This is a genomic window from Pseudoalteromonas sp. 2CM32C (assembly GCF_023161925.1).
Taxonomy (GTDB): Bacteria; Pseudomonadota; Gammaproteobacteria; order Enterobacterales; family Alteromonadaceae; genus Pseudoalteromonas; species Pseudoalteromonas marina.
Genome location: NZ_JALNTI010000002.1, coordinates 1 through 57,671, shown reverse-complemented (window position 1 = coordinate 57,671; position 57,671 = coordinate 1). Strand labels below are relative to the sequence as shown.

Genomic DNA, 57,671 nt, shown 5'->3' with positions numbered 1-57,671 from the left:
CTTATTGACAACCCAAACCAAAGCACACCCACCGCAATTGATGCATGCGGGCGCGCACCTAAAAATGTAGATGCCTACAGCAATGAGCAACACATACCAGAGCGTGGAGGTTTAAGTGCATTGACTCAAGCGGCTACACTTCGTGGCTGGCAAAAAGCCCTTGAATTAGATGAGCACGCAGCCCTTTCGCTAAGTACTATTTTAGCCCCAGCTATCAAACTTGCCCGCGAAGGGTTTACTGTTACCAAAAGTTTGCAAGCAGGCTGTGAAAAACTCGCGACGGTTACCAGTACAAACGATGCCTTTAAAGCGCTATACATACCCAACGGTAAACCGTTACAAGCAGGCCAAAATTTTAAAAACCCACAACTGGCCAATACTTTTGAGCATTTGGCAAAGCACGGCTTAAACGCTTTTTATGAAGGCGAACTTGCCGAATCGTTTGCAGCCGATTTAGCCAAAGCTGGCAGCATTATTACCCCAAATGATATTGCCAACACGCAAGCCGATGTAGTAAGCCCGCTAAATGCTAATTTGTCGGGTATTAATTGCTACAACTTACCTGCACCTACTCAAGGCGTACATTCGCTACAAATAATCGGAACCGTTAATAAGCTAAAACACAAAGCTAACACCGAGGCCGATTGGACCCACTTAATTGTAGAAGCCACCAAGCAAAGCTTTACGCACCGACCAACGCTTTGGGCCGACCCTAAAGCGCTTGGCGATGATTATAAAAACGCATTAACTGATGAGCGTTTAACCGAGCTTGCCAACAATATTGATATGAATACCGCCAAAAAATGGCCGTTTGATGCCCAGCCCGGCGATACCGTCTGGATGGCAGCACGTGATAAGAACGGCCAACTAGTGAGCTTTATTCAAAGTATTTACTGGGAATTTGGTAGCGGCATACTCATGAGCGAAGGCGGGTTTGTATGGAATAACCGCGGTTTAAGCTTTAGCTTAAACACTAAAGATACCAATGCACTAGCGCCACATAAACGCCCAGCACATACCCTTAACCCAGCTATGGCTAAGTTTGACGATGGCAGACGCCTTGCCTACGGCACTATGGGTGGTGAAGGCCAACCACAAACTCAAGCCGCTGTATTTGCCGGATACGCGTGGCGAAATAAATCAATTAACCAAGCGGTAAGCGATCCGCGCTGGTTACTTGGCCGCACATGGGGCGACACCAGCACAAATTTAAAAATAGAACACAGCCTCGCTGCCCAAATAGACAATGAATTGAATAAACGTGGCCACGACTGGGTAAGTGTCGAGGACAATAACGAAATGATGGGTCACGCAGGTGCTATTTTAGATACACCTACAACCCTTGAAGCTGCAACGGATCCTCGCTCTGATGGCCGTGCAACTGTTTCATCAACGTAGTAGGAACACACATGACAGAAATAATAAACCAATGGCCAATTATTGTGGCCTTAATAGCAACCGGGATTTTTGCCGGAATTTTAGCAGGACTTTTTGGCGTAGGCGGCGGTATTGTTATCGTGCCTGTGCTGTACTTTTTGCTGCAAGGCTTTGGCGTAAGCCCTGAGTCGGCCATGATGATAGCCACAGCGACATCGCTTGCCACCATAGTGCCTACGTCTATTTCGTCTATTCGCTCGCACCATGCAAAGGGAAACATTGACCTTGCTTTAATTAAATACTGGGCGCCGTTTATTTTAGTAATGGCCGTTGTAGGCAGCTACTTAGCGCACTCAATACGTGGTAATGCACTGGTACTTATGTTTGCGTGTATTGCTATTTTAGTTAGCCTTAACATGTTATTTAGAGCCGGCGCCCCTGCCCTTGTAAGTAAGTTACCAGGTAAATTTGGCCAAGGCATAATGGCAAGTATTGTTGGTGGCTTATCGGTCATGATAGGCATAGGCGGCGGCACAATTGGCGTGCCCATGCTTAGTGCATTTAACGTACGTGCCCATGTTGCCGTAGGCACTGCAGCCGTATTTGGCTTATTGATTGCGCTACCTGGCGTAATTACCTTATTAAGTATTGGCAAAACGCCAACCGATGCTCCCCTAGGTACGTGGGGGTTAGTTAACCTCCCTGCCTTTTTACTTATTATTCCACTCACTATTTTGTTTGCGCCTATTGGCGTAAAAATTGGTAGCAAGCTGGATCAAAAACAATTAAAACGCGCTTTTGCCGTTGTATTAATGATAACGGGCATTCGCATGCTTATTCAGACAATCGGAGCTTAAAATATGTTTAGCAACACGCAAATTCAAACTTTAAACCCGCCGCAGCGTTTACTCATGGGGCCTGGGCCAATTAACGCAGATCCACGTGTCCTGCGTGCTATGTCGGCGCAGCTAATTGGCCAATACGACCCAGTAATGACCGGTTTTATGAACGAAACCATGGCCCGCTATCGCGAAATATTTAAAACCAAAAACGAATGGACCATGTTAGTTGATGGCACATCGCGCGCAGGAATAGAAGCCGTTTTATGCTCTATTTTACGCCCGGGCGATAAAGTGCTGGTGCCAATTATGGGGCGCTTTGGCCACTTGCTTGTTGAAATAGCCGAGCGCGTAGGCGCAAAGGTACACACCATAGACGTACCCTGGGGCGAAGTATTTACCCCCGAACAAATAGAAAAAGCCATTGTTGATGTAAAACCCAATGTACTTGCCATGGTGCAAGGCGATACTTCAACAACCATGAACCAGCCGCTTGAACACATTGGTGATATTTGCCAAAAGCACGATGTATTATTTTACTGCGATGCCACCGCCTCAATTGTGGGTAACGATTTACCCGCCGATGAGTGGAAACTCGATGCGCTGTCGGTTGGTTTGCAAAAATGTTTAGGTGGCCCGTCTGGCTCTGCCCCTTTAACACTGAGCGATAAATGCGCCGATTGGATCCAAAAACGCAAAAAAGTAGAAGCGGGTATTCGTACCGCGGAGCATACCGACGGCACCGAGCCATTTGTACGCTCAAACTACTTTGATTTAGGCATGATCATGAATTACTGGGGGGAGGAGCGCCTCAACCACCACACCGAAGCCACCAGCATGCTGTATTGCGCATCAGAATGTGCACGCATTGTTATTGAAGAAGGCGTAGATAACTGCGTTGCCCGCCACAAATTACATGGCGATGCCATGCTAACGGGTATTCAAGCACTAGGCTTAAACTTATTTGGCGACATTAGTCATAAAATGAACAACGTAGTGGGTGTGTATATTCCCGAAGGAATTAACGCCGACCATGTACGCGGACAAATGCTAATCGACTTTGGTATTGAAATTGGCACCTCGTTTGGGCCACTGCATGGCAAAATTTGGCGTATTGGCACTATGGGCTACAACGCCCGTAAAGATGCCGTATTACAAACATTGGCAAGCCTAGATGCCTGCCTGCATGCCAACGGCTATAAAGGCCCTAAGGGCGAAGCCGCTATTGCCGCCCTTACCCATTATAAATAAAAAAAGGATTTAGCATGACGATTGCAGGCCCCCTCCATGAGCCATTATTAAACAGCGAGCTGGCTAATAAATTTGCTGCACGCGCCTTAGTGCGTTGTAAAACACTTAGCAGCCTATCGCAAATGCAAGGTGGCATTCACCGTGTGTATTTATCTAAAGAGCACAAAGAGTGTAATAGCGTTACTGCCGAGTGGATGGCTGAGGCAGGCATGCAATCGTGGCAAGACGAAGTCGGCAATTTATGGGGGCGCTTAGTGTCATCTAACCCAAATGCTAAACGTTTAATTATAGGCTCACACCTCGACACCGTACCAAACGCAGGTGCATTTGATGGCATTTTAGGTGTGTTGCTCGGTATTGAAATAGCCGCCCTTGCGCATACACTTAAGCTTGATTTACCGTTTCATTTAGATGTTGTGGGTTTTTGTGATGAAGAAGGCACCCGCTTTGCCACCACATTAATTGGCTCAAAAGCACTGGCGAACGAGTTTGACCCCCAGTGGTTAAATATAGAAGATACAAACGGCATTACTATGCGTCAAGCTATGCTGGACTTTGGCCTAAACCCAGATGATTACGCTAAAGCTGCGCTTAACAAAAACGAATTACTCGGTTATTGGGAAACCCACATAGAGCAAGGCCCCGTGCTTGAATCGGTAAATCAGGCGCTAGGCGTAGTAACCGCTATTGCAGGGGCCAAGCGCGCTATGATCACATTAACAGGTCAAAGCGGCCACGCGGGTACAACTCCAATGAACTTGAGGCAGGATTCACTAGCAGGCTGCGCTGAATTAGTAACCGAAATTGAAAAACTAGCAAACAATGCTAAAAATGGCGAAGTTGCCACCGTAGGTCAAATACAATCGCGCCCAGGCGCAACAAACGTTATTGCCGGTAAAACGACTATAAGCCTAGATGCGCGTGCTCAAAACGATGACGACCTAGCAGTATTACTTAATGCAATACATACTCGCGCGGAGCAAATTGCAACTAGCCGTGATTTAACGCTTGATTGGCAATGGACGCATGCAGCCGGTGCCGTTGCATGCGACACCACTATTCAACATTTGTTTTCAAGCGCATGTAAACTCAACAACCAAGCATCGCCTTCACTTGCCTCTGGTGCAGGGCACGATGCAATGGCAATCGCTCCAATTTGCCCCGTTGGCATGCTATTTATACGCAGCCCTGGCGGCATAAGCCATCACCCAGCAGAAGCTGTTATTGATGAGGATGTAACAAAAGCACTCAGCGTAATGTACAGCGCGCTTGTACTGTATACACAAACGTTAAAAGAATAGTGAAACTAATAAGTAATACAGGGGTTAAAATGTAAGTATTACTCTATTTAACGATTAACCTTGTGAGGTTTTACTCGCATATCTCCAAGATGAGTTACAGCTAAAGCTAAAGCAGTAATAGTAAATACCTGCTTTTTATATTCAATTGTAATATTACTGATGTTTAAACGGCGTATTTACGTCAATTATTTCTCTTTTGCAATTACCAATAGTAATTATGAGCCACTACCGTTTTTGGTGTTTTTAATCCAACGTTAAGTAACATAAAGTGTTATTACAAATAAAAGGTAGAAACTTGATTGCATTAAATAATAAATGGCCGTTTGCGGACAGCCCAAAATACAGATTGATATAGTAAAACCAAGGGCTATAGCTGTAGCAAATAATAAGAGAAAAAGTAAAATACCAAATTTAATATGTATCATGCCATTTGACACTTAAAGAGAATTTAAAGTCAAAATCACCTATTTTTGATACATCAATATAAAGCATAGTTAACATGACAAAGAACAGCTGCGCTTGCTCTCCTTTGCTATTTGTCAAGTTGCGTTCACATCCAACTTTATTTTATAACGTAATTTAATACTAAGTAGAGTCCCTAATAAAACAGCAAGAACATGCAGCAAAGCTGAAATGAAATACACTAAAGGCTCAATTGGTATTTCTAACAATATATATAGCAAAGCACCGACACATAAGTTAATAAACCAATAAACAGTCGCGACTAAACCAGCTTGTTTATAGGGGTTCACTGTTTGCGTATACCCTAGGTAACAATAAACGATAAAAGAGGTTACAGACTCGATGGCGTAATGGGAAAAAGTGTATGATGTACTTTGAATGATCTCATCAAAGCCAACAATCGACGTCACTATTGTTGATAAAGCAACTAGTAATAGATACAAGCCGACTGAAAAGAGTAAAACCCTAGAGTATTTCACGATAATCCTTTAGCAACATAATTAGGCTGTAGATTTGAATGCTAACACTTACGGTAAACGGCACAAAATAGAAGGCTAAAACTGGTGCAAAAGAAACGCAGCCTGCTGTTTTTTGTCCTTTGTTTTACACCCAAACCAGAATCATCTTAATTTACATTCGCTAATTGAAGCAGCTTATTTTCAACCCGCACTCGTCGATGCTCATAAGATCGATCAGTAAAACTAGTCTTGGGCACATAAAAATGCTCGACGAAATCACCATGAAGTAAAGTAATAGTATTTTGTATTACCCAAACTTTCTTCACGCTTTCTAGCAATAATCATAAAGCACTCTGCTTGTTTTCTTTAATAACTGAAACGTAATTTAAAAAAAGAAAAATTCAAGATGGGTGTCTAGTTAATTATTTATTGGCAGCGAGATTTAAATACGAACTTTAATAGATTACTACAGCTGTAAAGCTCAGTGTTGTTAATGTTTCATCTTTTCAAATTCCCCACATTCAATTAAAATTAAATAATAACAATATTAAAATCATAAACATAAAGGTTATATAGTGAACAAAAAAAGAATAACTACATTATTTATAGCTATCGCATTAACAGGCTGTGCATCCTCACCAGAAAATACTGCTCAAGAACTTAATCATATAGAGAATAAACTGGCATCTTACCATAATGGTCTACCAGTATTAAAAGCTTCTGGTATAAAAATTAACTTTAGACGATTTGCATACTCACCAAATATGCTCTTTGATAAAGCTTTTGGAGATATTCGAGTTTCTGGTAATAATATTCATGGATATAAAGATATGTTAAACCTAAAACTATGGGGAATGCTTTACACGAAATGTACAACTACAAAACCTATTGATATTACTACCTTAGAAGAGGCTACTAAGTGTAACATTACAACCAGCAAATTTTCATATGTATCATTATACGATATTGAAGAAGCATTTGATAATTATGAAGAAAATTTTAAAAGTATATATTTCGAATTATCTAAAATTGAGTCTATGCTTATTAAACTAAATAAAGAACAAGTTAAACTCTGGGCTAAAAGTTTTCAAGATACTTTGAAATCAAGGTATACCTTTTCAGAGTTCCCCGCAGTACTAAAAGAATTTTCTGATGCACCAATTCAAGACTATTTAGTACGAGTTAATATAGAAAACGAAAAAGTTATAAAACATAATGCTTTAATAATGAAACAAAAAGAATTAGAAATTGCTCGTAAAGAAGCTTTGAGATTGGAAAGAATCAAAAACGAAAATGCTAAAAATAAATTTTTGAATGCCCAAAAAGCACAACTTAAAGAAATCAATAATCTCAAAAAGCGTTTGTGGGGTCTTCAAGAGTCCCTCTTAAAAACGGCTTCAAATGGTGACCCAATTTGTAGTTACAAAAAAAATAGAATGGGCTTTATTGAAGCAAAATCAGGTGATAATTTAAAAGTCTTATGGAAAGGTGAAGTTCTCTATCATAGTTCTGGGTTCTTCTTTGGTGGCATGCCATTAAAAGCAATGAGTAAAACTAAATTAGGTGAGTATAACTTTGAATATAAAATAATAGATGAATTAACCTGGGTCAAGAAGAAAGAAGTCAGTTCCTGCTCGTTTGATTTATAGTAAATTCCGAATTAGCCATAGTAGAGTCAAGTATTTAAGCTTGGCTTTTTTATGCTCACAGTATCATTTTATTTGGAGAAGAGTAGTACAATTTATGAAAAGCTCTTCAGCCCTTTGAATCATGCGTTCATTAAACGCCATCTATTATTCATGCAATAGTTTGCTCTTTAGTTGCAGTAGCAACTACTGCTGTAAAAATATCAAACGTAGCATTATCTTTTAAATTAAAGATTTAGCGAGGACAAATTAAGGTATTATCATGTGTAAAAACAGATTTCAAAGTAAAGGAAAACAGCTAAGCATTATTCGCTTAGCTTAAACAAAAACATCCTACTTTTCATTCAAATAAAGTTCACGTGGTAAAAGTATGGGTTTTTCTCACGCGCTTTGGGTAGACTAATTGTAGTGAGCACAATAAGCTTTAGCTCGCCATTTACGTTAATGGCAATGCACTCTTGTTTGAGTGCATTGCGTTTTATATCAGCGGCTACACCACACACAACATCGCCATTTTTTAAAATAAGCTCAATACTTAAATGGTGCATACAAGCAATTTCGATGTAATCGTAATGGTTGCAACTGATCATAAGGTTCTCTTTACATTATTTAGCTGGCTTAAGTAGCATTAAAGTAGCAATAACAATTAAGTTGCCTACATACCATAAATCTTTAATTACAAATTGGCCTAGTCGATCTAATAACGCGCCTGAACTCAATGCGCCGGTGGCGGTAATTAAAAATGTTTGGGTCATTAAAAAAACACTTAAACATGCTAAACCACTCACTATAATGAGCTTTTTATTGTTAATTAAAATGCCCGCACCGAGTAACACTGCAAATAATAAATCAAACCCACCAATTACATTTGACGCGCCTTGTACGCTAAATACCGTGTATAACCAAGACATAAACGGTGAGGTTTCCACTAATCCCACAATGGCTTTAGCTTCAAACTCATAAAATTTCATGCCGCCAATCCACAGTAAAACCATAGCAACCGGTATAAAGTTTAAAAGTACGTGTTGTTTGTCGGTGAGCTTATTTTTATAAAACAAAAATAAATACAAAGGGATAACAGCAAAGTATTTAATTATGCCTTGCCCACTGCCAATAATTGGAAAGCCGCCTAACTGTGCCATCCAGCGGTTACTGGCAAATAAGGTAAGTAAAGGCACTATGCTAACAACTAACGCTAAAACCGCTACTGGCAAAGGCTTTAGTAATTTAAAATGTGCAGCGAAAGTGGCGAGTGCCAATGCAATCATAGCGGTGCCTGTGAGCAAACCTAACGTATTTACACTGAGTAAGGTATCAAGTTCATAAAAGCTAAAGGTCGCTGTAAGTGTATTTGGGTTTGCACCTAAAGCAAACGATACACCAAGTAATGCAAAGCTGAGTGTAATTATGAAGGTGAGTGCGTTATTTGTGTGTGTTAGGTTCATTGTGTGCTCATTAAATTTGTCATGCCTAATAAAGACCTTGTTATTTATAAAAAGCATTCAACCTAGCCAATCAAATATTCACACATCTTTAACTTAAAAAGTTATGTAAACGCACTTTTCAAAAGCAAAAAGCTCACAAAAATAAACATATCCTTTTGGTCAGGTTTATGCGTAAAAACTATTAAAACCCTACCTAAAAGCTAACAAATAAATTTAACCACCTTATATAACAAAGAACAAAAATAAAGTAAATTACTGATATAAAAGAAAATAAACAACCCACAACCTTGCTTTTAATGCTTATTAAACTCACTGAGACATAAGAAGCTAACCGATCGGTCAGATATGGCATGCTAACTGCAAAGTATTAATCATAATAAAACTGCTTTTTTCTTACTTGCGCAATAACAATACGAAAAAGCAAACAACAAACCTTATTAAAAACAGGGTGTTAAAAAGCTAAGGGGGTCTGTGTGATTCAGTTTCTATTAAATGACACGCCAATTGAAGAACAAGAATGCTCGCCAAGTCTCACCATTTTGGACTGGCTACGCACCAAAAAAGGGAAAGTGGGCACTAAAGAAGGGTGTGCTACAGGCGATTGTGGCGCGTGCACAATTTTAGTCGGCGAAGAAAAAACAAATGCAAACGGTAACCCAGTTTGGCACTACCAAACCATGAACAGCTGCCTGCTTTTATTGGGCAATGCACACGCAAAACACATAGTAACCGTAGAGGCTGTAACAACGGGGCTTTACCCAACCCTTGATGACTTACACCCAGTACAGCGCGCATTAGTAGAGTGCCATGGTTCGCAATGTGGTTTTTGTACCCCTGGCATAATAATGAGTATGCTGGCGCTTTATATTAATAACCCGAGTTACCCAGGTAAAAAAGCCGCTATTCATGCTTTAGGTGGTAACTTATGCCGTTGTACTGGCTACAGCCCTATTTTACTCGCAGTTGAAAAAACCTACAGCTATGAGCGTAAAAATGAGCCTTACTCAGCCATGGCGGCACAATTTAAGGCATCACTAAATATAGGTGATGATATTCCTTGCTTAAAAAATGGCCCTCGTACGTTTTATTTACCGCAAAGTGCAGCGCAACTTGTTGAGCTTAAAGCGCGTTACCCGCATGCACACTTGGTTGCTGGTGGCACCGACTTTGCCATTGAGCTTAGCCAAAACATGCTATTGCCCGATGTAATAATATCCCTTAGCCAAACCAGTGAGCTGTGCACATTAAGCGATAACAACGGTGAGCTACATATTGGTGCAGCACTACCTTACAGCCAATTTGTTGAAGCGTTTTACACTTACTACCCTGAGTCTAAAGAGCTGTTTGAACGCCTAGGCTCTAATCAAGTACGTAACAGTGGCACCTTAGGCGGCAGCATAGGAAACGCCTCTCCAATTGGCGATCCAGCCCCATTATTAATTGCACTTAATGCCACCTTAGATTTATTAAGCGCAGCAGGCACACGTACCATAAACGTGGCCGACTACTTTGTAGATTACAAAAAAACAGTCATTAAAAGCGATGAAGTCATTAGCAAAATTACCGTACCTAAACGCCCAGAGTCGTTAAAGCTTGCGTGTCATAAAGTTTCAAAACGCTTTGAAGATGACATATCTACTGTGTGTTTAGTACTGGCTATAGAGCAAACGCAAGGCGTAATTAGCAATGCCCGCTGCGCCATGGGCGGTATGGCAGCAATACCCAAACGCGCCGCGCACATAGAGCAAAAGCTTAATGCTCAGCCCTTACAGGTAAGCACGTTTATAGATGCCGCTAGTGCTATAAATGATGACTTTGCTCCCATGAGCGATGTACGCAGCAGCGCACATTACCGCACTACGGTAAGCAAAAACTTGCTACAGCGTATTGGTATTGAGTTTTGTGGTGCACAGCCAAGCAGTAAAAATAATAACAACATTGCCATTACGAGGATCTCACATGCGTCACTTTGAAATGGATAAACTAAAAGCCCAAGGCGGAAGCGTTGGCCAATCTAAGTACCACGAAAGTGCAATAAAACAAGTATGTGGCAATGCAAACTACGCCGACGATAACCCAGAGCCTCATGGCTGCTTACACGCCTACCCTGTACTTGCGCCTATTACCAGCGGCTTTATTAAATCAATCTATACAAGTAAAGCGCTTGAAGTGGCAGGCGTTAAACGTATTTTATCGGCTGATGATGTACCCGGTAAGCTTGATATTGGCCCAGTATTTCCTGGAGATGTGCTATTAACCAATCACGAAATTCAATACCACGGACAACCGGTGCTAGTAGTCGTTGCCGACAGCTACGCCACTGCGCGCCGCGCTGCTCGCTTAGTGGTTATAGAATGCGAGCAAACCACCCCCATACTTGATATTAAAGAAGCGATAAAAAAAGGGCATTGGGTAAGGCCGCCACATTCACTTAACCGCGGAAATAGCGAACAAGCCATAAATAATGCAGCCCACCAACTTAAAGGTGAAATACACATAGGCGGGCAAGAACACTTTTACCTTGAGGGGCAAATAGCACTCGCTCAGCCCGACAACGATGGCGGGATTCATGTTCAATGTTCTACGCAGCACCCAACCGAGGTGCAGCACTTAGTTGCCAAAATTTTAAAAAAGCCATTTAGCTTTGTAAACGTAGAAACCCGCCGTATGGGCGGAGCCTTTGGCGGTAAAGAAACCCAAGGTGCACCGTGGGCTTGCCTTGCAGCGCTTGCGGTTTATCACCTTGGCTGCGCCGTTAAAATGCGCCTAGCCCGCAGCGACGACTTTAAACTTACCGGTAAACGCCACCCATTTTATAATCAATATCATGTAGGGTTTGACCAAAATGGCCTAATTGAAGGCGCTGATGTAACCGTAAATGGGTTTTGTGGTTATTCGCCTGACTTATCCGATGCCATTGTAGACCGCGCCATGTTTCATGCCGATAACGCTTATTACTACCCAGCCGCCACAATTAAAGGGAATCGCTGTAAAGTTAATACTGTAAGCCACACCGCATTCAGAGGATTTGGTGGCCCGCAAGGCATGATCATGGGCGAACTAATAATGGACGATATAGCCGCTAAATTGGGTAAAGATCCGCTTGAGATCCGAAAACTTAATTTATACAAAAAAGGCCGCGACACCACGCCGTACCATCAAACCGTAGAGCAACATATTTTAAAAGATATGATAAGCCAGCTTGAGGAGTCGGGTGATTACTGGGCGCGAAAAAAGGCAATTAAAACCTTTAATGCATCATCGCCCATTATCAAAAAAGGCCTTGCGATGACGCCGGTTAAATACGGTATATCGTTTACCGTACAGCACTTAAACCAGGCGGGTGCACTCGTGCATGTTTATAGCGATGGCTCGATACATTTAAACCATGGCGGCACCGAAATGGGCCAAGGGCTTAATACAAAAATAGCGCAAATTGTAGCGCATGGCTTTGGCGTTGATTTTGACGCAGTAAGCATAAGCGCTACTCGTACCGACAAAGTACCAAACACCTCGCCAACCGCCGCATCAAGTGGGACTGACCTAAACGGCATGGCGGCGCTAAACGCGGTAAACACCATAAAAGAACGCTTAATAAACTTTATAAGCGAGCACTTTGAAGCAGACAGCCAAAGTATTGTATTTAAAGATAACCTCATTACCTTTAGCAAAGGCGAAATTAGCTTTAGCGAACTTGCAAACCTTGCTTATATGAACCGTATATCGCTTTCATCAACCGGTTATTACGCCACGCCTAAAATTCATTACGATAGAGCGAAAGGCGAAGGCCGACCGTTTTTTTACTACGCGCATGGCGTAGCACTGAGTGAAGTAGAAGTAGATACGCTAACAGGCGAAAACACCGTAACCCGCGTAGATATACTGCACGATGTGGGCAGCTCAATTAACCCTGCACTTGATATAGGCCAAATTGAAGGGGCTTTTGTGCAAGGTATGGGCTGGCTTACCACCGAAGACTTACAATGGAACGATAAAGGCCAGCTTGCCAGCTTTGGCCCTGCTAACTATAAAATCCCGGCTATTGGCGATACCCCAGCCGAATTTAACGTCAATTTATATAACTCTGCCAACCCAGAAACCACCGTTTTTAGATCAAAAGCAGTTGGCGAGCCGCCGTTTATGTTGGCCTTCAGTGTGTGGAGCGCTATTCGTAACGCCATAAGCAGTGTGGCCGATTACAAATACACCGCCCCACTTGATACACCTGCCACACCAGAGCGTGTACTTAACGCAATTGAGCAAACCGCTAGCTGGTTTAAGGAGCAGCAACATGGCTAATTTAAATGAGTCGTTTCAGGGTTTTCATACGCAAAATTGGGCGCAAGCTATAAACGAGCATGAGCAGAGCGGCACTAACTATGTTATTGCGACGGTGCTTGGCACCAATGGCTCAACCCCTCGTGGTACAGGCTCTAAAATGGTAATAAGCGGCGAGCATATTTACGACACCCTTGGCGGTGGTCACCTTGAATACGTAGTAATAGAAAAAGCCCGCGAGCTACTTGCTAAAGGCGAGGCAGCCCAAGTGATAGAGCAATTTAACCTAGGCGCAAATTTAGGCCAGTGCTGCGGCGGAGCTGCCACCGTTATGCTTGAGTGCATGCAATGCGAGCGCTTTACCCTCGACATATACGGCGCAGGCCATGTAGCACAGGCGCTTATTGGTATATTGGCACAGCTGCCTATGCGCATACGATGGATAGATAGCCGCGCCGATGTATTCCCGCAGGTTATTCCTAATAACGTAATAAAAGTGGTTGATGAAGAGCCAACGGAGCAAGTAAAACGCGCCCCTAAAACTAATAATTACTTAATATTAACCCATAACCACCAGCTCGATTTTGCACTCACACAAGCCATTATTAAACGCGCTGATGCCAATTGGCTGGGTGTAATTGGCTCAGATACCAAAGCAAAACGCTTTAAACAACGCTTAGCTCATCGCAATTTTACCACCGAGCAAATAAACCAAATGACCTGCCCTGTTGGGCTTGAAAATGTAACGGGCAAGCTCCCTATGGAAGTAGCCATTTCGATTAGCGGGCAGTTAATTGGCCTTTATCAGGCTATGCAAACCCATGTGCCCAAACGCCAAGGCCTGCAATGGCGCGTACTTAAAAATGCATTAATTAGCACCACGCACGAGGAAGAAAGCGCATGAGTAGCTTAAAAATTAACGACCTAAATGCAGCGCAAGCGCATCAAGCATTAGAGCACTGCTGCGCCGCTCCTAACTGGGTACTCGGTATGCTAAATATCATGCCATTTAAAAATAAAGATCACCTCTTTCACAGTGCGCAAAACGTATGGGATAGCCTAAGTGAGAGCGATTATTTGGCCGCTTTTGAAGGCCACCCGCAAATAGGCGATTTATCGACATTAAGTAAAAAGTACGCCGCTACCGCAAAAAAAGCGGGGCATGAACAATCGGGTATGAGCAAAGCAAACGAGCAAACCCTAAAAAAAATGATTGAGCTAAATAAACAGTACCTCAGTAAATTTGGCTTTATTTTTATTGTGTGTGCCAGCGGTAAAAGTGCTGAGCAAATGCTTGAGCTAATAGAGCAGCGCGTACACAACACCCGCGAAAAAGAGCTAACAATTGCCGCGGGCGAACAAGCCAAAATAACAAAAATAAGATTGGAGTCCCTGATATGAATAAAAGTATGAATAAAAGCCCTATCACTACCCATATTCTCGATACCAGTACAGGCAAGCCGGCTGAAAATGTCACAGTAAAATTGTTTGTTCACACTAATAACGAGTGGCAATTAATTGCTCAAGGTAAAACAAACAGCGACGGGCGAATTACCGACTGGCTAAATACAGACGTAGAATTTGCCACCTATAAGCTAGTATTTGATTTAGATAGTTACTATGAAAACCAAGAAACACCTGCGTTTTACCCAGAAGCGCAAATAACCTTTAGATTACAAGATCAAAAACACCATCATATTCCGTTATTGCTTAGCCCATTTGGCTACTCAACGTACAGAGGTAGCTAATAATGAGCACGCAAAACAATAATAAACTAACCGTAATTTGTGCCAACATACTCGATTTTGTTGACGACCCCGCCATAGTAGGCGACAACGCCCACCGCTATTTTGAAAAAGGCGCATTAGTTATTCAAAACGGTAAAGTGGTTAACCTTGGTTACGAGCAAGACATACTGCCAAGCTTAGATAAATCAGCCACTATTATTCGCCACGATGGCAAATTGGTTATGCCCGGCATGATAGACACGCACATACATTTACCACAAACCGAAATGGTCGGCGCGTATGGCGAGCAGCTTTTAAGCTGGCTTACCGAATACGCCTTCCCAACCGAAAAAAAGTTTGCCAGTGAAGTGTACTCAAGTGAGGTTTCAAACCGCTTTTTAGATGAGTTATTGCGTAACGGCACCACCACCGCGCTAGTGTTTGGTACGGTTCACCCACAATCGGTTGATGCGTTTTTTAACGAATCTCAAAAACGTAATTTACGCATGATTGCCGGTAAGGTAATGATGGACCGTAATTGCCCTGACGATTTATCAGATTGCGCACAAACCAGTTACGAACAATCAAAAGCACTCATAAAAAAATGGCACAATGTTGATAGGTTGAGCTATGCGGTAACCCCTCGTTTTGCACCTACATCTACCCCTGAGCAACTACAAAAATGTACTCAGCTATTAGAAGAATACCCCGACACGTACCTGCATACGCACTTATCTGAAAACAAAGACGAGTGTGAATGGGTAAAAGGGTTATTCCCAGAGGCCGATGACTACTTAAGTGTTTACGAGCAAGCTAAAATGGTGCGTAAACGTTCGGTATTTGCTCATAGTATCCACTTATCTGAGCGCGAGCTTTGCTGCCTTGCAGATAACAACGCGGCTATTTCGCACTGCCCTACCTCTAACTTATTTTTAGGCTCAGGCTTATTAAACTTAAAAGCCTGTGAAGAGCACGGTATTAACGTAGGCATGGGAACTGATGTAGGCGCAGGAACAAGTTTTTCTATGCTGCAAACAGGTAACGAAGCGTACAAAATTCAGCAGCTTCAAGGTCAAAAATTCTCAGCTTTTAAGGGCCTATACTTAGCAACTCTTGGCGGTGCGCGAGCCCTTGATTTAGAGGGCACCATAGGTAATTTTGCAATAGGTTGCGAGGCTGACTTTATTGTAATGGATTACGCCGCCACCTCGTTTTTAAAATTCAGAATTGGCCATGCAAAAACCCTGCACGAGCAACTCTTTGCCATGATGATGCTAGGCGATGACCGCTGCATTGAACAAACCTACATAATGGGTAAAAGCGTGTATAAGCGCGATGATAAAAAACAATTTACAGCCACCCAGACACCGCAATTAGAAGAGGCTTAGCCAATGGAAAATTATTTATTTGAGCTTGCTCACTTAGTATTGCGTTATTTTCATGTAATTGCGGGCATAGCCTGGATTGGGGCATCGTTTTATTTTGCATGGCTTGATAACAACTTACAAACACCACCCCAGTGGAAACAAGACAAAGGTATAAAAGGCGATTTATGGGCCGTGCACGGCGGTGGCTTTTACGAAGTGGCTAAGTATCAAAATGGCCCTGAACAAATGCCACACACCCTGCACTGGTTTAAGTGGGAAGCCTACACAACGTGGATCACCGGTATTTTATTATTTAGCCTACTTTATTATGTTGGCGCCGATGTTTACCTAATCGATAACAGTAAAAGTGAGCTAAGTAAATTTGCCGCTATTGGCGCATCGCTTGGCTTTATTGGCTTAGGGTATGGTGTTTATCGATTATTGTGCAAAACCCCGCTCGTTGAAAACGGTAAAGCGTTTATTGCTGTGGTTATTGGCATATTGGCCCTTTGGACTTACGGGGTCGATCAGCTATTTAGTGACCGCGCGGTTTATATTCATGTAGGTGCGCTTATTGGTACGTGTATGGTTGGCAATGTGTACCACATTATTATGCCAGGGCAACGCTACATGGTAAGCGAAGTAGAAGCTGGCCGCATTCCTGATTCAGCACCGGGTTTAAAAGCAAAGCTGTGCTCTATTCATAATAACTACGCCACGTTACCTGTGGTATTTATTATGCTGAGCAACCACTTTCCATATACCTACAGCCACAGCTTTGGCTGGCTTATATTAATTGCGCTATTTGGCATTGGCATGTGGATACGCCATTACTTTAACTTAAAGCACCAAGGCGTTAATAAACCCTCGGTACTTATAAGTGGTATTGCCGCCTTTTTTGCCTTAATGCTTACTATCGCTCCATGGCCTACCAGCCCAACAAATGCAGACGAAAACGCACCTTTACAAGCGAGCATTACCGACACTCAAGTGTGGGATATAATCAGCAAGCACTGTACACAGTGCCACAGTGAAACACCTACATCTGAGCTTTTTCAAACAGCGCCGCTTGGCTTTAAGCTCGACTCTATTAATGATGTAAAAAAAGCCAGCACGCTTATTCATACCCGCGCAGTTATAACCAAAGACATGCCATTGGCAAATATGACCAAAATGACTGATGCAGAGCGCGAAACGCTAGGCTCTTGGCTCACAGCGCTTAAAAAGGAGCAATAACATGAGCGAGCAATTTAAACACTACCCGCGCGATTTAATTGGTTATGGCTCACAGGTGCCCCATGCCAATTGGCCCAATAAAGCCCGCATAGCCGTACAAGTGGTATTAAATTACGAAGAAGGCGGCGAAAACTGTGTATTACACGGTGATGCAGCGGCCGAAACATTCTTGTCTGAAATAGTCAGTGCTCCGCATGTAGAAGACCGCCACATAAGCATGGAGTCTATTTACGAATATGGCTCGCGCGCAGGCGTGTGGCGCTTACTTAAACTCTTTAAAAAATACGATATACCGGTCACCATTTTTGCAGTGGCGATGGCCCTTGAGCGCCATCCCGATGTAGCTAAAGCGTTTGTTGAGGCAGGACACGAAATTGCAAGCCATGGTCTGCGCTGGATTAATTATCAAAACATTGATAAACAAACCGAGCGCGAGCACATGCAAAAAGCCATTGAGATCATTCAAGCACTTACCGGTAAAAAGCCTAAAGGCTGGTACACCGGACGCACAAGCCCAAATACTGCTGCCCTAGTGGTAGAAAATGGCTCGTTTTTATATGATGCCGATGACTACAGCGACGACTTACCCTTTTACAGCATTAAAGAAGGTAAACCACAGTTAATAGTGCCCTACACACTTGATGTAAACGACATGCGCTTTGCTGCTGTGCAAGGCTTTAATGCCGGAGATCAGTTTTATAATTATTTAAAAGATGCCTTTGATACGCTTTATGATGAAGGCGACCCACAAGGTGAAAATGCCCCAAAAATGATGTCGATAGGGCTGCATTGCCGCTTAATTGGCCGCCCTGGGCGCATTAAAGCCCTCGCACGGTTTTTAGAATATGCCCGCTCTCATGAACAAGTTTGGTTTGCCACGCGCGAGCAAATTGCGGAGCATTGGCTTAAAACCCATCCATACAAATAAAATCCATGGCCGGCTATAAAATTACCGGCCTCATATTATATTTTTGCCTTTAATTTATTGAGCGCATCAACAGAGAAACCACGGTCGTAAAAATATAATATTTTCCCTGTGCTATCTATAAGAATAACGCGCGAATTGTTAGGACTTTGGTTACCAGTAAACTTTTGCACCGCTTCACCGTCTTTATAAATAGTAATAACACCACCCCATAACTCTTTAGGAATCCCTTTGCGCATACCATTATCAATAAACGTGCTAAACATTCGCGGTGCCATGCCGGCAATGGTAGGTAACTCATAGGTAGGGAGTGTTACACCTGCCATATCTAAACCGATTAACCAGCGATCAATATCAAACTGGCTATCTTGTTTATAGCCTATAAGCAACAAGGTTTTTTCAGTGTTAAAATCACTCGGAATAACAAATTCTTTCTTCTCTAAGCTTTCGCCAGTAATCGTTGGAAATTGCTTTCCGACAACTTGCTGATTAGGGTATTGCGATGCGCAGCCAGTTATTAAGAGTAACAAAAGCATTGTAAATATTGATCTAATCATTCTAATTAGCCTGTTTTTATAATAAATTTAACTGCTTATACGCTTTAAAAAAGATCGTCGATCTTTTTTAAAGCGTTTGCTGTGCTATATACCGTTTAAATTTATCGACCTTCATTGGCCGGCCGTATTTCCAACCTTGCCCATAATGTACACCCGCGCTTTTTAACATAGCTTCTTGCTCAGTTGTTTCTATTCCTTCAGCTACACAGGTGTAATTAAACTTACGCACTAACTCCATTATGTTAGGGATCATAGACGCCTTTAAACCTTGCGTGGCTATATCTTGTACAAAAGTTCGGTCTATTTTTAACTGGTGGAAACTTAAATTTTGTAAATTTCTTAAATTAGAATAGCCAGTACCAAAATCATCCAGCGACAAATTAAATCCAGAATCAACCAGCGTTCTAAAGTGAGCATGTGCAATGCTAGTATCGAGGTACTCGTCTTCGGTTATTTCTAGGCAAATAATAAAGCGTGAATTAATAAGTGCAGGTTCTTGTGTCAACAGCGATACATTTCCAAGCTCTACATCGCAAGGAAATATATTAATAGACACCTTAAAACCCGTTGGTAAATCGTCCAACTCTGTAAGCTCTTTAAGCACTTTTGCTACCATTGCTTGAGTAAACGACCACGTTAAATTATTTTTTCGTATCACCGGAATAAACTCATCGGGGTATAGTGGCCCGTATTTGTCTTTAAAGCGAGCTAGCACCTCACAACCAATTACTTTACCTGTGTGCAAACAAATAATAGGTTGGTAAGTCCAATAAAATGAGCCCTTTGCTAAGCCTTTACGCACTCTATTATTAGTAGAACGACGAGCGGCAATTTGATAATCCACTATTAGCGCGCTCGACACACCCGTTAGGCAGGTTAAAATAAGAGAAATGATCAGCAAAAATTGATTGTCAGCGAAAAACTCACTCCATGGTGTTCTAACCGCAACGCAATATCCTTTATTTTTATTGCTGCACATAAGTGCGGTTTCAAATGGTATTTGTTTGTGGCTTACAAGCTCTTTACTCAAGCCGCTTTTACCTGCCAAATGAAATGACTCAGAACCCGTTTTATACGTTATTTCCCAGTACGGTGCTGCAATATTACTGCGACTAATGGCTGCAGTATCCATAATTAAATTATAGTTACCCTGCCTTACAATCACGACCTGCATTATTCGCTCTTCAAAAAGTAAAATTCTTAAGTTTGGCTCAAACCGAACTCTGATGTTATTGTCGTTTTTACTTTCAAGATTGTTACGAATATAGTCGGGGGTTCTATCGTTTATTGGGTTTTTTAGTACACCCGAACCTGTGGTACAAACAAGCTGATTATTTTTAAAAAAGCCGATATCTACAACATACTTGGCATCAAAAAGTGCACGTCGCATTTCAAGCAGGTTTTCGTTGCTACACTCAGAGAAGTTTAATGCATTTAAAGGAAAAAGAATTTGGCGTCGCTCGCTTACAGCTGCGTCTATGTGGTTAACAATTTGCTTTGCATCTTTATGTATTGCAGCCGCTAATTTTTGCCCCGCAAAATACAGTAAAACGAGGCTACCTAACACAAAAACCAAAACACCGGTTAAAACTGCAATTAATGACTTTTGTTGGTATTTTTTCATTATGTCCTTATTGCCTATAAAGCATTCACTATCAGTGTGTTCTCCATCATTGCATAATCAGCCTTAAATGCAAATAAGCTCACAATATTCATAGTAAATAGCGTACTTATAATTTAAGCGTTAGCGTTAATTAAGCATCAACTTCATTTATTAAATTACACACTAAACCCGCTATTTTAGCATGGCTATTGGCTTCTATATGTACCCCATCAATGGGTGAAACAGAAACGATTTTTTGTAAATCATAAAAGTTGGCATTTTTAATACACGCTACATTTTCAAACTCTTTACTCAAAGCTAGGTTTTTACTCGGTGCGCCCTCGTAAACATGTTTATATTGCCCTACACAACTAACATAGGGTGGGCTCAATATTATGAGCTTGGGTTGTTTATTCCCATCGTAAAACCCTTCAATACCGTCTATTAAATTTGCTAAGCCATTCCCTATTTGCTCAGGCGTTAATTTAAAGCGCTTTTTTAAATCGTTAGTACCAAGGGCTATCACTATAGCAGTCAAAGAGTGCGCTTCTAAAAATGGTTTTAAATAACTTACCCCCGATAAGTCCCCATTAAATGGTGGATTATTCACAAGCGTTCGATTAGGCTGCCCTGCTTCTATAATAGCAAATTGGTCACCTAGCCTTTCTGCTAATACCGACGGCCACCTTACTTTTTCCTCAAAACGCTTTCCCGTTGCGGGGTTTAACCCCCACGTATTTGAGTCACCAAAACATAAAATAGATTTTTTCATTAAAATGGATTCAAAGTGTAACCTTGCTGCTGAAGTTGAGCATGCGCGGTCATAGCAGATAAAGACATGGTAACGCCTTGTATAAGCTGTTTAGGCGTTACTTTAAAGTGAGTAGCCGACTGCCCGCACACAAATACCTGCGTGTTATTTGTCAATAATTGTTTTATTAAGCTCGCGTTTTTATTATCAACGTTAAAGCGTTTTTTATATTCATCGTTCGATAGCACATCTACACTTGCACCACCATGTACAACTAATGCTAACTTAATGTTCTCTGGTTTAATGCCATGTGCAACATGCATATTTATAAAGCGGGCAAGTGAGTTCATCGCATTATTTTGCTCGCCTTTTTTAGCGCCATCGGCCACATCAAACGCTATTTTAAATTGAGTCGAATCATTAATCGCTGCATGCTCTGGTACTTTATAGTAATAACCAAAACCGTTAATAGGTTGCTCATTAGCGAAAGATAATGGGCTTAACAACAAAAGTAATAGTAAATATTTCATAAACAATCCTTTGGCTTTTTTAGTGTATAAATAAAGTACCAGATGCTTTGTATAAAAGGCAGTTATTCACGATAAAGTGTGCGAACTTTTATGGTGATGCGTTAAAAAACGCATGCCTAAATAACTAAATGTGTTTTTAAACATCGCAACAAAAGCATCTGGCGCCTCACTCGACGACGCATTAGACAACAACGAAAAATCTTTACTACGCAGCAAACGCAACTTTGGTTTTAAATGTTCGTCATCCATGTAATCGGTAATTCTGTCTATGAATGTTTTCATTTGTGTTGTGGTGCTATACCAATACACTGGCGAAGCAAATACCCAATGGTCGTAATTTAAAAGTGATTCAAAAAGCGAGAAAAATTCATCATCAGTGTATTTTTTACTGTAACTGTAAGGCGGTATTTTAAATTCATCTAAACACACAACATGCAGCTCATTTTGCTCAGCAAAACTTTTAACATGTGCGGCTGTGTTACCATTTTTTCGTGCCGATGAATAAATAATAACGGTATTACGACTAAGTTTTTGTTGCATTTTTCCAGCTCCTTTTTTAATGTTGAGGGGAGCTTAAAACCTCAAGTTATATTGAGGTCAATACATGGAATAAAATTAATGTCTGCTGAGCAAAAAAAGCTGATCGACGCCACTTTAACAGTAGGTTACGTAGCAAAGAGAAGTGGTGTAAAAGTGTCTACATTACACTTTTACGAAACTAAACATTTAATAAAAAGCTGGCGAAACAGCGGCAATCAACGCCGCTACAAACCCGACGTACTTCGCCGAGTGGCCGTTATAAAAGCAGCACAAGCCATGGGCATTTCGCTAGACGACATAAAACAAACACTTGCCTCACTCCCCGATAACCGCACGCCCACTAAAAACGATTGGTCTGCGCTTTCAAAACGCTGGCAAGCTCAATTAGATGAACGTATAGCGTATATGCAACGCATACGCGACCGCGTAGATGGATGTATTGGCTGTGGGTGTTTATCACTTAAAAGCTGCCCTATTTATAATAAAGACGATCATTTAGGGAGTGAGCAAAGTGGGGCGGTGTTGTTAAAAAGTGGTTAAATCAAGCAATGTGATTAGTGAAAAAAACTAGTGACATGAATATTTAATAAATCATTGATTATTAAATATTCATTCATTAATATATTTCGCTTCAAAGGAAGTAAAAAAAGGATTTTGCAGTGAACCCCACAACTCCGTCATCTCAAAGTGAGCCCAAAAACCCTGCGGCCACTCAAAAACTAGCTCAAGCACTTAAAACAGTTGATAACAAAGAGCTCAAAAGCACAGGCTTTTGGTTAAATCAACTTTTTATGGTTATCTCTACCATATTTGGCGTGTATTTAGCCGCTCAAAGTGGTTTAGAACAAGCTTTAAAATTTGATTCTTTTAGTAAAATAGAAGATAACTATTATCTACGTACTTCTTTATTTGATGAAGTTAACGATAACGTAAATGCCGTTGCGGAATATGCAGAGCGCTTAGCAAAAAGCCCACCAAAATCTGAAATGGAATTTTTTAAACCTACTTTAGAGAAGTACATATGGAAAACAATGCAGTTTTCACGTACTACACTTGAAACACCCAGTGAGTTTTTAACTAAAATTCGTCGGTTTTATTCTAGAGCAGACTTTGTAATCAATGCAGCAATATCAAGGAAAATGTCAGCTAAACAAGCCGCAATTGAACTAAAAAAAATTACTCATTTAATAAAAGATGAAACTTTACCCGCATTAAAACAAAATGCGGAACAGTTAAAAATGGAATTAAAACAAAATGATATTTCTGTTGGATCGCTAAAGGAGCTAAAAAATGCCAACTAAACACTGCCCACATTGTAAAACACACGCTTTAGAAGCTACAAATTACCAAGGTGAAGAAATAGACATCTGCCGCGAATGTGGCGGCCTTTGGTTTGAAAAAAATGAAGTTAATCGCATGATTGACGAAATCAACGATGGTCCTGTCGGTGAGAAATTTGAAACCAGCTTTGGTGATTCATTAGGTATTTCAGAACTTGACTGTCCTGATTGCAATAAAAGCTTGGAACGTTTTCATCTTCTAGAAGATTTTCACACCGAAATTGATATTTGTAGGCATTGTGATGGTACCTGGATTGATAAAGATGAGCTTGATACCGTTGAAAAAAGTCCAGAATTAAAAGCTACCCTAAGCGAGCTAAATCAAGGAACAAGCTGGAAAACGTATTTTTTTCAATTTTTAACTCAAATGCCTGTTGAATATAATATAAAACCTCAGCGAAAAGCATGGGTCACTTTCAGTTTAGTAGCACTCAACACATTAATTTTTGCTTTATACTTTTTCAATAGTGAAGCATTTGGCTTCGCCATTGAGTTTTTTGCCATGACACCGTCAGATATAAGTGAAGGCAATAAAGTATGGACACTACTCACTTGTATGTTTTTGCATGGCTCAATAATGCATTTGCTAGGGAATATGTATTTTTTATATGTGGTAGGTGACAACTTAGAAGATGTTTTAGGGCACAAGCGCTTTTTAATCTGGTATTTAGTGTGTGGGCTAATAGCTTCTCTCTCTAGTTACCTTGTTAGCCCAACATCAGCAATCCCTAGCGTAGGTGCAAGTGGTGCAATTGCGGGCTTATTTGGAATGTACTTAATGTGGTTTAGGCATGCCAGCCTCACTTTTATGATTATTATTTACCAGAAAAAACTGTCAGCTGCTTGGTTTTTTGCAATTTGGTTGATTATAAATATATCTGGTGCGTTAAGCGGCCCTGATGGCATTGATTATGGCGCACATATTGGGGGCTTTGTTGCCGGGTTATTGATTGGCTACTTTTTAAAAAATAAAATATTAGAACAAAACCCTATTATTAGATTACTTAACCAAAGCGAAGCACAGTTAAAACGCTAATGTTGTTATTCAACCATCGCCCCACTGATTTAGTTGTTTTTCAGTGGGGTCGGTTTTTAAAGGCTTACCTTAGCTATTTCCAAATACCCAAAAAACTCTAAAGCAAAAAAATATAAAACTACATTTAATAAAATGCACACCCAAAGTACCGTTATAAAACGCTTTTTTTGTGATTTATGACGCAACAATTGCTGAGCAATTAACGCCCCTGGCCAGCCCCCACATAGTGCTAATAAATGAAGAGTTCGCTCGCTCGTACGAGTCACTTTTTTATTTACCGACTGCTTAGCTTTGTGTTTATCCCACGCATACATAATAAATGTTATGGCACTAATAGCAGTTATATAAGTAGGCGCCAAAATAGTTACGCCCCACTGAAAATGTACAAACCATACTATGGATATAAAAAGTAAGGATAGAATTATTAAGATTTTCTTTATCAAGTAATTATCGCCTATACTGGTCTGTATCAATTCAAATAATAAGAGAATAATTATGACATATTTTAAAGTGCTATTTTTTACTTTGTGCTTTTTAGCTTTTACAACTCACGCAAAAGAACAACCACTTAAACTTGATAAACACCTTAGTGTATTTCAGCCTTATTTAGGCTCGTGGCAAGCTAATTTTGATGTTGCACCAGGCACTAAACCAGTTCAAGACGTAGGCTTATGGGAGCGTGCGCTTAATGGTAAGGCAATAAGAACAAAACACTCTATTAATGAGGGTGAATATGGTGGCGAGTCGATGATTTTTTACGATAGCAAAAAAGACTCATTGGTTTTTTATTATTTTACAACAGCCGGTTTTTATACAAAAGGCACTATAAAAGTACTCAGCCCTACGCAGTTTGTTGCTTACGAAGAGGTTACAGGTAGTAAAGAAGGCATTACTAAAGTGAAGTCGACCAGCGATTTAAAAGATGGGAAATTGGTTGTGTCTACCTCCTATTTAAAAAAAGGTGAATGGACCAAACCAGAGTCACGCATTTATACGCGTAGCAATCAAGCCGTAAAATTCAAATAGCTCCCGGTGCTTACGGCACAAAAAAGGCAGCTTTCGCTGCCTTTTTTGTTAATTATAACGCGATTATTTTGCGAATTTTTTAAATGGTTCGTCCACTGGCGTATTTGCTAGGTGGTTAGTGTAGTTGCTCATTACCTTTTGCGATAAACCTACAATAATCTCTAGTAGTTGCTGTTGACCGTAACCCGCTGCAAAAAACTTTTCTATTTGCTCGTCACTAATTACGCCACGTTCACGCGTCATAGCCAATGTTGTTTCACGTAATGTTTCGAGTTTTGCATCTGCAAGCGGTGTTTTATTCACTAAAGCATCAACAATACCTTGGTCAACTTTCATTGACGCTGCAATGGCACTGTGTGCTGGTACACAGTAATGACAGTCATGTTCAACGTTAATTGATTGCCATACCACTGTTAACTCTTCTGCGTTAAATGAAGTATTTTGAAATAATTCGTGAAGTACTTGGTAACCTTTTAATAGCGTTGGTGCTTCAGCCATTACTGCGTGTAAATTAGGTAACATGCCAAATGCAGCAACTGAATCGGCTAATAAAGGTTTTGACTCTTCAGGTGCATTTTCTGCTGTATATAAAGTAAATTCTGCCATTGTTAGCTCCAAAAATAAGTTGTTTAAGTAACGTTGAAGCACATACTATTTGATTTTGAGCGACTGCTCAAGTTAAAATTGAGCAAATGTTCAAATTAATTGAGAAACAGCATGGTCAACAAAGTTAAATTTGAGCGCGAGACTGTTGTCCGCCTTGCCAGTCAGCTATTTTGGGAAAAGGGATTTAATGCCACTTCGACCCGCGATCTACAGGACGCAATTAATATGCGCCCAGGTAGTATCTATTCTGCGTTTGGCTCAAAGGAAGGGTTGTATATTGAGTCTTTAAAAAATTACACCATGCAAATAGAAGATCAAATAAAAACGTGTTTATTGGCTTCGCCTACTATTATTGGTGGTTTACAAACGTTTGTTGAAAACGTCATCATTAAAGATAAAAAAAATGCCCCGAGCGCTATTTGTATGCTAGTAAAAGCAAATTGTGAGTTTGCCGATGAAGACAGCTGTTTGTATTCATTAAGCCTTGATTTATCAGACAAGTTTGAAGATTATTTAAGCGATTTATTTGCACAAGCCATTGCGCGTGAAGAGCTAAAAGGTGAGGTTAGCCCAAAAGACTATGCTCGCTTTTTTAAAGTGCAATTTACAGGGCTACGCGGCTATTTTAACCGCCCGGGTGTTGAAGAGCTTGCACAACCTATGATCGATCAAATGTTTAAAATTATGAAAACGCTCTAAACTAAACAACTCAATTAATGAAAAACGGCGGTAATATAATTACCGCCGTTTTTTATTTTTAGGAATTATGTACCTGTTAGGTTTTTAACTTATTGAGTTCGCTATCTTGTTGAGCAACCAGCTTATTAAGAACTTCGCTACTATCGCCTGCCTGCGAAGATAAACCAGACAACTGAGATGCCGCATCAGAAATAAGCGTTAAATTACGATTTATTTCTTCTGTTACTAAGCTTTGCTCTTCAGCCGCTGTTGCAATATGCGTTATTTGATTGGTTATTTCATCCACTTTTACAACCACACTGTGCAACGCGTCAAAGGCGACAGAGGTTTCGTCAACCGCATTTTGTGCTCTTACAACGCCTTTTTCTATAACGGTGGAAGCATTACCAACCTCATGCAGTAGGCTGTCTATTAGGTTGCTAATGTCATCAGTAGATGAACGGGTTTTAGAAGCAAGCGCTCGTACTTCATCAGCCACAACTGCAAAACCTCGGCCGTGTTCGCCTGCCCTTGCTGCTTCAATAGCTGCATTGAGTGCCAGTAAGTTAGTTTGCTCTGAGATGGTTCTGATCACATCTAAAATTTGCGTTATGTCTTTACTACGCGTCGCTACTTTTTCAACTGCTTGGTTTGCCTCTTTTATTTCTTCAGACATGGTTTTTACTTGCGTCATAGCCGACGACAAGCTCGACTCACTGCTTACCACTAAGCCGTTTATTTCGTCAGCTTGCTGCGCTGATTGTTCTGAAGCTCTTGCAACTTCAAGCGCCGTTGCGCTCATTTCGTTCATAGCAGTAACAACGCTTTCTATTTCTTTAAACTGCGCCTGCACATTATGTTTTGTGTCGATGGCTATATGCTGGGCAATTTCGCCTTGTTGCTTAGTCTGATCTGATACGGCTTTAAGCTCAGCAATTAGGTCGCGTAATTTAGTTAAAAAGCGGTTAAAGCCACCAGCCAGTGCAATTAGTTCGGCATGGCTGTCTACATGTAAGGTGTGTGTTAAGTCGCCTTCTGAACTGGCTAGGTTATCAACGCGTTCTTGTATTTGTTCAAGTGGGGCTATAACACCTGCCACAACAAATTTCATAACTACAAAAGCAACACCCGCAATAATTAAGCCGGTTACTAAAATAATAGTGCCCAATGCTGCTGCGGTACTTTGCATATTTTCACTCAAAGCCTGTGGGCCAGCCAGAGCTAAATTTGCTGGTACTTCAATAATGAGCGACCACTGAGTGTCTGCAAGCTTTATATTTATGGGGTAATTAACCAGGTAAGTGTCATCCGCTTTTAAAAGATTATTTTCACCTCGTACCTTTTCAACTTTACTGGTAATAGTGGATGACATTGCTTCTTTGTAAGGCCGGCCAAGCTTGGTTTTGTAGTGGCTACTGCCTACGATTAAACCAAAATCACTTAATAAGGTAACCTTAGCTTGACCGTTATACAGCTCTTTTGAAAGCTGCTCGGTTAACTTTTGAAAAACCGGTAACGTTAAATCAACGCCAGATATACCAACAAACCGACCGTCTCTGACAATAGGAACCGTAAGAGACGTCATCATTTCTGAGTTGCCTGGCGTAATTTCGTATAAGTAAGGTTCCATAATACACGGCTTTACGTTGTCTTTAGCACACAAATACCATTCAGACTCTCGCAGGCCAAATTCATTAAGCTTAGTGAAATATTTTTCGGCAGGGTCGTCTACAACTTGCTGCTCGACCACGCCCTCTTTACTGCGTGTAAAATAAATTTCGAGTGTACCAGCACCATCAACAGAGTGACTGTAACCGTTTGTAAATTGAGTATCTTTTGAATCATACCCATTTACTTCAAACTGGGAATAGATGGAAGAAAGCAACTCATTATTATTTAATATGGATTTATTAAGATTAACAACGGATTCGCGGCTAAGTGCATCATTACCCGCCGTGCCACTTAATATGGCAGCTAATGAAAAAGGGACACGGTATGCCTCGTTAATAAACCCTGCAATTCTTTCACCGTATACAGCCGCGTTTGCACTTAGTTTTTCTTCAACTTCTGCCACTATGTATTTTTCTGATTGGCTTGATAGCTCATCGTTACTCGACGACAGCTCCCACCACAGAATGCTCGATAGCAGTAACACGGTTATAAATATGCTACCTACTGTAAGCCATAATAGTTTTTTTGCTAACGATATTTCTCGCATTGACCTGCCCTTTGTTTAAACTACAAGTACAGTTTAGACGATTTTACTAATCAAGCTATCGATAACCGCGAACAAAATTTAATTTAATACAATACGTTGAGTTTTAACGCTTAGCCAAAATAGCTGTGGTTATTGAGGCACCTATGAGTAAAGCAACGCTCACCCATAAACATGCCACAAAACCATAAACCTGAAACACCCACCCCGAAAGCACCGTACCCAGTAAACGCCCCATGGCATTGGCCATATAATAAAAGCCAACATCAAGCGATACACCATCGCTTTTAGCAAAGCTGACAATTAAATAACTATGCACAGATGAGTTAACGGCAAATACACCGCCAAATATAAGTAAACCTATAATCAAGGTGGCATGCACAGCCACATCAAATTGCATAAGTAGTGCTAAAAGTGCTGTTACACCACTTAGCAGCAATACCCATAAATAGGCATGTTTAACGGTATCAACGTTTGAGTTACTAGTCCCGGTAATACGCGGCGCTTGCGATTGCACACCACCGTAGCCAATCACCCAAAGTGCCATAAAGCCACTAACCCACCAAAAGTTCCAGTTAAACTGCTGGGCTAAATAAATAGGTAAAGCCACTACAAACCATACATCACGCGCGGCAAACAAACACAACCGTGCTGCACTTAATAAATTTATTGCACGGGATTTAGAAAATAGCTCTTTAAACTTAGGCTTATTTTTAGCCTTGCCCATGTCGCCTTTTAAAAATACAACGCTAATCATCCACGCAATAGTAAGTAGTATAATAAGTGCTTTTAAAGCCCCGACAAAGCCCAGTACCGTAAGTAGTAACCCGCCTAAAAAGAAACCGACCCCTTTTAACGCGTTTTTAGAGCCCGTTAAAATAGCCACCCATTTGTAAAGCTGGCCTTGGCCGCTTTCTCCCTCGGGCACTAAATGTTTAATGGCGCTTTTAGCACTCATTTTATTTAAATCTTTGGCTATACCGCTAAGCGCTTGTGCCGCCATAACATAAGCCACTGTAAGCCATTCACTTGGCGCGCATAACATGGCAAGCGCCATTATTTGTAGCGCCAGGCCAAAGTTCATGGTTTTATTCAGGCCTAAATGAGCCCCAAGCCAGCCGCCCACTAAATTGGTGATCACACCAAAAATTTCGTAAAACAAAAACAGCATGGCAATGGCCAGTGCACCATACCCTAACTGATGAAAATGCAGCACCACCAGCATACGAAGTGCGCCATCGGTTAAGGTAAATGCCCAGTAATTACCGGTAATAATTAAATACTGTTTTATTGCTGTAGGTAAATTAGCAAGTTGCTCAAACATGGGTAACGCCCTTTAAACCTTATAAATGGTTAAACCAAGTCGCTTTTAGCAACTTTAAGCATAAGCTCGGCGGTACGGTTAGCGTAGCCCCATTCGTTATCGTACCAAGCGTATAATTTAAGCTGGGTATTATTTATAACCATGGTAGATAGCGCATCAATAATGCTACTGCGTGGATCGGTTTTGTAATCAATCGATACCAGCGGTTTTTCTTCGTAACCTAATACGCCAGCAAGCTCGTTTTTAGACGCTTGAGCAAACCATTCATTCACTTCAGCGGCAGTTACTCCACGCTCAAGCTCAAATACACAGTCGGTAATTGATGCGTTAGTTAACGGTACGCGCACGGCATGGCCATTTAACTTACCTTTTAGCTCAGGGAATATATGCGTAATGGCTGTTGCACTACCGGTTGTGGTAGGTATTAAACTTGTCCCGCACGAACGAGCTCGGCGTAAGTCTTTATGTGGCGCATCAATAATAGTTTGGGTATTGGTAATATCGTGAATAGTGGTCATTGAGCCGTGCTTAATGCCTACTTTTTCTTGTAGTACTTTTACAATAGGCGCTAAACAGTTAGTCGTACACGAAGCCGCTGTAACAATTTTATGCTCATTTGGGTTATATAAATCATCGTTAACACCCATAACCACATTTAAAATGCCATCTTCTTTTACTGGTGCGGTTACTACAACGCGCTTAACACCTTGTGCTAAATATTGATTTAACAGCTCAGTGGTTTTCATTTTACCGCTGGCTTCTATTACTACATCGCAATCAGACCAATCAGTATCGCTAATGGTTTTGTTATTGGTAACGGCAATCGTGTGTTTAGCCACACTAAAGCTATTTTCGTTTGCTGTAACGCTGTGCGCTAAACGCCCGTGCACTGAGTCAAACTCTAATAAATGGGCATGTGTTTTAGCATCGCCTGCAACATCGTTTACTTTAATAAATTCTACTTCTGGCCACTCTAGTGCTGCGCGCAGTGTTAAACGTCCCATACGGCCAAAGCCGTTAATACCTACTTTAATTTTCATAATAAATACCTTTAGTAAAGTTATATCAATTTGCTTAATTAACAGCAGCTTGCTGCACGCTCTGGGCGATTACCCATTGCATTGAGTCGATTTAAATCGTCGTTATAAAACGCAGAATTTTCGTTTTTGGTTTGTGCTATTACGCTAAGAGCCCACTCTGGCAAGGCTTTATTAATACTATAATACACCCATTGATTTTGCTTACGGTCGCTCAATAAGCCACATTGCCTAAGCTGCGCTAAATGGCGCGATACTTTAGGTTGGCTAAGTTCAAGCGCAGCAACAAGCTCACACACACATAGCTCTTGCTCTTGGCTAATTAATAACATGGCTTTTAAGCGCGTATCGTCGGCTAAGCATTTGTAAAATTGAAGTGGGTTGAGTTGTTCCATAGCATCCTCGTTTAGTTAGTGTGCATACAATAAAACAAAATTAGGATATATGAAATAGTGAATATACGATTTTTCGTATATTTATTTAAAGCACGCTTAAATTAATGTGATCTCTAGTAAATTGCAGCGCACAAAAAAGCCCAGTGGCAAACCACTGGGCTATTACAATGCTAAGTAATCAGTTAATTAAATAACCGAAAGCTCTACTTCAATGTTACCGCGTGTAGCGTTTGAGTATGGGCATACTTGGTGTGCTTTATTTACTAGCTCTTGCGCTGCTGTTTTATCCATATCACCTAGTGATACAGCTAATTTAACTGCAATGCCAAAACCGCCTTCAATTGCGCCAATAGAGACTTCAGAGTTAATGTGTGTATCACTTGGTAGAGCAATTTTTTCGCTACCTGCTACAAATTTTAGTGCACCAATAAAACACGCTGCATAACCTGCTGCAAATAATTGCTCTGGGTTTGTGCCTTGACCATCGTCGCCACCTAGCCCTTTTGGGGTTGATAAGTTTACATTTAAACGGCCATCGTCTGATTTAGCTACACCTTCACGGCCACCGGTTGCAGTTGCTTTTGCTGTGTAGGCAACGTTTTGTAATACATTCATAGTGAACTCCAAAGTTTATCAATTAATTTAGTTTGCATGCAAAATAATAGGGCAAGTAATTAGAGATTGCAAATACTTTGCATGCAAATTAAAATGTTTTTTGAGTTGAAGGTATTAACGCACTAGGAGTTGGGTATGTCATTTGAGCAACTAAAATTAAAAAATCAGCTGTGTCATAGGTTATATATGGCATCAAATAGCATTGCGCGTGCTTACCGTGAGCCTTTAGCTGCACTTAATTTAACGTATCCGCAGTATGTAGTAATGATGGCGCTGTGGGAGCAAGACAAAATAACTATAGCGCAGCTAATAGATAAAACCGCTATTGATGGCGGCGCTATGACCCAAATACTCAAAAAAATGACCGAAAAGTCTCTGCTGGCTGTTATTAAAGATGAGCACGATAAGCGTAAGCGCCTAATTCAGCTTACCCAAAGTGGGCAAGCCCTTAAAAACGAAGCCGCTGATATTCCAAAAAATATATTATGTAAGTTTGAAAGTGTAGACCCCACACAAGCTAAACAGCTCATGCAGCTACTTGATTTAGTAGTAAGCGATTTAACAACTAAAAACGATGATGAGTTAGCCAACTAACGCGGTTATTTTTTGTTGAATAAACGCCCTAAATGCGCTGATGACTGGGGTCATTTGGCGTCGGTCGGCGTACATCATATAAAGCGGTAGCGGATCGCTTTGCCACTCGGGGCATAAATGAACGAGCTGCCCGCTTGCTAAATCATCAATTACATCTAAGTACGACTTATACGCAATTCCTTTGCCCTCTAGCGCCCAGCGCCTAACCATTTCGCCATCGTTAACTATGTGTTGGCAATTTAGCTGCACTTTTTGCACTGCGCCATTTTTATAAAATCGCCACTCTTTAAACACTTCGCCAAAGCGCATAAAGGTAATGGTGGTGTGCTGCGTTAAGTTAAGGGGGTGTGTAAGCAATCCATTGTTTGCTACATATTCAGGAGAGGCCACTAAAATACGCGCATTATTTAAAAAAAGTGGCGCTGCAATTAACTGCGAATCTTTTGGTACACCAAAGCGCAGCGCAATATCAATTGATTGGCTGTAAATGTCGCTTACTTCGTCACTTAAGTGCAGTTTAAGTTTTACATGCGGGTAGTGTGCTAAAAACTCATTAAGCCATTCACTTAGTTTATTGCGCCCTAAGTCGCACGGGGCCGATACCTGTAGTGTCCCTGTTACTTCGCCCACTGCGGTTTGTACTGCAGCTACCCCTTGTTGAATAAGTGAAAGGGAGTCTTTGGCGTAACTTAAAAACTGCTCCCCTGCCACACTTAAGCGTAAGCTGCGAGTAGAGCGAATAAACAGCACGTTTCCTAAGTCTTTTTCTAGGCGCTTAATAGCTGCACTTACCGCCGCTGGGGTTTGCGCGTTTTGCCGTGCGGCTTCAGAAATACTGGCACAACTGGCTACATCTATAAAGGTTTGAATATCGTTAAATGATCGCATATTTTCAATTAAAATTTGAAAGTGCTTTAGTTTTTCATGTCTTTTTCTATTTTTCAACTGAGCTATAGTGTTTGCATATTAAAAAGTACTTAAAATCATCAGGAACCCACATGAAAGCATTTGGCTACACCAAAAACTCTAAAACACTCACACCCAACTCTATACAAGCAATTGAGCTTGATACCCCAACCGCTACAAGGCACGACCTACTTATTGAAGTAAATGCTATTTCGGTAAACCCTGTAGATACAAAAATACGTGCCAATGTAGCACCGGAGCAAGGCTACAAAGTATTAGGCTGGGACGGCGTAGGCGTTGTAAAAGCCGTTGGCGAGTCGGTATCGTTATTTAATGTGGGAGATCGTGTATTTTACGCTGGCGATTTATCGCGCCAAGGCAGTAATGCGCAATTTCAATTAGTTGACGAGCGTATTGTAGGGCGTGCGCCTAAAACATTAACCGACGCACAAGCCGCAGCGCTGCCGCTAACCAGTATTACCGCTTACGAAATGCTGTTTGAGCGCTTACAAGTGCCTAAAAATAAGCAAAATACTCAGCAGTCTATTTTAGTTATTGGCGCCGCAGGTGGCGTTGGCTCTATTTTGGTACAGCTTGCCAAGCAACTTACGGGGCTAAACGTAGTAGGTACTGCATCGCGCGAGCAAAGCGTAACTTGGCTTAAAGAGTTAGGAGCCAGCCATGTGCTCAATCATACTAAAAACTTAAACGAGCAGCGCAAAGAGCTAGGTTTAGCTGAATTTGATTACGTTATTGGCTTAACCCATACCGACCAATACCAAGATCAAATAGTAGAGTGTATTAAACCGCAAGGTAAATTTGCGCTAATAGATGACCCTACATCGTTCGATATTTTAAAGTTTAAGCGTAAGTGTATATCGGTGCATTGGGAGTTTATGTTTACCCGCTCGCTATTTACTACCGCCGATATAACAGCGCAGCACACCTTACTTAATGAAATTAGCGAACTGATAGACGCAGGTACACTTAAAACCACGCTAGGGCAAAATTTAGGATTAATTAACGCTGCTAATTTATATAAAGCACACCAAATTTTAGAATCGCACACCTCACGCGGTAAACTTGTTTTAGAAGGCTTTTAACCATGAATCAGATTAAAAAAATACTTTTAGTTGCAGCCTGCAGCACCGCGTTTTTAACCAGCAGTGTGTTTGCTAATACCGCTAATCAAAATGCTGATTTAAAAACAGTAGCCACATTCGACGCGCAGCACCCACCGGGTAATATTGCTATTACGCCCTCGGGCCGTAAGTTTTTATCGGTACATGGTTTTTACGGCCAAAAACAAAAAATTATGGAGCTATTAAGCGATGGCACCACCAAACCCTACCCTAATGAAGAATGGGCATACGCGTATAAAAACGGAAAAGGGTTTTACGACGTACTTGGCATAAATGTATCAGCCGATGGCGTATTATGGATGCTTGATACATCAGGCCCTGATCATGCTGGGCGTTTAATCGGTTGGGATACCAACAAAGAGCAGCTGCATAAAATAATTTATTTAGCTAAACCCACCATTACCGACACCTCGTTTTTAAACGATTTAGTTATCGATAATAAACACGGCGTTGTATACATTGCCGACACCGCACAAGGCAGCCAAGCCGCTATTATTACCGTAAATTTAAAAACAGGTGAGGCGCGCAGAGTCTTACAAAATAGCCCATACACCACAGCCGAAAATATCGACATGGTCATTGAAGGGCGCACCATGAAACTAGGCGGCCAACCAGCACGTTTAGGGGTAAACCCAATCACACTCGACCCAAGCGAACAGTGGCTTTACTTTGGCTCTATGTCTGGCACATCGGTTTATCGTATTGCCACAAGCGATATTAACAATAAAAGCCTGAGCGCAAGCGCCCTTGAAAGTAAAGTAACGCGTTACGGCACTAAACCCATTTCAGATGGCATTATTGTTGATGGCGGCGGCAATGTGTATGTTACCGACATAACCAACGCCGCGATTGGCGTAGTAAAACCAAGCGGTAAATACCAGGTATTATTTAAAGACGAGCGCTTAAGCTGGCCTGATGGCTTTAGTTATGGCGCCGATCATAAAGTATATTTTACCGTAGATGAGCTACATCGCTCGCCAGTATTAAATAACGGTAAAAATGCCAGCCAAGGAAAATTTAGTGTGCTGTCGTTCGACCCACTAGTAAAGGGTAAAGTAGGGCGCTAAATACAGCGTATAAACCATACGCCACGCACCTGTTGCGTGGCTTTTTGGTGCAACTTTTAACCCTTTTAGCCCCAAAGTGGTGCTAAGCGCTCAAAAGTTATTTTTAGTGTTTTAATAAATATCTGATTTGTATTCATAAAATATTCAATTAACAGTTGGCATAATTCTTTCAAAGTACAGATGTGTTCAGTGAAAATTTCAAGGAAAATACCATGGCTAACCTATACCACACCCTTTACCTACTATGGCGTTTAGACATTAGCGTATGGCAGGTAAACGATCCGAGTAATACCCATACTACGTGCGACAAAGAGCGAGTTTATAGCCGATAAATTTAGTATTTATAGGCTTTGCAAGCGCGGCCATTGCGTTGTATTGTTAAGTAACTAAAAACAATATGATTGGAACGTGTATGCACGCCTTAGAAGTAAATTTTGATGGCTTAGTTGGCCCTACTCACAACTACGCGGGTTTATCGTATGGTAACGTTGCCTCGTTAAATAATGCGGCAAGTTTTTCAAACCCTCAAGAAGCTGTGTTACAGGGCCTTGAAAAAATGAAAGCCATGCACGACAAAGGCCTAACACAAGGTGTGTTTGCGCCCCACGCACGCCCCGATTTAAACGTACTACGTCGCCTAGGTTTTACCGGCAACGACTCGCAAGTTATTCATAAAGCATTTAAAGCCGACCCTATTTTATTGCGCGCGTGTTATTCGGCCTCTGCAATGTGGACCGCCAATGCCGCTACTGTTTCTCCATCGCCAGATACCCTCGATGGCAAAGTGCATTTTACCTCAGCTAATTTAAACAATAAGTTTCATCGCTCCATAGAGCCTGCTACAACTACCCGCTTACTAAAAGCCATGTTTAATAACGATAGCTACTTTGCACACCACACGCATTTACCCGATCAGGGCTTTTTTGGCGACGAAGGCGCGGCTAACCATACCCGACTTTGCGACAGCCACGGCGAGCAAGGCCTAGAAATGTTTGTATTTGGTGCAAGTGCCTTTAACAGCCAATTACCAAAACCGGCTAAGTTTCCTGCAAGGCAAACACTAGAAGCCTCAGAAGCCATTTGCCGATTACATAACATAAAAGAATCGAGCCAAATTTTACTGCAGCAAAACCCAGATGTTATAGACCAAGGCGTGTTTCATAACGATGTAATTGCAGTAGGTAACGCAAACGTATTGCTTTGCCACCAGCAAGCATTTTTAAACCAACAAGATGCCCTGCAAGAAATTCGCGATGCCTACACCGGCAGCAAACAGCTATACATAATTGAAGTACCTACCGATAAAGTAAGCATTAGCGATGCAGTAAGCAGTTACTTATTTAATAGCCAATTAGTAAGCCTAGATGATGGCTCAATGCTATTAGTAGCGCCACAAGAGTGCCAACGTAATAGCGCAGTAAACGCCTACATTGAAGAAATGATTTTAGCCGATAACCCAGTCAACCAAGTGCAGTTTTTTGACCTGCGCCAAAGTATGCAAAATGGCGGCGGCCCTGCCTGCCTGCGTTTACGTGTAGCTCTTAACGAGCAAGAACTTACTGCGGTAAACCCAGAGGTTATTTTAACCGATACTAAATACACTCAGCTTTGTGACTGGGCAAAGCGTAACTACCGCGATAAGCTAGGTGCAAGCGACTTTGCCGATTCAGCTCTACTTACCGAAAGCTACCAAGCACTGGATGAACTAACCCAACTGCTTAACTTAGGCTCAGTGTACGACTTTCAATTAGAAGGTTAATACTCGTCAGCAAAAAGCTGATACAAAAATAGCGAGCCAAGGCTCGCTATTTTTATTTGTGTTTGTGCTAATAGAGTTTAAACGTTTTTTATACCAATTCGCTTAATTAAGAGATCTATTTTGAGGCTGGAAAAACGTGTTGATAACTAGGCAAAAAATTCGTTATTTAGTTGTTCTAAATGAGAATTTTTTAACGCAGGTAGCGACACGTTTAGCCCCGCAAAATGATTAAGTATTATTGCGGATTGGTATTAACCGTTACTGCCGATGCCATCGACTCAGATATATGCAACGTACGCTGCGGGAACGGAATGCTCAACCCCGCGCCTTCTATAGCCTCTTTAACGCGCTTATTTAAATCCCACACGGTTTGCCAGTAATCGCCATTTACAGCCCATGCACGTAATTGAATATTTACTGCGCTTTCGCCTATTGAGGTAACCATTACTTTAGGTGCGGGCTCGGCGAGTAATCGGCTTTCTGATTCGGCAACTTCTTTAAGTACATTTAAGCCAACATCAATAGAGTCGGCGTACGAAATTCCCACTACTATATCCATGCGCCTTTTACCGTTGCGGGTAAAGTTTTTAATGTTGCCGCCCCACACTTTACCGTTAGGCGATGCGATATAAAGGCCGTCGGTGGTTTTAAAAATAGTCGTAAATAAGTTTATTTCATTCACTGTGCCAAGCGTGCCGCTCGCATCTACAAAATCGCCTACTTTAAATGGCCTAAGTATTAATAACATAATGCCGGCTGCAATATTACTTAAGGTGTTTTTAAGCGCCAAACCAATCGCTAAACCCGCCGCGCCCATTAGCGCTATTAAACTTGCCGTATTAACGCCAAAAATATCTAAAATAAACAGCCCAGCAATTATGTAAACTAAATACCCCGCAATGCTCGATAAAAGCGGCAGTAACGTTTCGTCTACTTTTTTTAATGGCGACTTAGAATTTTTAATCGCTTTTTTAACCGAACGCGCAATAAGCGCACTCGCAACTAAAATAGCCAAAGCTAATACCACTTTGTAACCTAAAGTGATGATAGTTTCTGAATGGCTTTGCCAAAACACAATAAGTTTATCTTTCATACATATTCCAACTATGGGCTGATTATCAGCAAGAATTAAATCTATACACTTCAAAAGAAGTGGCGGGAGTATATAGTAAAAATTTTAAAGCGATAGCATTAAAATAAGTGGAAGGTGTCCCTATATCAGCAAATTAATTGGGCAAAGTTTTCTTTTTTTAGCTTAAATTTTCACACTTAAAAACTTAGTGCTCACAAACTAGTTAACCTATGGCGTACATACTTTTGTTCAAAAATACGCAAAGTAAAATAAAAATTAATTTCAAGTAACTATTCTAAAAACCTATTCAATCTAAATTCAGCTTAGCTCTTCTACAATCCGCTTTATAAACTAAAGGAGTAAATCATGAATTTTAAATCAACATTAGTCAGCAGCGCCGTTCTTTTTGCATTAGCCGGGTGTGGCTCTTCAAGTGATGACAATGACACAACACCGCCACAATCTAGCGACAAATCAACCTTTAGCCTTGGTGTGTCAGATGCGCCGGTTAGTGGTTTAAAAGCGGTTAACGTCGTGTTTGATTCAATCACTATTAAAACACAAGGCGATGAAGAATTTAGTTTTGAAACCCGAAGTGAAGCTGACGCATCTCAACCACAAATGGTTAATTTGCTCGATTACACCGGGGACGATGTTTTTGAGCTGCTTGACGATCAAGAAGTGCCAGCAGGCGAATACTCGTGGATCCGCGCTCAGGTTATAAATGGCGATACTAATAACCTTAGTTTTACATCTCACGTAGTATACGAAGACGACAGCATTGCTCCGCTCGTGGTAAAAAGAAAAGGGAATGATGGTGTAGGCGAAATACAACTCGATGGCTTTACACTTAACCAAACTGATAACGACTTTGTTTTAGAATTTGACCTAAAAAAATCGCTGGTCGATCCCCAAAATAATGAGGAGATCTTTTTAAAACCTAGAGGCGTACGATTACAAAATATTTCTGAGTCACAAGAAATTGAAGGCACAGTAAGCCAAGCGCTTATTAATAACTGTGAAACAGACAATATCGCCACTGCTGCTGCAGATTCAACGTTTGGACATGCCGTATATTTATATTCATCAGATGCTCAAGTACCTAAAGATATATACGAAATAGATGAGCAAACCCCAGAAGATGCCCCACTTGCGACCGCAAATGTTGTATTTGACCAAGACGATAACCAATATGAGTTTGAGCTTGCTTTTATTACACCGGGAGACTACCAACTTGGCTATACGTGCACCGCACATATAGACGATGCAGAACTAGAAGATACTGATTTCACTGTTTATCAACTTAAGCAAATTAGTGTACCGCAAACTGAGGACCTTTCAGTTAGCTTTGACATAACACAATAAACGTATAGCGCACTTTAAGGTGCGCTTTTTTTATAAAAAGTATAACAAAAACGAACACTCCACCTTTGCAAAAACCCATTAAAGCCACTCATCTCACATCATCCAAATAATTCATTCGTAAAGTGACCTTCATTCAAGCCCTGTTAACCCAGTACTGGTACAGTTAATAGCACGTATTAGTTAAACCGTTCTTATCATTTTGAATATGTAAACATAGGAGAAATAATCATGGCGAAAGAAAAAGTAGTTCTAATTACAGGTGCCTCTAGTGGCATAGGTGAAGCGAGTGCAAAAACATTGGTTAATAACGGCCATAAAGTCATTCTTACCGCCAGAAGTGAAGATAAATTAGCTGAACTAGTTGAGTCATTAGGTGAAGATAACGCACTGAGTGTACCCGCAGATGCCACCGACTTTACCGAACTTGAAAACGTAGTAACAAAAGGGCTTAAAAAATTTGGCCGACTAGATGCCGCATTTGCGAACGCAGGTATGGGCGTTTCAACCGCAGGCACCGAAAATGGCGACCCCGATGAATGGTTAACCATGATAGACATAAACATTAAAGCCCTGCTGTGGACGGCAAAAGCAACCTTGCCCCATTTACGCCAAAACAAAGGCCACTTTATATTAACCAGCTCAGCCGCTGGCCGTAAGCCTATTAAAGGCTCTATTTACGGTGCAACTAAATGGTTTGCATACGGGTTTGGGCAAAACTTAGCTGAAGAAATGAGCGAGTGGAATGGCCGCTGTACCACCATAGCCCCTGGCATGGTAAACACCCCATTTTTTAATGAAGCAAAACCCGACAAACTCGACCCACAAGATGTGGCTGACGCCGTACTGTTTGCAATAGAAGCAAACCAGCGCAACAACGTACGCGAGATTTATTTAATGCCGACTAATTAACGGTGATTGGTTGAGTTTGAGCTGTCAGGTTTAATGCCAATGGCGTTAAACCTGACGGTTTTTTATACTTAAATGAGGTTGGATTTTAATAGCGTAAGTTTGAACACTGCATAATTAAAAATCTGATTAGCTGCGTATTTCTACACGCCAAGGTGGATTAACTCTATTAACACCCGCCCAATATAGCTTAATTTTATGTCCTGACGGATCATGCAGTACGGCCTCTCGCCATAAATAGCTCTGGTCTGTAGGTTCTTTTATAAATACAAAACCTTTAACTTTTAAAGCCTCAACCAGTTCATCTAATTGTTCATGTTCAAAATATATTACCGTGCCACAATCAAACTCACCTCGATCTAAAGACAAGGAGAAAGTTGAATCCCCATCTGGGCATTCAAAGCGAGCATAATGCGGGGTGTCTACAATTTGAGTAAAACCTAAGTCGCGATAAAATTTAGTCGAAATTTCCATGTCTGTAACAGGTAATGTAATTTGATTTAAGTTCATTTAACTTCCCTGTGAAAAAATTAAAGTAGGTGAGCACTTAATTAATTTACGATTGTTATGTAATACTTTACTTATTTCTTCACTAATTAAAGCCTGATACGTAGCTCATCAAAGTGCGAAAATAAAAGTATCTGTCTAGTTTATTATGTTTTTGTACTGTTTCACATTCGAAACCTTCGTCGCTATTTTTGAAACTCATACTTTACGAAACACATAACTTTTAAATAAGGGGCGCAGACGTGTGGGCTAAAATCCGAACGAAGTGAGCAGCCCACGTGTATGCGTCCCAACGAACGAAGTGAGTGACTTAATTTTTTTGTTATGTGCCATTTACTACAAAACGTGAATGTCATTTATGGTGGCACTAAACTCATTGTTATTGACTCGAGAAAACTCGAACTCCACGGTTAAGTCAGTGATTTCAGCATTAACAGGGAAATAAAAACCAAAAAGGTAACTACCGTCATTACATTCCATGAACTCCGGGGTGCAAAAAGCTATATCGGTATTCTCGATTTTAAATTTTGATTCGCTACCATAATAGTCAAAAACAGCATCTCTTATTTCCTTTTTACCCCAGCGAGTACCGTAATTGTTAGGGACGGTTACCAAATTAAGAGCTTGATCAAAATCATTCTGAGACAGGTGACAAAGCCATTTTTGACAGTATGCTTTTAACTCAGATTCAATATTTGGGTTTAACAGTTTGAGCATGACCGTCCTTAGGCACATAACGCTTCACATATGGGGCGCAGACTTGCTGGCTATACTTGCGCGAAGCGCCAGCCAGTGAGTTTGCGTCCCAATGAGCGAAGCGAATGAACATGATGTGTTTGTTAGGTACTGTTTTCATTCGGGTAGCCCAGGAACAAGAAAAAACAACAAAAATGCTGATGCACAACTTGCTACAAACACTGTTGTTGAGCCAATTACTCCACTTACATTAGAATATTTTTTCATCAATGCCCAGACGATGAAAAGCACACTTACAATACCACCTAATATTACTGGCTCAATTAAGTTTGCAAGTGACTTTTTGCCAGTAGAAAAAAATGACATCAGTATCAACCAGATAAGCCAAGGAGCGATAATCGTTGCCCAGTTTATTTTAGTTAACTTTGAAGCACCTTTAATAACAAAGTAGTAAGTCACGAAACCGAAAACAGCAGGAATTAAAAAAAGTGGGTACCACAACATTGAAGCGGCAAATATTTTTAAAAAGTCCATTTAAGTACCTAACGCCCGCCTAACAGGCGAAAAATGCTTGGCTAAAATTAGGAACGAAGTGACGCAAGCCAAGCTTTTTTACGTCCTTTGTTGAGGCGCTTGTTAGCAGTTTATTTCACCAGTAATTAAAATTTCTAAAAACTCCATCTGGTTACATGAATGCTGACTTATTGATGTGTACTTATTTCCATCGACACTGAATTGCTCAAAAACAATACTGCCTTGATACATTTCTTGTTTTTCAGGATCCCACCCCATTGGGTTTGCAAACTTTACCTGTAATGCACTTTTCTCATTTTGAGCAGTAAAAGTGTCACCATCTTTGAAACTTAAGATAGGACCTTGAGTCCATACCATATAACCCTTTTTATCTTTTTTTCGCTCTTCAAATTTAATATCTAGTGCTTCTCTGAAAGCATACGGCACTCTAAAATACCAACCTTTATTATCTAATGTGCCAACATTGAGTTCTGAGTCGTATTTTACTTGGGGCATTGTGGGCACTTTTCTTTTAATTTTTGCTGCCCACATTGATTTTGGCACTTTTCTTTTAATTTTTGCTGCCCACATTGATTTTAAGTGCTCTATCAATTCCATATTAATTCCTTAATCTCTCATAGCTTTTGCTACTGCTTTTTTCGCCACTGCCAGTTCTTTCTTGATTTGTGCAGCTTTAGCTTCTAACTCTCTCATTTGAAGCAAAGCTTCTTCAACATCTGTTCCCTGTAGCCATGATTGAACTAATTTAACTTCCTCATGGTTATCACTTACAATATTTTTTGTTGAACCATCTAGAATTGAAAAACGATGCTTGCAATATTGACCATTCTCTCCCGCAGGGCATGAACAGTATGCAGACAAATTTGATTCACTTCTTTTAACAAAAACTACACCGTATGGGTCTTCCGATGAACCTTGCACTTCAAATAATATTTCTTCCATATTAAAACTCCTTTTTGAAGGTAAGACTAGACTTTACCTAAACTGCTAACTTTTAAATAATGGGCGCAGGCACGTAGGGCATAATGGCGAAGCCGCCCTGCGTGTTTGCGTCCCAGCCCGCGCAGTGGGCGTGCTTAATTTTTTTGTTATGTGATTTTGCTAATTTAATCTTCGAACTCTTCGGGTATTTCTTTTTTGAATATTTTGATCGCTTTCTCAACAAGAGCAAGTGGTAACTCTTTTTCGTATAAAGTTACCTCTCTTGTTTTTTTCGTATCATCTCTGAAGATTTCCATGATCATTTTTCCATGGCAATAATACTCTACTCCTATACCATCTCTGTCGCCTACATCACTAGCGATAGTATAAGACTGTATTTCCAAAAATTCCGTATCCATATGGTCAACAACCAGTCACATAACTTTTAAATAAGGGGCGCGGACGCGTGGGCTACAATGCGAAGCAGCCCACGGGTATGCGTCCCAGCCTGCGCCAGCAGGCGACTTAATTTTTTTGTTATACGAACCACCCAAAACAACCACGAGTGCTATTTCTCTTTGTTTTTGGGTTTTGCTTTAGGCCGCCAAAATACAGGTTTTCGGACTACCGCTGGCTTTTCTAGCTTAAGTGCAGACGTTAAAAACTGCTTGAACCATAGCAATAACCATACAATAAGCTCCGCTAGTAGAACAAAAATAAGCAGAAAAAAATCAAATACGCCAATAGTGGAGCCTGCTGCGACAAAAACACCCGAGACTAATTCAATAATAAATGCGCAGGCAGCTATAGCAGCTTCAACAATCATTATTACTAAAGAAAAAAGAGCTTCTATCACTAAACATTCCTGTTCGTATAACGCCCTAATAATGGGCAAAAAATTGTTTGCTAAAATGTTGAGGGACGAAAACAGCAAACTGTTTTTTGTCCTTATTAATTAGCTTGTTATATGCACTTTCATTAATTTGAAAGAACATCTTTTTGCTCTTCAAGGCAATCTTGAATGTATTCTTTCATATTACTACAAAGTTCCAAATCTTCGATATCTGATGGCACAAACTCTTCTTCATGATCTGCAAAGTAAATTATTTCATCAAACTCTTTAACATTTATAAAGGTGAAGTTTCCGAACCCATCATGCCCAATAGCAAAAAAATGACTTGGCCAAGTATTGCCAAAAAATGAACACTCTCTTAGCTCGATATTTGTTTGAATTAACCACTCTTCATCGTTTACTAAGTTATCTTCAACAAAGTCTAAATTGTCGAGTGCTTTAAATGGGTAATTAGAAATAGCTAATTTATAGTATTTAGGGAGTGAAATAGATAACTTGCTTTCTATTTTTTCAAAATCCAATTTCAAATTCCTTTTAGATGCTCAATAGTTGAACTGACTTCTGTGCATATAACACTTTGCATAAGCGGTTTGGCACCGCTTTTGTGACAAATCCGTCTTCATGCATTTGTTATGTTTTCTTGTCCATGTCATATATCCATTTCCTATTTATTAAGTAGTTGGCAATTCCGAAGCCAATAAATACGAAACCCATTATTGATGCTAGTCCGAATGTTCCAGTTCGATAATACGATAAGGCGACTATTGAAAGTCCTGTAGCAGCAAAAAACAAAGGCATAAAATTTCGGTTTCTCTTTTGTGTCGACATGGTGATTAGACTTTTACTCACCATAGTGTCGACCGCGGCTACATGCTCCTCACAGCTCGACTCGCAAGCTAAAGATTTACCCACCACTACTGAACACGATTTGCATATTCCTTTACTACAAGATTTACATATCCCTACTGCATCAATATTCTGATGATTGTAACACTTCACTGTGGTCTCCTAGAAAACATAACGCCCAAATAACAGGCTAAGTAATGGTTGGCTAAAATTGTGTAGCGAAGCGAAACGTAGCCAACTGTTACGTGTCCTAGTTTATTTTCTTGTTATATTCTATTGGGTAAATGACCTCAATTCCGCATTCTGCTCCATATGATCCAGTAACATAGCTATCGGTAATTAAAGCAGAGCTAATAGAGTATGAAATAGAAACTTTATCATTTTCTTTAGTAGTTGCTAAAGGAATTAATAGTTCAGGTTTGTCCCAATTATTCCCTTTTAACAGCAACGCACCATGAAATTTTTTGCCATCAACTTTAGATGGAAAACTCACCGTAACAAAAAAATCAGAGCCATATGCATCAACAGTAATGTTAATTAAGTTCTGATATTTATCACTCCACTTTTTTAAATCATCCTTAGATACATAACAAGAGCTTGAATAACTCGATGCACTAAATAAAACAAAAAATAGGAATAAGGCAAATTTTCTCAATTGTTGCACCTGACTCTGCATAGAATATAACGCCCAATTAACAGGCAAAAAATAGTTGGTTAAAATAAGCGACGAAGGAGCAAAACCAACTGTTTTTGTCCTTGTTTAATTGTTTGTTAGGTAACATTTACCACGTTAGCCTTACTTTTCGACTGCCATAACCAAATAGAAGAACCAATACAGAAACCTAGAAATAATGTTTGAAGTTGTAAAGCAGAACTATCCGAAAGAACGTTTAATAAATAAAAAGCAACAGAATTAATTGCTACGTCGCTAAGCATTATAACCAGTGTTAACACCAAACCAGCGTTACGCCATTTAATTAACAAGTAAACAGCCACAATATCTATAACAGCCAACGCTGTCCAATAAATATTAACCCATTCAGGAGCAAATTTATAAGGCAAGAATCCATAATATAAATTATCAAATATGTGAGTTGCACCACCTATAAATAGGCAGAAACACAAAACGAAAATTACTACTCTATCCATGAGTCTATACACCTGATTTGTTACCTAACAATTTAGTCTACGACATTTGTCGTTTTACAAACCGACAAATGTCCATATATTACAGTGATTTTATCCTAGCTATAAAATAAACACCTGTAAACAAATAGTTAGCTTCGCCTTAGCTTTCTTAAATGCAGCAAAACCCCAAAATGGTGGAGATCAGTAATATCAGACAAATCGTTGATTAGTTATACCGGTTGGTTATTAATTAACAAATCATATTTTAAATACCTGAGTTTAAACCAGTAACGCATACCCCTTTAACCCTTAACCATGCAACTCGTTACTGCTTATAAAATTAGTTAAAAATCACAATCTACTTCTATTGAACCCTTTGTATTTTTACTTCATATTAGCTGAACTATTTCTCAATTATTAGGCTGTTATGTCAGTTTTAAAGTTTAGCCATGCACTTATTCTCACACTTGCAAGTACCCTTTCGCTTACAAGCCATGCGGCGCTTAATAAAAACGAGCGTGAAATAGTAAAACAGGTTGAGCAAAATATGCCGCAAGCGCTTGAAGAGATAAAACAAGCGGTAAACATTAATAGCGGCTCACTTAATATTGATGGCGTGAAAAAGGTGGGCGCGCTTGCAAGTGAGCAACTAAAAGCGATTGGTTTTAAGGTTGAGTGGTTAGATGGCAGCGCGTTTAACCGTGCAGGGCATGTACTCGCAACCTTTGAGAGTAAAAACCCCGATGCAATAAAAATACTGATGATCGGCCATCTTGATACGGTATTTGCCAAACACGATAACTTTACTACCTATAAACAAATTGATGAACACACCGCGAGCGGCACAGGTGTAGCCGATATGAAAGGTGGTAACACTATTATAATTACCGCACTTAAAAGCCTGCAAGCGCTTAATTTACTTGAAAACGTAAGCGTAAAAGTACTGCTTACCGGCGATGAAGAAAGCAGCGGTCGTCCACTTAGTTTATCTAAAAAGGCGATTGTTGATGCTGCAATTTGGGCTGACGTAGCGTTAGGTTTTGAGAACGGCGATAACAATATTAAAACAGCTATGGCGGCGCGCCGTGGCTATACCGGCTGGACGTTAAATGTAACGGCCAATGCTGGACATTCATCGCAAATATTTAGTGACAGTGTGGGCTATGGGGCTATTTACGAGGCGTCGCGTATTTTAAATGACTTTAGAGAGCAACTTGCCACACAACCTAATTTAACCTTTAACCCGGGGCTTATTGTAGGCGGTACAAATGCCGATTACGACAGTGCTAACTCATCAGCCACGGCGTTTGGTAAAAGTAACGTAATTGCACAAACCGTGCATGTAGCGGGTGATTTACGAGCGCTTTCGCCAAAGCAGGTAGAAGGCGCTAAAAAAGTGATGCAGCAAATAGTGGCTAGAAGCTTAAATGGCAGCCAAGCTGAGCTTATTTTTGAAGACGGCTACCCACCAATGGGACTCACCGAGGGTAATAAAAAGCTGCTTGCACTGTATAGCCAAGCAAGCCAAGACTTAGGTTATAACAAAGTGGTGGCTGCAAACCCTCGTAATGCCGGCGCTGCTGATATTTCGTTTGCTGCAAACCATGTTTATATGGCGCTTGATGGCCTAGGACTAATGGGCAGTGGCGCACACACTAAAAACGAAACCGCCGATTTAACCTCGCTTAATAAAAACACCGCTAAAACAGCGCTGCTTGTGTATAGATTAGGCCAAATGTAAAAGTATTTAAAACGAGTGCTGTTACTTTTGCACTCGTTCAAATACATGTGATGAAAAAATGTCTATCACGACATTATTTTGAAAAGCAAATCTCGCACTGTGGCGGGTTCAAACGGTTTATCGCAAATGGCATCAACGCCCGCTTGCGCAATATTGGCAAGATGGGTGTCGTTCGCCTCTGAGCTCACCATTAAAATAGGAATATGCGAGTAAGCATTTGAGCCACGTACAGTTTCGGTTAGTTCGCGACCATCCATTTCTGGCATGTTGTAATCGGTAACGATTAAATCGAATGACTGTTCGTTAAGTTTTTCAATTGCTTGTTTACCATCTTGCGCCTCAACCGGGGCTGGTATTCCCATACCAGCAAGCACACGAATAATATGCTTGCGCGCAAAACGGCTATCGTCAACAACTAGAACTCGTAATAAAGTAACATCAAAATGCTCTAGTTCGACCTCTTCTTCTGTAATTATGTCGAGCGTCGCTTTTAACGCGCGTGTAATTGCATCTGCACTGAATGGTTTAGGTAAAATGGCTAATACGCCCGACTGCCTTAATTGCTCAAGGTATTTTTTATTGCGTTCGCTCGAGATCAACATAAACGCTTGGCTTTCTGTGCGCGGGTTCGAACGAATGCTTTGTAACAAAGAGTCTGCAGTGCCATCGGCTAAATACATACTACTAATAACTAAATCGGGCTGATATTTTTCTAAAAGAGCTAACGTTTGCGCTTGATTGCTTGCGGTTTCTACTTGGGTTACACCACATTGAGTTAGTGATTTGATTATCAGTTTTTGCTGAACCTCTGAAGGCTCTACTAATAATATTGATAAATTGGCTATTGCAGTTAAATCACTCATGTAACTCTCTTGGGTTATGTTATTGCTAAACGATTTCGGTTTTACGGTTTCATTATAAAACAACATGTATCACTGGGGTTAACAAAACGCTTATTTTTATGCATTTATTTGTAAGTTTTTAATTACAAAATAAATCAGAACTTTTGAATGTACTCAAGCGCAGTCATTTTTTTATAACTTACATTTGGGTGTAGTATGTGAGCAGGATTAGGATCGACCACCTCGATAGGTATGTTATGAGTACGGGCTATTTCTAATGCCATTTGGGTGATATTTACACTAAACGAGGTGCCCATAAATACAATTTTATCAGCGTTGAGCATACGCTGCTGTGCTTGGGTTATTCTGTAAAGCTCGGTGTAAAATTCATCAAACAACAACACAAAAGGCTTAAACGAATGGTTAAGCTCAGGTGTTTGGTTTTGAATGTTAAACAGCTCAAAAAGAGATTCATGCAGGCGGCTTTCATCTACACTATCCCACGGGGTCATCAGCGGTTCAACAGCTTCGCCTTGCTCATGAAATATCGTCATTTGATCGAGCCTGCCGTGTATAGCAATGTAATTTTTGTTACCGGCTTTGCCATCAAGCCCATCTATATTTTGGGTTATTAAGTTTTTATCACTCAACCAATGATGCACGTCATTAGGGCCATGGTTACGATACGTTGCAAAACGGTTGTAATACCAAGCCAAAAACTCACGCGGATTATTTTGATACATTGCGCGCGTTGCCATTTCCATAGGCGTATAGTTTTTACTGCCTATAGTCCAAAAGCCTTCTTCCCCTCTAAACGTAGGTATACCACTAGCCGCGCTTACCCCTGCGCCGGTAATATAAAGCGTATTCATTATTTGACCTCGTAACCTAGCACATCATTAATAACTTGCTGTTGGTTATTCATTCCACCAATACGATATAAAATACCGTTATGCTCTAGTAAGCCTCGGTGATCCATCGTTGCAGTTTTAAGTGGCTGCATTACTTTCCATGTATTATTTTTAATATTAAAGCGCCATACATGACGACTTGCTGGAGCTGGCTGTTTGTTATAACCAATGCCATCGTAATTATAGGGGTTGCTTGAGCCAGCTAGCGTGTAAATATGGCCATTATAGCTTGTAGCAGCCATACGATAATGTGCTTCGCCTGTTGGGTGTGGCAGCGTTCGCCAATCTATTTTTTGTGGGTTGTTGGCATTTATTGTGCCTTTTAAACATTGTGCAACCCCTGAAAACGAGCGGCGTGAACTTGGGTTTGCTTGGGTTTTTACGCCATCGCAAATAACAATAGTATTACCACTAATTGCAGCCGCTTGGCCAAATACAGGCTCACCTAAAAAAGGCGACGCCTGCTGCCATGTATTGTTTTTAGTATCGTATACTTGCACTAAATTTACGTTGCCATCGTTATGCCAACCGCTAATAAGGTATATGTAACGCTCTTTGTAGCTTAGCGCTACGCTGTCATCTACTGGGACTGGCATAGACTTGAGTTGCGTATAGCTATTTGTGGTTATATTGTATTTATACACGTCGGGGCTCGATATTTCAGTGTGATCTGCAGCAACAGTGTAGCCACCAAATACATAAGCGAATTTGCCTATACCAACCGCTGTACTTGCTAAACGCCCCTTAATTGGCAAGCTAGAAGGTACTGCCAATTTAGCCTGCCATTGGCTTTCTCCCAGCTTTAATGCCCACACTTTATTATGTACATCACTAAATTGTTTATTTGAAGCTAAGCCCATAAAGCTTAAGAAATAGGTGTTATTTTGCGCTGTAACTTTAGCTACTGCGTTGTTTGCAACAGGCTCAGGTAAAGCAGGAAGGCTAGCTAGCAGTGCAGAAAAAATAAAACTCATATAAAAATAATCTTGTTAAAGGTTAATAAAGTAAGGTTAATTTATTTTTCAACGCTGAACCAGTTTTGATAAGCCTTGTGATGCACTTACTGCTTTGAACACTTCCAAATATAAAATAAGTCAAAGCTACTTCTTTGTTAAATTAACTTTATGAACTTACGTTAAGTGTAAAAATCATCCGCTTTTAGTTGATAAAAAAAACAATTAAACATGGACTTAATACTTTTGTTTAAAGATAATATATATTATTAATCATTTAAAATTAATTTTAATGAAGCCGTGTATACGTTAGCTATGGTATTTTTTTAGTTATGGTTACTTTATAAGCTAATGATATATTGAAAAAAGTTAAAGGCTCACATAAAAAGTAGCAGCGTATTTTTGCTATATTTACACCATTCATAATGTTAATGTAATGTTCTTCAAATGTTTAAGAAAAGCAATTTCGCTTATATAACTTATGACTAGGTAGGAGTTCCTTAGTGAAAATTTCGCATCAATCACTATGGCCATTATTGTTTTTATCACCGCTTGTAATTGCAGATCCTTTTGAAGATGCTGAGCTCGATCTTAGCGCATTAATGGAAATGGATGTTCAAGTTACGTCTGCAATGAAGCGAGCTCAATCAGCATTTGATACCGCCTCATCTATTTATGTTTTAAGCAAAGAGCAAATTAATAAATCTGGCGCAAACTCAGTACCAGAAGCATTAAAAATGGTACCTGGACTTATCGTTAGGCAACTTGATAATAATCAATGGGCAATCTCTTCGCGCGGTGTTGCGTCTCGATTTTCAAGTAAGCTTTTAGTTATGGTTGATGGGCAAAGCTTATATACACCTAAATTTGCAGCTGTCTATTGGGAAACACTGAATGTCCCACTTTATGATATAGAACGAATAGAAGTTATTCGCGGTCAAGGCGGCCTATTATGGGGCACAAATGCAAATAATGGCGTGATCAATATTATTACTAAAAACAGTATTGATACTCGTGGTGCCTACGCGAATGCGACTACCGGTAATCAAATAAATATTGATGCAAATGCGCGATATGGCGGCGACTTAAGTAATAAAGGCAGTTACCGTATTTATGGTCATGTAAAAGATGCTAATGAGTCAAAAAAAGGGATTTCACTCACGCCTAGCGACACAGCCAAACAACATTCTTTGGGTTTGCGTGCTGACTTTACACCAAGTGACGAATGGTCTGCTTTAATACAAGGAGATGTTACACACTCTAACTTAGGCCAAAACTACCGTGGAGTTATTGACGAGACCAATAGAAACGTTTCATTTTCTGGAGACTTATCACGTACTGATTCTCGTGTTATGGCGCGCCTAGAAAATAGAATATCCCCCGACGCAAACCAAATGTTGCAAGTGTCATGGCTAAAGCAAAGTGGCAACCAAACATATATAAAAGAAAACTTTGAATCTATAGATATAGACTACCAAATGAACTTTTTATATGACTCTTTGCAGCTAGATTGGGGCTTGAATTACAGATATAACAAAATATCTTTCGAGGAAAGTGTATTTTTAGACAGTGATAAAGACCTAGACAATCTTCAACAATATGGTGGATTAATCCAAGCCCAATATAATGTTATACCCAATTATCTTGATTTAGTTGTCGGCACTAGGCTCGACCACAATGATTTAACTGGCTGGGAAAACCAACCATCGGCGAGGGTTATCTATAAGCCACAAGAGCGCCATCTAATATGGGGTGCTATATCCAGAAGTGTACGTACACCTACCCTGATAGAGTTTAATGATGACTACAAAGTGAATGGGACAGTTGTAGAAGAGGCGCTTGGTGGAAGTACTGGCATTAAAGCTATTGATGAATATGCGATTGCCACTTACCTCAATGGCAACGACAAAGTTGAATCAGAAAACTACGTTTCATACGAGTTAGGCTACCGCTTTGAAGGTGATAGCACATCATTAGATTTGTCCGCATTCCATACAGATGCCGATAATATAGCAGCGATTAGATTTAACACCGATCCCAATCAGTTTCTGCCTGCTATACGTTTTTTTCAGCTCGGCCAATTTGAACAAGCCGCATTTGCGCTTACTCAAACTCGTGTCGATCTTGATGTTGTTTCGCAGGCTGAAACAACAACTAACGGGTTTGATATAGTTGCAACCTGGCAACCGCTGAATAACCTAAGTACAGAACTAGGGTATAGCTATACAAAAATTGATTATGATTTACCCGAGGGAGCAACACCAACTATAGGTTTTGATTCAACTAATAGACAAGTTTTTGGCAAAGTAAACTATACGCTTTTTAATAAACATAATATTTTTGCAACGCTTAGAGTTGAAAACTCAGACGCTTATAATACCGATCGTTACACTACAATGGACATAACATGGAATTATCAAATTAACCAAACATGGTCTACGGCTTTGTCGGGTAAAAACTTGTTTGCAGGCTCCCACATAGAGTATAACAACACTCGTGAAACCTACACATTACCTAACTACATTGATGAATGTATAACATTTTCAATTAAAGCCAGTTTTTAAGATTATTTAATGCAGCTATTAAAACTTTTACTCAACGGGCTATTAATTACATTAACACTATTTTTTAGTGCTAATAGTGCTGCGACTGAGAAAGAGTATATGCTCAAGGCTGGTTTTTTATATAACTTTGCTCGCTTTGCAAACTGGGTAACACCGACGTATCATAATGATAACTTTACATTATGTAGCCCAGACGAAACATTCATCAACATTGCTGATGTTGCACTCACCAAGCGCAGTATTAAAAAACGCCCATTAGTAAATAAACACATATCACTTAATAGTAGCTCACTAACACAATGCAACATGGTATTCATTACATCAAAAACATACCAAGATTGGGTAAATACTCCTGGTTTAACTTATCAAAATATTTTATTAGTGGGAGAAAGTGACGGGTTTATAGAAAACAATGGTCACATAAGGTTTTTTCTCTCAAGCGGTAAGGTCCGCTTTGAAATATCACCAAACAACCTTAAAATCGACGGCTTAACAATGAGCTCTAAAGTACTGCGCCTTGCGCGAATTGTGGATGGCTAAATGAAAAAACTATTTACGCTAGACACAATAAGTAAAAAGCTGCTTTTTATACTGATGAGCGTAGCATTTATATCAAGTAGTATTGTAACTGTAGCATTTGGTACATACGAATTAAGCAGTGCAAAAGGCGAACAAATAGAAAGTCTAAACTCTCTATCAAACATGATGTCGCCAAATATAGCCACCGCACTTATCTTTGAAGATTTAGAAGCAATTCAAGAACTAATAAAGCCTATTCTTACTCGTACAGATGTAATCTCTGCTATTGTTACTAATCGAACTGGAGATATTGTAGCAAAAACTAATTCGCACATGTTATCCGATAATGTTGAGCATGCTGTTGAAGTAAAAAAACAACTGACTATAGATGGTAACAACGTTGGTGAATTAGTAATCTATGCTAACAATAGCTATATCAATAATCGAATAGATTTTTATGTAAAGTTTATAATTAGTCTCACGCTACTATCCTTTGCTGTCAGCCTAATTATTTCATTGTTACTGAGGCGTCGTTTTTTAAGCCCCATTTTATATTTAGCTCAAACAGCTAATGACATCACTAAATCAAATGACTATAGTTTACGTGCCGAGCAACTCTCTAATGATGAGGTTGGCGAATTAACCGTATGTTTTAACGATATGCTCTATACAATAGAGCAACGTGAACACGCTTTAGAAAATCAAGTTAAAACACGTACCCAAGAGCTTGAAAATGCTAACAGCGAACTTCACCGCTACGCATATCAAGATGGCCTTACGGACCTGCCTAATCGCCGCTATTTCTATGAAAAGATACAATCGTTAATCAATACGCATGATACAAATTTCGCATTAATTTTTATCGACCTTGATGGGTTCAAAGAAGTAAATGATAATTTAGGCCATGATTACGGTGACTTACTGTTGCATCAAGTTGCAAATAGACTAAAAGCATGCATTACTGAACAAGATATTATTGCGCGACTGGGGGGGGACGAGTTTACTTTAATACTTCAAAACGTCACCGACCTAGAAAGAGCCGCAAAAGTTGCAAATAGCGTACAACATGCCCTATTAACTTCAATTCAAGTAAAAAAAGAAACAGTGTATGTTACCGCAAGTATAGGTATTACTCTTTACCCAGAACATGGTAAAACAGTTGAAGAGCTCGTAAAGCGTGCCGACCAAGCAATGTATTTGTCTAAAAAGAAAGGTAGAAATAGGTACGAATTTTTCTCTTACTCAATTGAAGAAAAAGCCACTGAGAAAAGAAAACTCATAGAAGAAATAAAACTTGGTTTAAAAGAAAATCAGTTTGAGTTGTACTATCAGCCTATTTTTTCTGTTGATGGTAAGAGCATTACTAAAGCCGAAGCATTGATCCGCTGGAATCATCCACAAAAAGGATTAATAGGGCCTAATGAATTTATCCCTATGGCAGAAAAAAATGGCTTAATAAGCGACATAGGCCGCTGGGTGAAATCGCAAGCAATACAAGACTGTACTTTATTCAATAAATTATCTAAACGCCTTATACAAGTTAGTGTTAATACCTCACCACTTGAGATTGATCGCTCTGGTGAGTGGGTTGAGCAATGGATACAGGCAAGCGAACAATTCAATTTACCCGGACACTCTGTCTTAATAGAAGTAACAGAGAACACTCTAATGGGAACTGATTCAGAAATAAAACGACAGCTCAAGCGCCTAAGTGAATTTCACATAGATGTTGCTATTGATGATTTTGGCGTGGGTTACTCATCACTGGCATACTTACAACGATTAGATATCGACATCCTTAAAATAGATCGTTCATTTATAAAGGATATAGAAAAAAATGATAATAGCATTGCACTAGTAAGAGCTATTATCACAATGGCACATAACTTAAATGTGGAAGTAGTTGCTGAGGGAGTAGAAAAACAAGAGCAGTACATGTTACTAAAACAGATGCAATGTGATTATATTCAAGGCTATTACTTTTCTAAACCAGTTTCAAAAAAGGTGTTTGTCAGCGAATTCATTGAAGAATAACGCACAATTAAAACCAGCGAGGCACTACCTGTGAATATTGTTTATATTCAACTGTAAAGCTCTCGGTTAAATGCTTTTCCTCTACCAGAGTTTGTCTGTATATAGCTGCGACCCCAACGACTAAGCATATTAAACTAAATAAGCTTGGCAACGCTAAGAAAAACCCAATTTGAGCGGCTATCACCCCCAAATACATAGGGTTTCTAGAAAACTGATATAACCCCTTTGTTCTTAATTCACGCGGACCGTTTGGATCAATCCCTGAACGCCACAATGAGGCCATATTAAAATGAACAAGCATCGATAAAGCAAAACCTGCTGTCAAAAGCACATTGCCAAACATAACACCGGGCCAATCATTCAAACCAGTAAAAAGCCCTAGGTAATTATCAAGCGAAGGAACAAACACTCGCAATACACATACAAACCATATCAAGGCTCTAAAGAACTTAAACGCAGTATGGTTCCACCAACTTGCACAATACTTAACTCCAGGAAAAACAATGTTTTCTTTCTCAGTACGTGATATATAAATAATTCTATAGGTATAAAAACCTGCTACAAAGGTATAAAACAAAGCAAGGTAGATACGAGTAAACTCTATTAAAGAAGGTGAGTCATCGATAAATAAGGGGAAAGACATAGAGGACCCTGAATGAGTAAAAACGTTAACAAAAGGAGAGCATAAAGCCCATAAGGACTTTTAACAAGTAAAGTTAAACAAAACCAATAATAACTTATCTCTATAAAAGTAGCAGCCAATACGCTTATTTAAATCGCTAGTATTTTTTATATTGTTATAAACCTTAAATCAATACATTGAGAAGTAAATCTGTAAAAGTCACCATGAAATAGAAATTATTATTATGTAAAGGCTGCCTTGTACGGCATAGGGTTTTGGCTATTTACTAAACCCCAGACAGAAAAAAACCGACTATCGCTAGTCGGGCTCTTTACAATTTTAAGCCTGCGTAATGTCGTGGTGCCCTCAGCGGTAGAGAGTCACAGTGAAATGTTACCTACCATAGGTAAGTGTATTAAATAGCCAAAACACTGTTCACAAAGAGGCGCTTTGCTTAAGAGACGCTACGCTTTAGAGAAGGGGATGCTGAAGATTACTTTTCTGCAGACGTAAAAAAGCCCGACTATTGCTAGTCGGGCTTTCTACAATTTGAAGCCTGGTAATGTCCTACTTTCACATAGCAAATGCTACACTATCATCGGCGCTGTTTCGTTTCACTACTGA

59 protein-coding genes (1 of these 59 running past the window's edge) are annotated in these 57,671 nt (G+C 40.2%); 29 read left to right on the top strand and 30 right to left on the bottom strand.

Annotation, left to right across the window (positions count from 1 at the left end):
* From MTF67_RS04185 to MTF67_RS04165, 5 genes are all read left to right on the top strand, one after another.
* Positions 1-1,398, top strand: the 3' portion of a protein-coding gene (locus tag MTF67_RS04185; protein WP_248518786.1) for a gamma-glutamyltransferase. The gene continues 168 nt to the left of window position 1, outside the view; 1,398 of the gene's 1,566 nt are visible here — the last part of the coding sequence; its start codon lies beyond the left edge, outside the window; the stop codon is at positions 1,396-1,398.
* 11 nt (positions 1,399-1,409) lie between these two features.
* A complete protein-coding gene (locus MTF67_RS04180) occupies positions 1,410-2,234 on the top strand; it encodes a sulfite exporter TauE/SafE family protein (protein WP_248518785.1) in 825 nt (274 codons plus the stop codon).
* A 3-nt stretch (positions 2,235-2,237) separates the two neighbouring features.
* Positions 2,238-3,467 (top strand): alanine--glyoxylate aminotransferase family protein, encoded by a 1,230-nt coding sequence (locus MTF67_RS04175; protein WP_248518784.1) that lies wholly within the window; start codon positions 2,238-2,240, stop codon positions 3,465-3,467.
* Positions 3,468-3,481: 14 nt separating this feature from the next.
* The gene (locus MTF67_RS04170; RefSeq protein ID WP_248518783.1) at positions 3,482-4,768 is read left to right on the top strand and encodes an allantoate amidohydrolase; all 1,287 of its coding nucleotides are present in this window, start codon (positions 3,482-3,484) and stop codon (positions 4,766-4,768) included.
* 1,495 nt (positions 4,769-6,263) lie between these two features.
* On the top strand, positions 6,264-7,337 hold the full coding sequence (locus MTF67_RS04165; RefSeq protein ID WP_248518782.1) for a hypothetical protein: 1,074 nt from the start codon (positions 6,264-6,266) through the stop codon (positions 7,335-7,337).
* 341 nt (positions 7,338-7,678) lie between these two features.
* Here the strand turns inward: MTF67_RS04165 and MTF67_RS04160 are convergent, their stop codons facing one another.
* Together MTF67_RS04160 and MTF67_RS04155 are read right to left on the bottom strand one after the other, a co-directional pair.
* On the bottom strand, positions 7,679-7,924 hold the full coding sequence (locus MTF67_RS04160) for a Rho-binding antiterminator (RefSeq protein ID WP_248518781.1): 246 nt from the start codon (positions 7,922-7,924) through the stop codon (positions 7,679-7,681).
* A gap of 15 nt (positions 7,925-7,939) precedes the next feature.
* On the bottom strand, positions 7,940-8,779 hold the full coding sequence (locus tag MTF67_RS04155; RefSeq protein WP_248518780.1) for a DUF417 family protein: 840 nt from the start codon (positions 8,777-8,779) through the stop codon (positions 7,940-7,942).
* 473 nt (positions 8,780-9,252) lie between these two features.
* Between MTF67_RS04155 and xdhA the strand changes: the two genes are divergently transcribed.
* From xdhA to puuE, 8 genes are read left to right on the top strand one after another with little or no spacing between them, the layout of a single operon-like run.
* Positions 9,253-10,752, top strand: a complete 1,500-nt coding sequence (xdhA, locus tag MTF67_RS04150) for a xanthine dehydrogenase small subunit (RefSeq protein ID WP_248518779.1) — start codon at positions 9,253-9,255, stop codon at positions 10,750-10,752.
* Positions 10,739-13,078 (top strand): xanthine dehydrogenase molybdopterin binding subunit, encoded by a 2,340-nt coding sequence (gene xdhB, locus MTF67_RS04145; RefSeq protein WP_248518778.1) that lies wholly within the window; start codon positions 10,739-10,741, stop codon positions 13,076-13,078. Before xdhA ends, xdhB begins: the two co-directional genes overlap by 14 nt.
* Entirely contained in the window at positions 13,071-13,961 is an 891-nt protein-coding gene (gene xdhC / locus MTF67_RS04140; RefSeq protein WP_248518777.1) for a xanthine dehydrogenase accessory protein XdhC, read from the top strand. Before xdhB ends, xdhC begins: the two co-directional genes overlap by 8 nt.
* Positions 13,958-14,458 carry a 2-oxo-4-hydroxy-4-carboxy-5-ureidoimidazoline decarboxylase gene (gene uraD, locus MTF67_RS04135; RefSeq protein ID WP_248518776.1) on the top strand — a complete coding sequence of 167 codons (501 nt, stop codon included), beginning with the start codon at positions 13,958-13,960 and terminating at the stop codon, positions 14,456-14,458. The genes xdhC and uraD overlap by 4 nt, the downstream gene beginning before the upstream one ends.
* Complete coding sequence (gene uraH, locus MTF67_RS04130; RefSeq protein ID WP_248518775.1) at positions 14,455-14,805, top strand: hydroxyisourate hydrolase; 351 nt, start codon at positions 14,455-14,457, stop codon at positions 14,803-14,805. Before uraD ends, uraH begins: the two co-directional genes overlap by 4 nt.
* A 2-nt stretch (positions 14,806-14,807) precedes the next feature.
* Positions 14,808-16,172 (top strand): guanine deaminase, encoded by a 1,365-nt coding sequence (guaD, locus tag MTF67_RS04125; protein ID WP_248518774.1) that lies wholly within the window; start codon positions 14,808-14,810, stop codon positions 16,170-16,172.
* 3 nt (positions 16,173-16,175) lie between these two features.
* Positions 16,176-17,387, top strand: a complete 1,212-nt coding sequence (locus MTF67_RS04120; protein WP_248518773.1) for a urate hydroxylase PuuD — start codon at positions 16,176-16,178, stop codon at positions 17,385-17,387.
* Position 17,388: 1 nt separating this feature from the next.
* A complete protein-coding gene (gene puuE / locus MTF67_RS04115) occupies positions 17,389-18,315 on the top strand; it encodes an allantoinase PuuE (protein ID WP_248518772.1) in 927 nt (308 codons plus the stop codon).
* Between the two features lie 35 nt (positions 18,316-18,350).
* On the opposite strand, the gene MTF67_RS04110 is transcribed toward puuE, so the two are convergent.
* The 5 genes from MTF67_RS04110 to MTF67_RS04090 form a co-directional block, all read right to left on the bottom strand.
* Positions 18,351-18,869, bottom strand: coding sequence for a hypothetical protein (locus MTF67_RS04110; RefSeq protein ID WP_006792596.1), 519 nt, complete (start codon positions 18,867-18,869; stop codon positions 18,351-18,353).
* Between the two features lie 67 nt (positions 18,870-18,936).
* Positions 18,937-20,493 carry an EAL domain-containing protein gene (locus MTF67_RS04105; RefSeq protein WP_248518771.1) on the bottom strand — a complete coding sequence of 519 codons (1,557 nt, stop codon included), beginning with the start codon at positions 20,491-20,493 and terminating at the stop codon, positions 18,937-18,939.
* A 130-nt stretch (positions 20,494-20,623) separates the two neighbouring features.
* A complete protein-coding gene (locus tag MTF67_RS04100; RefSeq protein ID WP_248518770.1) occupies positions 20,624-21,244 on the bottom strand; it encodes an SGNH/GDSL hydrolase family protein in 621 nt (206 codons plus the stop codon).
* The gene (locus tag MTF67_RS04095; RefSeq protein ID WP_058429931.1) at positions 21,244-21,753 is read right to left on the bottom strand and encodes a DsrE family protein; all 510 of its coding nucleotides are present in this window, start codon (positions 21,751-21,753) and stop codon (positions 21,244-21,246) included. Before MTF67_RS04095 ends, MTF67_RS04100 begins: the two co-directional genes overlap by 1 nt.
* Positions 21,754-21,819: 66 nt before the next feature.
* Positions 21,820-22,293, bottom strand: coding sequence for an NAD(P)H-dependent oxidoreductase (locus tag MTF67_RS04090; RefSeq protein ID WP_039037509.1), 474 nt, complete (start codon positions 22,291-22,293; stop codon positions 21,820-21,822).
* 78 nt (positions 22,294-22,371) lie between these two features.
* Here MTF67_RS04090 and soxR point away from each other — a divergent pair, with 78 nt between their 5' ends.
* The 3 genes from soxR (at position 22,372) to MTF67_RS04075 (ending at position 24,669) form a co-directional block, all read left to right on the top strand.
* Positions 22,372-22,833 (top strand): redox-sensitive transcriptional activator SoxR, encoded by a 462-nt coding sequence (soxR, locus tag MTF67_RS04085; RefSeq protein ID WP_039037508.1) that lies wholly within the window; start codon positions 22,372-22,374, stop codon positions 22,831-22,833.
* Positions 22,834-22,952: 119 nt separating this feature from the next.
* Positions 22,953-23,594, top strand: a complete 642-nt coding sequence (locus tag MTF67_RS04080; protein WP_248518769.1) for a hypothetical protein — start codon at positions 22,953-22,955, stop codon at positions 23,592-23,594.
* Positions 23,584-24,669, top strand: a complete 1,086-nt coding sequence (locus MTF67_RS04075; RefSeq protein ID WP_248518768.1) for a rhomboid family intramembrane serine protease — start codon at positions 23,584-23,586, stop codon at positions 24,667-24,669. Before MTF67_RS04080 ends, MTF67_RS04075 begins: the two co-directional genes overlap by 11 nt.
* Before the next feature lie 56 nt (positions 24,670-24,725).
* On the opposite strand, the gene MTF67_RS04070 is transcribed toward MTF67_RS04075, so the two are convergent.
* Positions 24,726-25,112 carry a DUF1294 domain-containing protein gene (locus tag MTF67_RS04070; RefSeq protein WP_248518767.1) on the bottom strand — a complete coding sequence of 129 codons (387 nt, stop codon included), beginning with the start codon at positions 25,110-25,112 and terminating at the stop codon, positions 24,726-24,728.
* Positions 25,113-25,164: 52 nt separating this feature from the next.
* Between MTF67_RS04070 and MTF67_RS04065 the strand changes: the two genes are divergently transcribed.
* Positions 25,165-25,695, top strand: coding sequence for a hypothetical protein (locus MTF67_RS04065; protein ID WP_248518766.1), 531 nt, complete (start codon positions 25,165-25,167; stop codon positions 25,693-25,695).
* A 63-nt stretch (positions 25,696-25,758) separates the two neighbouring features.
* On the opposite strand, the gene MTF67_RS04060 is transcribed toward MTF67_RS04065, so the two are convergent.
* Positions 25,759-26,301: a carboxymuconolactone decarboxylase family protein gene (locus tag MTF67_RS04060; protein ID WP_006794430.1), complete on the bottom strand. Its 543-nt coding sequence runs from the start codon at positions 26,299-26,301 to the stop codon at positions 25,759-25,761.
* Between the two features lie 111 nt (positions 26,302-26,412).
* Between MTF67_RS04060 and MTF67_RS04055 the strand changes: the two genes are divergently transcribed.
* Positions 26,413-27,000, top strand: a complete 588-nt coding sequence (locus MTF67_RS04055) for a TetR/AcrR family transcriptional regulator (RefSeq protein WP_138739527.1) — start codon at positions 26,413-26,415, stop codon at positions 26,998-27,000.
* Positions 27,001-27,076: 76 nt separating this feature from the next.
* Here the strand turns inward: MTF67_RS04055 and MTF67_RS04050 are convergent, their stop codons facing one another.
* The 5 genes from MTF67_RS04050 to MTF67_RS04030 form a co-directional block, all read right to left on the bottom strand.
* The gene (locus MTF67_RS04050) at positions 27,077-29,197 is read right to left on the bottom strand and encodes a methyl-accepting chemotaxis protein (protein ID WP_248518765.1); all 2,121 of its coding nucleotides are present in this window, start codon (positions 29,195-29,197) and stop codon (positions 27,077-27,079) included.
* A gap of 103 nt (positions 29,198-29,300) precedes the next feature.
* Positions 29,301-30,518 carry an organoarsenical effux MFS transporter ArsJ gene (gene arsJ / locus MTF67_RS04045; protein ID WP_248518764.1) on the bottom strand — a complete coding sequence of 406 codons (1,218 nt, stop codon included), beginning with the start codon at positions 30,516-30,518 and terminating at the stop codon, positions 29,301-29,303.
* A gap of 29 nt (positions 30,519-30,547) precedes the next feature.
* The gene (locus MTF67_RS04040) at positions 30,548-31,558 is read right to left on the bottom strand and encodes an ArsJ-associated glyceraldehyde-3-phosphate dehydrogenase (protein WP_248518763.1); all 1,011 of its coding nucleotides are present in this window, start codon (positions 31,556-31,558) and stop codon (positions 30,548-30,550) included.
* A gap of 38 nt (positions 31,559-31,596) precedes the next feature.
* Positions 31,597-31,950 (bottom strand): metalloregulator ArsR/SmtB family transcription factor, encoded by a 354-nt coding sequence (locus tag MTF67_RS04035; RefSeq protein ID WP_248518762.1) that lies wholly within the window; start codon positions 31,948-31,950, stop codon positions 31,597-31,599.
* 186 nt (positions 31,951-32,136) lie between these two features.
* Positions 32,137-32,565: an organic hydroperoxide resistance protein gene (locus tag MTF67_RS04030; protein ID WP_004587024.1), complete on the bottom strand. Its 429-nt coding sequence runs from the start codon at positions 32,563-32,565 to the stop codon at positions 32,137-32,139.
* 135 nt (positions 32,566-32,700) lie between these two features.
* Here MTF67_RS04030 and MTF67_RS04025 point away from each other — a divergent pair, with 135 nt between their 5' ends.
* Positions 32,701-33,159, top strand: a complete 459-nt coding sequence (locus tag MTF67_RS04025; RefSeq protein ID WP_010556905.1) for a MarR family transcriptional regulator — start codon at positions 32,701-32,703, stop codon at positions 33,157-33,159.
* Here MTF67_RS04025 and MTF67_RS04020 read toward each other — a convergent pair.
* Positions 33,148-34,047, bottom strand: a complete 900-nt coding sequence (locus MTF67_RS04020) for a LysR family transcriptional regulator (RefSeq protein ID WP_235575977.1) — start codon at positions 34,045-34,047, stop codon at positions 33,148-33,150. The genes MTF67_RS04025 and MTF67_RS04020 overlap by 12 nt on opposite strands.
* A gap of 110 nt (positions 34,048-34,157) precedes the next feature.
* Between MTF67_RS04020 and MTF67_RS04015 the strand changes: the two genes are divergently transcribed.
* The 3 genes from MTF67_RS04015 to astB all read left to right on the top strand — a co-directional run bounded on the left by MTF67_RS04015 (position 34,158) and on the right by astB (position 38,033).
* Entirely contained in the window at positions 34,158-35,168 is a 1,011-nt protein-coding gene (locus MTF67_RS04015; protein ID WP_248518761.1) for a zinc-binding alcohol dehydrogenase family protein, read from the top strand.
* A 2-nt stretch (positions 35,169-35,170) separates the two neighbouring features.
* Positions 35,171-36,274 (top strand): major royal jelly family protein, encoded by a 1,104-nt coding sequence (locus tag MTF67_RS04010; protein ID WP_248518760.1) that lies wholly within the window; start codon positions 35,171-35,173, stop codon positions 36,272-36,274.
* Between the two features lie 412 nt (positions 36,275-36,686).
* Complete coding sequence (gene astB, locus MTF67_RS04005; protein WP_248518759.1) at positions 36,687-38,033, top strand: N-succinylarginine dihydrolase; 1,347 nt, start codon at positions 36,687-36,689, stop codon at positions 38,031-38,033.
* Positions 38,034-38,268: 235 nt separating this feature from the next.
* Here astB and MTF67_RS04000 read toward each other — a convergent pair whose 3' ends face one another.
* Positions 38,269-39,126: a mechanosensitive ion channel domain-containing protein gene (locus tag MTF67_RS04000; RefSeq protein ID WP_248518758.1), complete on the bottom strand. Its 858-nt coding sequence runs from the start codon at positions 39,124-39,126 to the stop codon at positions 38,269-38,271.
* A 345-nt stretch (positions 39,127-39,471) separates the two neighbouring features.
* Between MTF67_RS04000 and MTF67_RS03995 the strand changes: the two genes are divergently transcribed.
* Both MTF67_RS03995 and MTF67_RS03990 read left to right on the top strand, forming a co-directional pair.
* The gene (locus tag MTF67_RS03995; RefSeq protein ID WP_248518757.1) at positions 39,472-40,470 is read left to right on the top strand and encodes a DUF4382 domain-containing protein; all 999 of its coding nucleotides are present in this window, start codon (positions 39,472-39,474) and stop codon (positions 40,468-40,470) included.
* A 228-nt stretch (positions 40,471-40,698) separates the two neighbouring features.
* A complete protein-coding gene (locus MTF67_RS03990) occupies positions 40,699-41,379 on the top strand; it encodes an SDR family oxidoreductase (RefSeq protein ID WP_248518756.1) in 681 nt (226 codons plus the stop codon).
* 126 nt (positions 41,380-41,505) lie between these two features.
* Here MTF67_RS03990 and MTF67_RS03985 read toward each other — a convergent pair whose 3' ends face one another.
* The 8 genes from MTF67_RS03985 to MTF67_RS03950 all read right to left on the bottom strand — a co-directional run bounded on the left by MTF67_RS03985 (position 41,506) and on the right by MTF67_RS03950 (position 45,408).
* The gene (locus tag MTF67_RS03985) at positions 41,506-41,886 is read right to left on the bottom strand and encodes a VOC family protein (protein ID WP_248518755.1); all 381 of its coding nucleotides are present in this window, start codon (positions 41,884-41,886) and stop codon (positions 41,506-41,508) included.
* 333 nt (positions 41,887-42,219) lie between these two features.
* Positions 42,220-42,600, bottom strand: a complete 381-nt coding sequence (locus tag MTF67_RS03980) for a hypothetical protein (RefSeq protein WP_248518754.1) — start codon at positions 42,598-42,600, stop codon at positions 42,220-42,222.
* Between the two features lie 135 nt (positions 42,601-42,735).
* On the bottom strand, positions 42,736-43,113 hold the full coding sequence (locus MTF67_RS03975; RefSeq protein WP_248518753.1) for a hypothetical protein: 378 nt from the start codon (positions 43,111-43,113) through the stop codon (positions 42,736-42,738).
* A gap of 102 nt (positions 43,114-43,215) precedes the next feature.
* On the bottom strand, positions 43,216-43,710 hold the full coding sequence (locus MTF67_RS03970) for a hypothetical protein (RefSeq protein ID WP_248518752.1): 495 nt from the start codon (positions 43,708-43,710) through the stop codon (positions 43,216-43,218).
* A 9-nt stretch (positions 43,711-43,719) separates the two neighbouring features.
* Positions 43,720-44,055, bottom strand: coding sequence for an SWIM zinc finger family protein (locus MTF67_RS03965; protein WP_248518751.1), 336 nt, complete (start codon positions 44,053-44,055; stop codon positions 43,720-43,722).
* 164 nt (positions 44,056-44,219) lie between these two features.
* Complete coding sequence (locus MTF67_RS03960; protein WP_248518750.1) at positions 44,220-44,453, bottom strand: hypothetical protein; 234 nt, start codon at positions 44,451-44,453, stop codon at positions 44,220-44,222.
* A gap of 149 nt (positions 44,454-44,602) precedes the next feature.
* Positions 44,603-44,890 carry a hypothetical protein gene (locus tag MTF67_RS03955; RefSeq protein ID WP_248518749.1) on the bottom strand — a complete coding sequence of 96 codons (288 nt, stop codon included), beginning with the start codon at positions 44,888-44,890 and terminating at the stop codon, positions 44,603-44,605.
* A gap of 122 nt (positions 44,891-45,012) precedes the next feature.
* Positions 45,013-45,408 (bottom strand): SMI1/KNR4 family protein, encoded by a 396-nt coding sequence (locus tag MTF67_RS03950; protein WP_248518748.1) that lies wholly within the window; start codon positions 45,406-45,408, stop codon positions 45,013-45,015.
* Positions 45,409-45,713: 305 nt separating this feature from the next.
* Here MTF67_RS03950 and MTF67_RS03945 point away from each other — a divergent pair, with 305 nt between their 5' ends.
* Positions 45,714-45,869 (top strand): hypothetical protein, encoded by a 156-nt coding sequence (locus MTF67_RS03945; RefSeq protein WP_248518747.1) that lies wholly within the window; start codon positions 45,714-45,716, stop codon positions 45,867-45,869.
* A 114-nt stretch (positions 45,870-45,983) separates the two neighbouring features.
* Here MTF67_RS03945 and MTF67_RS03940 read toward each other — a convergent pair whose 3' ends face one another.
* Positions 45,984-46,388, bottom strand: a complete 405-nt coding sequence (locus MTF67_RS03940; protein ID WP_248518746.1) for a hypothetical protein — start codon at positions 46,386-46,388, stop codon at positions 45,984-45,986.
* Between the two features lie 116 nt (positions 46,389-46,504).
* Positions 46,505-46,882, bottom strand: a complete 378-nt coding sequence (locus tag MTF67_RS03935) for a hypothetical protein (RefSeq protein WP_010557084.1) — start codon at positions 46,880-46,882, stop codon at positions 46,505-46,507.
* Between the two features lie 406 nt (positions 46,883-47,288).
* Here MTF67_RS03935 and MTF67_RS03930 point away from each other — a divergent pair, with 406 nt between their 5' ends.
* Positions 47,289-48,602, top strand: a complete 1,314-nt coding sequence (locus tag MTF67_RS03930; protein ID WP_248518745.1) for a M20/M25/M40 family metallo-hydrolase — start codon at positions 47,289-47,291, stop codon at positions 48,600-48,602.
* A 65-nt stretch (positions 48,603-48,667) separates the two neighbouring features.
* On the opposite strand, the gene MTF67_RS03925 is transcribed toward MTF67_RS03930, so the two are convergent.
* The 3 genes from MTF67_RS03925 to MTF67_RS03915 form a co-directional block, all read right to left on the bottom strand.
* Positions 48,668-49,465: a response regulator gene (locus MTF67_RS03925; protein WP_039037483.1), complete on the bottom strand. Its 798-nt coding sequence runs from the start codon at positions 49,463-49,465 to the stop codon at positions 48,668-48,670.
* Between the two features lie 134 nt (positions 49,466-49,599).
* On the bottom strand, positions 49,600-50,316 hold the full coding sequence (locus MTF67_RS03920; RefSeq protein ID WP_248518744.1) for a Sir2 family NAD-dependent protein deacetylase: 717 nt from the start codon (positions 50,314-50,316) through the stop codon (positions 49,600-49,602).
* Entirely contained in the window at positions 50,316-51,329 is a 1,014-nt protein-coding gene (locus MTF67_RS03915) for a kelch repeat-containing protein (RefSeq protein ID WP_248518743.1), read from the bottom strand. The genes MTF67_RS03920 and MTF67_RS03915 overlap by 1 nt, the downstream gene beginning before the upstream one ends.
* A gap of 482 nt (positions 51,330-51,811) precedes the next feature.
* On the opposite strand from MTF67_RS03915, the gene MTF67_RS03910 reads away from it, so the two are divergent.
* The 3 genes from MTF67_RS03910 to MTF67_RS03900 are packed head-to-tail and all read left to right on the top strand — an operon-like array spanning position 51,812 to position 56,425.
* Entirely contained in the window at positions 51,812-53,872 is a 2,061-nt protein-coding gene (locus MTF67_RS03910; protein ID WP_248518742.1) for a TonB-dependent receptor, read from the top strand.
* A 9-nt stretch (positions 53,873-53,881) separates the two neighbouring features.
* Positions 53,882-54,412, top strand: a complete 531-nt coding sequence (locus MTF67_RS03905) for a YfiR family protein (protein WP_248518741.1) — start codon at positions 53,882-53,884, stop codon at positions 54,410-54,412.
* The gene (locus MTF67_RS03900; protein WP_248518740.1) at positions 54,413-56,425 is read left to right on the top strand and encodes an EAL domain-containing protein; all 2,013 of its coding nucleotides are present in this window, start codon (positions 54,413-54,415) and stop codon (positions 56,423-56,425) included. It abuts the gene before it with no gap.
* A 7-nt stretch (positions 56,426-56,432) separates the two neighbouring features.
* Here MTF67_RS03900 and MTF67_RS03895 read toward each other — a convergent pair whose 3' ends face one another.
* A complete protein-coding gene (locus tag MTF67_RS03895; protein ID WP_248518739.1) occupies positions 56,433-57,068 on the bottom strand; it encodes an isoprenylcysteine carboxylmethyltransferase family protein in 636 nt (211 codons plus the stop codon).
* Positions 57,069-57,671: the final 603 nt, after the last annotated feature.

What these genes read in the sequence shown, in the direction of transcription:
- MTF67_RS04180 (WP_248518785.1), top strand. Translation starts at nt 1,410, where the DNA reads ATGACAGAAATAATAAACCAATGGCCAATTATTGTGGCCTTAATAGCA.
- MTF67_RS04175 (WP_248518784.1), top strand. Translation starts at nt 2,238, where the DNA reads ATGTTTAGCAACACGCAAATTCAAACTTTAAACCCGCCGCAGCGTTTA.
- MTF67_RS04170 (WP_248518783.1), top strand. Translation starts at nt 3,482, where the DNA reads ATGACGATTGCAGGCCCCCTCCATGAGCCATTATTAAACAGCGAGCTG.
- MTF67_RS04160 (WP_248518781.1), bottom strand. Translation starts at nt 7,924, where the DNA reads ATGATCAGTTGCAACCATTACGATTACATCGAAATTGCTTGTATGCAC.
- MTF67_RS04155 (WP_248518780.1), bottom strand. Translation starts at nt 8,779, where the DNA reads ATGAACCTAACACACACAAATAACGCACTCACCTTCATAATTACACTC.
- xdhB (WP_248518778.1), top strand. Translation starts at nt 10,739, where the DNA reads ATGCGTCACTTTGAAATGGATAAACTAAAAGCCCAAGGCGGAAGCGTT.
- xdhC (WP_248518777.1), top strand. Translation starts at nt 13,071, where the DNA reads ATGGCTAATTTAAATGAGTCGTTTCAGGGTTTTCATACGCAAAATTGG.
- uraD (WP_248518776.1), top strand. Translation starts at nt 13,958, where the DNA reads ATGAGTAGCTTAAAAATTAACGACCTAAATGCAGCGCAAGCGCATCAA.
- uraH (WP_248518775.1), top strand. Translation starts at nt 14,455, where the DNA reads ATGAATAAAAGTATGAATAAAAGCCCTATCACTACCCATATTCTCGAT.
- guaD (WP_248518774.1), top strand. Translation starts at nt 14,808, where the DNA reads ATGAGCACGCAAAACAATAATAAACTAACCGTAATTTGTGCCAACATA.
- MTF67_RS04120 (WP_248518773.1), top strand. Translation starts at nt 16,176, where the DNA reads ATGGAAAATTATTTATTTGAGCTTGCTCACTTAGTATTGCGTTATTTT.
- puuE (WP_248518772.1), top strand. Translation starts at nt 17,389, where the DNA reads ATGAGCGAGCAATTTAAACACTACCCGCGCGATTTAATTGGTTATGGC.
- MTF67_RS04110 (WP_006792596.1), bottom strand. Translation starts at nt 18,869, where the DNA reads ATGATTAGATCAATATTTACAATGCTTTTGTTACTCTTAATAACTGGC.
- MTF67_RS04105 (WP_248518771.1), bottom strand. Translation starts at nt 20,493, where the DNA reads ATGAAAAAATACCAACAAAAGTCATTAATTGCAGTTTTAACCGGTGTT.
- MTF67_RS04100 (WP_248518770.1), bottom strand. Translation starts at nt 21,244, where the DNA reads ATGAAAAAATCTATTTTATGTTTTGGTGACTCAAATACGTGGGGGTTA.
- MTF67_RS04095 (WP_058429931.1), bottom strand. Translation starts at nt 21,753, where the DNA reads ATGAAATATTTACTATTACTTTTGTTGTTAAGCCCATTATCTTTCGCT.
- MTF67_RS04090 (WP_039037509.1), bottom strand. Translation starts at nt 22,293, where the DNA reads ATGCAACAAAAACTTAGTCGTAATACCGTTATTATTTATTCATCGGCA.
- soxR (WP_039037508.1), top strand. Translation starts at nt 22,372, where the DNA reads ATGTCTGCTGAGCAAAAAAAGCTGATCGACGCCACTTTAACAGTAGGT.
- MTF67_RS04075 (WP_248518768.1), top strand. Translation starts at nt 23,584, where the DNA reads ATGCCAACTAAACACTGCCCACATTGTAAAACACACGCTTTAGAAGCT.
- MTF67_RS04065 (WP_248518766.1), top strand. Translation starts at nt 25,165, where the DNA reads ATGACATATTTTAAAGTGCTATTTTTTACTTTGTGCTTTTTAGCTTTT.
- MTF67_RS04060 (WP_006794430.1), bottom strand. Translation starts at nt 26,301, where the DNA reads ATGGCAGAATTTACTTTATATACAGCAGAAAATGCACCTGAAGAGTCA.
- MTF67_RS04055 (WP_138739527.1), top strand. Translation starts at nt 26,413, where the DNA reads ATGGTCAACAAAGTTAAATTTGAGCGCGAGACTGTTGTCCGCCTTGCC.
- MTF67_RS04050 (WP_248518765.1), bottom strand. Translation starts at nt 29,197, where the DNA reads ATGCGAGAAATATCGTTAGCAAAAAAACTATTATGGCTTACAGTAGGT.
- arsJ (WP_248518764.1), bottom strand. Translation starts at nt 30,518, where the DNA reads ATGTTTGAGCAACTTGCTAATTTACCTACAGCAATAAAACAGTATTTA.
- MTF67_RS04040 (WP_248518763.1), bottom strand. Translation starts at nt 31,558, where the DNA reads ATGAAAATTAAAGTAGGTATTAACGGCTTTGGCCGTATGGGACGTTTA.
- MTF67_RS04035 (WP_248518762.1), bottom strand. Translation starts at nt 31,950, where the DNA reads ATGGAACAACTCAACCCACTTCAATTTTACAAATGCTTAGCCGACGAT.
- MTF67_RS04030 (WP_004587024.1), bottom strand. Translation starts at nt 32,565, where the DNA reads ATGAATGTATTACAAAACGTTGCCTACACAGCAAAAGCAACTGCAACC.
- MTF67_RS04025 (WP_010556905.1), top strand. Translation starts at nt 32,701, where the DNA reads ATGTCATTTGAGCAACTAAAATTAAAAAATCAGCTGTGTCATAGGTTA.
- MTF67_RS04020 (WP_235575977.1), bottom strand. Translation starts at nt 34,047, where the DNA reads ATGCGATCATTTAACGATATTCAAACCTTTATAGATGTAGCCAGTTGT.
- MTF67_RS04015 (WP_248518761.1), top strand. Translation starts at nt 34,158, where the DNA reads ATGAAAGCATTTGGCTACACCAAAAACTCTAAAACACTCACACCCAAC.
- MTF67_RS04010 (WP_248518760.1), top strand. Translation starts at nt 35,171, where the DNA reads ATGAATCAGATTAAAAAAATACTTTTAGTTGCAGCCTGCAGCACCGCG.
- astB (WP_248518759.1), top strand. Translation starts at nt 36,687, where the DNA reads ATGCACGCCTTAGAAGTAAATTTTGATGGCTTAGTTGGCCCTACTCAC.
- MTF67_RS04000 (WP_248518758.1), bottom strand. Translation starts at nt 39,126, where the DNA reads ATGAAAGATAAACTTATTGTGTTTTGGCAAAGCCATTCAGAAACTATC.
- MTF67_RS03995 (WP_248518757.1), top strand. Translation starts at nt 39,472, where the DNA reads ATGAATTTTAAATCAACATTAGTCAGCAGCGCCGTTCTTTTTGCATTA.
- MTF67_RS03990 (WP_248518756.1), top strand. Translation starts at nt 40,699, where the DNA reads ATGGCGAAAGAAAAAGTAGTTCTAATTACAGGTGCCTCTAGTGGCATA.
- MTF67_RS03985 (WP_248518755.1), bottom strand. Translation starts at nt 41,886, where the DNA reads ATGAACTTAAATCAAATTACATTACCTGTTACAGACATGGAAATTTCG.
- MTF67_RS03980 (WP_248518754.1), bottom strand. Translation starts at nt 42,600, where the DNA reads ATGCTCAAACTGTTAAACCCAAATATTGAATCTGAGTTAAAAGCATAC.
- MTF67_RS03975 (WP_248518753.1), bottom strand. Translation starts at nt 43,113, where the DNA reads ATGGACTTTTTAAAAATATTTGCCGCTTCAATGTTGTGGTACCCACTT.
- MTF67_RS03970 (WP_248518752.1), bottom strand. Translation starts at nt 43,710, where the DNA reads ATGGAATTGATAGAGCACTTAAAATCAATGTGGGCAGCAAAAATTAAA.
- MTF67_RS03965 (WP_248518751.1), bottom strand. Translation starts at nt 44,055, where the DNA reads ATGGAAGAAATATTATTTGAAGTGCAAGGTTCATCGGAAGACCCATAC.
- MTF67_RS03960 (WP_248518750.1), bottom strand. Translation starts at nt 44,453, where the DNA reads ATGGATACGGAATTTTTGGAAATACAGTCTTATACTATCGCTAGTGAT.
- MTF67_RS03945 (WP_248518747.1), top strand. Translation starts at nt 45,714, where the DNA reads ATGGTGATTAGACTTTTACTCACCATAGTGTCGACCGCGGCTACATGC.
- MTF67_RS03935 (WP_010557084.1), bottom strand. Translation starts at nt 46,882, where the DNA reads ATGGATAGAGTAGTAATTTTCGTTTTGTGTTTCTGCCTATTTATAGGT.
- MTF67_RS03930 (WP_248518745.1), top strand. Translation starts at nt 47,289, where the DNA reads ATGTCAGTTTTAAAGTTTAGCCATGCACTTATTCTCACACTTGCAAGT.
- MTF67_RS03925 (WP_039037483.1), bottom strand. Translation starts at nt 49,465, where the DNA reads ATGAGTGATTTAACTGCAATAGCCAATTTATCAATATTATTAGTAGAG.
- MTF67_RS03920 (WP_248518744.1), bottom strand. Translation starts at nt 50,316, where the DNA reads ATGAATACGCTTTATATTACCGGCGCAGGGGTAAGCGCGGCTAGTGGT.
- MTF67_RS03915 (WP_248518743.1), bottom strand. Translation starts at nt 51,329, where the DNA reads ATGAGTTTTATTTTTTCTGCACTGCTAGCTAGCCTTCCTGCTTTACCT.
- MTF67_RS03905 (WP_248518741.1), top strand. Translation starts at nt 53,882, where the DNA reads ATGCAGCTATTAAAACTTTTACTCAACGGGCTATTAATTACATTAACA.
- MTF67_RS03900 (WP_248518740.1), top strand. Translation starts at nt 54,413, where the DNA reads ATGAAAAAACTATTTACGCTAGACACAATAAGTAAAAAGCTGCTTTTT.
- MTF67_RS03895 (WP_248518739.1), bottom strand. Translation starts at nt 57,068, where the DNA reads ATGTCTTTCCCCTTATTTATCGATGACTCACCTTCTTTAATAGAGTTT.